This is a genomic window from Pseudomonas sp. MWU12-2319 (assembly GCF_023242525.1).
Classification (GTDB): domain Bacteria; phylum Pseudomonadota; class Gammaproteobacteria; order Pseudomonadales; family Pseudomonadaceae; genus Aquipseudomonas; species Aquipseudomonas gingeri_D.
Genome location: NZ_JALJES010000001.1, coordinates 461374 through 518482 on the forward strand (window position 1 = coordinate 461374; position 57109 = coordinate 518482).

Sequence of the window (57109 nt, forward strand, 5' to 3'; positions counted from 1 at the left end):
CACGAAGCGGTAGGTGTCCGGAAAGAAACGCCCCTCGGCGAACACATCCTTGTGCCCCAGCCTGGTCATGACTTCGCTGTCACTGAGACCGCTCAGGGTCTGCTGGAGCTTTTCGTTCTTGGCCAGAGCCGCACGCACCTGGCGGAAATTCCAGCCTTCGACCAGAGTCAGGCTGTACTGCACCACTTCGCCGCGCTGCCACAGGGACAACAGCGCACGCACGTCCATGCCCGGCGTGATCCGGTACTCGCCACTGTGCAACGGCACCCCGGCCAGATTGAAACGCCAGTAGAGGCGCAGCCAGAACGCGTCCTTGAGCAAGCCTTCGGATTCGAGTCGATTGAAAGTGCCCGTCGGTGTCGCACCGGCCGGGACATCCAGCAGCTGTTCCTGCGTCAGGTTGAGGGGCTGCTCCAATGCCGAATGCAGCTTCCAGGCGGAACCGCCCAGCAGCAAACCGGCCAGCACCAGAACGGCTTGCAGCAGCACCAAGAATTTACGTCTCAATTCAAACTTCCAATAGCACGCGGGCAATGCCTTGCAGTTTACGGGTGAGCGGGCCAACCGACCAGCTCAGGTCGGCAAAAGCCCGAACGGGCCAGACACCGTAGACACTGTTACAGAGAAAGACTTCATCAGCTTGCCGGAATTGCTCCAGGCTGATATCGGAAATATCAACAGGGATTGCCAGTGCCTGCGCCTCTTCCAGCAACTGCGCGCGCATCACCCCCGCCACGCCGCAACGACTGAGGTCGGCGGTGCGAAGCACACCCGCCCGCACCAGGAACAGATTACTGAACACGCCTTCGATCACCCGACCGGAGGTGTCGAGCATCAAGCCTTCGGCCTGTTCGCCCCCCTGCCATTCGGCACGGGCCAGGACCTGTTCCAGGCGATTGAGATGCTTGAGCCCGGCCAGCAGGGGCTGCTCGGACAAACGTGTCGTACAGGGGAAAAGGCCAATACCGTGCTGCTGGTAGGCCTCTGGATAAGTCGGCGGCGGGCTGCCTTGCAGGATCCGTCGCGGTTGCGCATCCGCCGACGCCGCATAGCCGCGCTGGCTGTCACCCCGGGTGAGAATCAGCTTGAGCACGCCCTCCCCCAGTGCCGCACCGTAGGCGAGCAACTCGCGGCGAACCAACCCGTGATCCGCCGCGATACCCAGGCGTCGACAACCTTCGGCCAGGCGTTGCAGGTGCCGCTCGAGCAGCAGCGGCTTGCCGGCTTTCACGGCGATGGTCTCGAACAGACCATCGCCGTAAGCCAGGCCGCGGTCCTTGAGGGACAACGCGTCGCCCGGCCGGCCGTCGACCCAGCTGTCCATCACTCGGCGAACCGGCGGAACACCAGGGAGCCGTTGGTACCGCCAAAGCCGAAGGAGTTGGACAGCACCACATCGATGGGCATGCGCCGGGCTTCGTGGGGCACGAAATCCAGGTCGCAGCCTTCATCAGGCTCATCGAGGTTGATGGTCGGCGGTGCGACCTGGTCGGCGATGGCCAGCACGCTGAAAATCGCCTCGATGGCACCGGCGGCGCCCAACAGGTGGCCGGTCATCGACTTGGTCGAACTGATCGCCAGCTTGTAGGCCTGCTCACCGAACACCCGCTTGATCGCCTCGGCTTCGGCCAGGTCGCCGGCCGGGGTCGAAGTACCATGGGCGTTGATGTACTGCACCTGATCCAGGTTCAGCTTGGCATCGCGCATGGCATTGGCGATGCAGCGGGCCGCACCGGCACCGTCGTCGGGTGGCGAGGTCATGTGGTAGGCGTCGCCGCTCATGCCGAAGCCGATCAGCTCGGCATAGATGGTGGCGCCACGGGCCTTGGCGTGCTCCAGTTCTTCGAGCACCAGGGCGCCGGCACCGTCGGACAGCACGAAGCCGTCACGCCCCTTGTCCCACGGACGGCTGGCACGGGCCGGCTCGTCATTGCGCGTGGACAGCGCCCGGGAAGCACCGAAACCGCCCATGCCGAGGCCGCAAGCCGCCATTTCGGCGCCACCGGCAATCATCACATCGGCTTCATCGTAGGCAATATTGCGCGCCGCCATGCCGATGCAGTGGGTGCCGGTGGTGCACGCCGTCGCGATGGCATAGTTCGGCCCCTGGGCGCCCAGGTGGATGGACAGGAAACCGGAAATCATATTGATGATCGACCCGGGCACGAAGAACGGCGAAATACGCCGTGGCCCCTGGTCGTGCAACGTGCGGCAGGTCTGCTCGATATTGGTCAGACCACCAATACCCGAACCCATGGCCACGCCGATGCGCTCACGATTGGCATCGGTCACTTCAAGGCCGGCGTTACGCACTGCCTGGAAACCGGCTGCCAGGCCGTATTGAATGAACAGGTCGAGTTTGCGGGCTTCTTTGGCCGACAAGTACTCTTCGACATTGAAACCTTTTACCGAGCCGCCAAAACGGGTGGTATAGGCAGAAAGGTCTGTGTGTTCGATCAGACCAATGCCACTACGGCCAGCCAGAATGCCTTGCCAGGTACTCGGAACATCCGTACCCAATGGCGACAACATCCCCATGCCGGTGACTACGACGCGTCTACGCGACACAGCACTCTCCTTTATCCTGTTGACGACACTTTGCCTCACACCTAAAGAAAAAACCGCACGCCGTGATGGCAGTGCGGTTTTTCCATGACAGCGGGCAACGACTACAAACTATTACGCCTGATGGGCAGTAACGTAATCGATAGCTGCTTGAACGGTAGTGATTTTTTCAGCTTCTTCGTCAGGGATTTCGGTCTCGAATTCCTCTTCCAGAGCCATCACAAGCTCAACGGTGTCAAGGGAGTCGGCACCCAGGTCTTCAACGAAGGAAGCAGCCAAGGTGACTTCTTCTTCTTTGACGCCCAGTTGCTCGGCAACGATTTTCTTGACGCGTTCTTCGATGGTGCTCATACCTTGTTTTCACTCCTAATGGAAAAATTCAGGCAGCTGGCCGGTGGGTAAGTGTATAGAAAGGCTTTTCAGCTTTTCAACCGAAAGCTTCAGCCTTTGTCCCCCTTTGCCCTCTGCCCCTCAATAAGTTGCAGCTTTATAACGGATTTTAGACAGCTGGTATGACATTTTTTTGAAGCAATCCGTCACATTTGAATTACATGTACATCCCGCCGTTCACCGGGATTGTAGCCCCAGTCACGTATGCCGCACCGTCCGAAGCCAGAAAAGCGACCACTTGCGCGATCTCTTGAGCCTGGCCCAGGCGGCCCAGCGGAATCTGCGTCAGCAAGGCTTCACGCTGCGCTTCAGGCAATTCACGGGTCATATCGGTGTCGATGAACCCTGGAGCCACCGAGTTTACCGTAATCGAGCGCGAACCGACTTCACGCGCCAATGCACGGCTGAAACCTTCGAGGCCGGCCTTGGCTGCCGCGTAGTTTACTTGGCCTGCGTTGCCCATGGCACCCACAACCGAACCAATATTGATGATTCGGCCCCAACGGGCCTTGGTCATGCCGCGCAGAACGCCCTTGGACAGGCGGAACAGGCTGTTGAGATTGGTATCGACCACGTCGTACCACTCGTCATCTTTCATCCGCATCATCAGGTTATCGCGGGTGATACCGGCATTATTGACCAGGATCGCCGGCGCACCGAACTGCTCGCCGATGCTCGCCAGAACGGTGGCAACCGACTCATCGCTGGTTACATTAAGTTCCAGACCCGTGCCTTGAATGCCATGCTCCTTGAGGGTCGCGGCAATTCGCTCGGCACCGGAGGCCGAGGTCGCGGTGCCGATGACCACGGCGCCAAGACGCCCCAGCTCGAGGGCGATGGCTTGGCCGATGCCACGGCTGGCGCCGGTGACCAGTGCAACTTTACCTTGCAGACTCATGCAGGCTTCTCCTGATTCAGGCCCGCGCCGCGCGCGTGGCGGCGAAGGCATCCGGGGTATTGAGGTTGGACGTGTTGACGCCATCGGCGCAACGTTTGTTCAGGCCGGCCAGCACCTTGCCAGGGCCGCATTCGACCAGTTCGGTGGCGCCGTTGGCCGCCAGGCACTGGACCGACTCGACCCAACGCACTGGCTTGTAGAGCTGTTCCAGCAGGTCGCGCTTGAGGGTTGCGAGGTCCGTGGCCACCTGGGCACTGACGTTCTGCACCAGCGGGATCTGCGGTGCCTGCCAGTCGATGGCGGCAACGGATTCGGCAAAACGCTCGGCGGCCGGACGCATCAGTTCGCAATGCGACGGTACGCTGACCGGCAGCGGCAGGGCGCGCTTGGCACCCTTGGCCTTGCAGGCTTCCATGGCGCGCTCGACGGCGGCCTTGGCCCCGGCGATCACCACCTGGCCCGGCGAGTTGAAGTTCACCGCGCTGACCACTTCACCTTGTGCTGCGTCGGCGCAGGCCGCAATCACATCGGCATCGTCCAGCCCGAGGATCGCCGCCATGGCCCCCTGCCCGGCCGGAACCGCTTCCTGCATCAGTTGGCCACGGCGCTCCACCAATTTCACCGCATCACCCAGGCTCAGGCTGCCGGCGGCGACCAGCGCGCTGTATTCGCCCAGGCTGTGACCGGCGACATAGGCCGGACGCGCCCCACCTTCAGCCAGCCACAGGCGCCACAAGGCGACGGAGGCGGTGAGGATCGCGGGCTGGGTCTTGTCGGTCTGGTTCAGTTGCTCTTCCGGCCCCTGCTGGGTCAGTGCCCAGAGGTCATAGCCCAGGGCATCGGAGGCTTCTTTGAAGGTCTCCAGGATCAGCGGGTATTGCGCGCCCAGCTCGGCAAGCATGCCGAGGGACTGCGAACCCTGTCCTGGAAAGACGAATGCGAGGGATGTGGACATGTAACAAGCCCCTAATGATCTTGTCGTCGAAGAATTGACGTCCCGCCTTGGCGGACGCAAGAAACTGTCAGTTTGGATGGCTGATTGAACTGAGCGGTCACATTTAAGCATTCCCGCGGGAAAACGCCTAAAGCAATAGCTCCTCCAGGCGACCATGCAGGCGCTCGGGGAGGTTTTCCTGGATCTCGATCAGGGCTCGGGCAATCGCGCTCTGGAAACCCTCGACACCGGCGGAGCCGTGACTCTTGATGACAATGCCCTGCAAGCCGAGAAAACTCGCGCCATTGTGCCGCGCCGGGGCGAGATCGGCCTGCAGGCGCTTGAGCAGCGGCAAGGCCAGGGCACCCACCAGGCGCGAGGCCAGGTTCTGCCTGAACAGCGCCTCGATCCGCGCGGCGATCATGGTCGCCAGGCCTTCGCTGGACTTGAGCAGGATATTGCCGACAAAACCGTCGCAGACCACCACATCGGCCTCGCCGCGATACAGCCCGTCGCCTTCGACGAAGCCGATGTAGTTCAGCCCCCGTGCCTGCTGCAACAGCGTCGCCGCCAGCTTGACCTGCTGGTTGCCCTTGATGTCCTCGGTGCCGACATTGAGCAGCGCAACACGCGGCCGCAGCACGCCAAGGGCCTCGGCGGCCACCGCGCCCATCACGGCGAACTGGAACAGGTGCTCGGCACTGCAATCGACGTTCGCCCCCAGGTCCAGCAACTGGCAATAGCCGCGCTGGGTCGGGATGGCCGCGACCATGGCCGGACGATCAATCCCCGGCAAGGTCTTCAGCACATGCCGCGACAAGGCCATCAAGGCCCCGGTATTGCCGGCACTGACACAGGCCTGGACCTTGTCATCGCGCAGCAACTGCAAGGCCACGCGCATCGACGAATCCGGCTTGCCACGCAGGGCCTGGGACGGACGCTCATCCATGGTGATGATTTCGCTGGCAGGCGTAATGGTCAGGCGCGCGCGATCCACAGTCGGATAACTGGCGATCAGGGGTTCAAGCTGGGAAGGTTGACCGACGAGGGTCAGGTGCAGCGAGGGTGTAGCAGACAGACAGGCAATACTGGCCTGGACAATGCTGCGGGGACCGAAGTCCCCGCCCATTGCGTCGATCGCGATGATCTGAGCGGACAAGATTTACTCGTCAGCGCCCTTGTCGATCACTTTGCGGCCACGGTATACGCCTTCTGGCGATACGTGGTGACGCAGGTGAACTTCACCGGTGGTCTTTTCCACGGACAGGGTGCTTGCCTCGAGGGCGTCGTGCGAACGACGCATGTCACGGGCGGAGCGGGATTTTTTGTTCTGCTGAACAGCCATAATTGATTAACTCCTAAACGTTTGGGTCACGCTTTAACTGCGCCAATACACTGAACGGGTTGGACCGCGTTACCTCGTCCTCGCTCGGTTCGGGCTCATCGAGCCCCGCCGGCTGCTGGCATTCTTCCGGATGATGAGCAGGCACAATGGGCAAGGCGAGCAGAAGCTCTTCCTCGATCAATGCCTGCAGATCCAAAGGATCTTCGCCCAGTTCCAGCACGTCATAACCTTTCGGCAACGACTGGGTATTCGCACCCTCCTTCACCACAGCATAACTGCATTCGCTGTGGATCGGCAGGGTGACCAGCTCAAGACAACGCTGGCAAACCATTTTGACCTCGGTGTCGATAAAGCTGTGAATCATCACGGCCTTACGTTCATCTCGTTCAAAAACGAATTTAGCCTGCACCGTACCGACAGTGTCGGAAAGCGAGTCGCAGAGTCTCTCCAAATCGGCCAGCAGCAGTTCACCTTGAAGGGTGGTGCCACGATCAGCCAATTTGCGCGGGTCAACGTGAGGTGGAATCGGGTCATTCAACATAGGCGCAGCATTCTAGGGATGCACCCTGCCACTGTCAAAGGAAATTAGGCCCTGTCCGTCAGCCGGCCGGCCGACTAGAATCGGCGACCTGCCTCAGGAGAACCGCATGCTGCCCTTGTTACTTGCCTCAAGCTCGGCCTATCGCCGGGAATTGCTGACCCGCCTGCGCCTGCCTTTCACTTGCGCCTCGCCGGATATCGACGAAAGCCAGCGTCCCGGCGAAGCCGCCATCGAGCTGGTCAAACGCCTGGCCAAGGAAAAGGCCCGGGCCCTGGCCGCCCATCATCCGGCGCACCTGATCATCGGTTCGGACCAGGTCGCGGTACTCGACGGACAGATACTCGGCAAGCCCCACGGCTTCGAGAAAGCCCGCGAACAGCTGCTGGCCGCCAGCGGCACTCGCGTGAGCTTTCTCACCGGACTGGCGCTGCTCAACAGCCAGACCGGGGCATGCCAGGTGGACTGCGTCCCCTTCAGCGTGCAGATGCGCAGCTTGACGGTCGAACGCATTGAACGCTACCTGCACGCCGAACAACCCTATGACTGTGCCGGCAGCTTCAAGGCCGAGGGACTGGGCGTAAGCCTGTTCCAGAGCACGGAAGGACCGGATTCCACCAGCCTGATCGGACTGCCACTGATTCGTCTTGTGGACATGTTGCTGGTCGAAGGCGTACAGATTCCGTAATGCGCGCCATCGGCACGCCCTCAGCCTGCCGGCTGATCGCGAGCAAGCTTGCTCCTACATACCGGAACCCTGCATTCCACCCATAAAAAAACCGGTCATTCACGACCGGTTTTTTTATTGCTGCATGAATATCAGCGCAAGGTCGGACCCTGGAAGCCCATCCACATCGCCAACTGCTCGGCGACACTGGCACCCAGCTTTTTCGAGAATCGATCGAAAGGCGATTCCTGGACGGTAAAGTCCACCAGCTCCTTCTCGCCGATCACATCCCGCGCCACGGAACTGGCACTGCCCAGGCCGTCGATCAAGCCCAATGGCAACGCCTGCTCGCCGGACCAGATCAGCCCGGAGAACAGCTCGGGATGATCCTTGTCTTTCAGGCGATCACCACGCCCCTTCTTCACGCTGGCGATGAACTGGTTGTGGGTGGTGTCCAGGACACTCTGCCAGAACCTGGTCTCATCAGCCTTCTGTGGCTGGAACGGATCGAGAAACGCCTTGTGCTCACCCGAAGAGTACGGGCGACGCTCCACACCCAGCTTCTCCATGGTGCCGACAAAACCGTAGCCGGCCGCCGTCACCCCAATGGAACCGACCAGGCTGGACTTGTCGGCATAGATCTCGTCCGCCGCGCTGGCGATGTAGTAGGCGCCGGAAGCCCCGATATCGGAAATTACCGCGTACACCTTGGTATCCGGGTGCAGGCCACGCAGGCGACGAATCTCGTCAAACACATAACCCGACTGCACAGGACTGCCGCCCGGGCTGTTGATACGCATGATGATCGCCTTGACCTTCGGATCCTCGAAGGCCGTACGCAGGCTGCCGACAATATTGTCGGCACTGGCCGACTCCTTGTCCGCAATCACCCCGCGCACCTCGATCAGGGCGGTGTAGTGAGCCCCACGACCGGCGCTCTTCTCCATATTGATCAGCGGCGAGAACATCACCAGCGCGCCGAACAGATACACAAAGGTCAGCAGCTTGAAGAAAATCCCCCAGCGCCGCGAGCGACGTTGCTCCTGCACACCGGCCAGCAAGGTCTTTTCCAGCAGCTTCCAGCTCCTGTCATCACCCGAACCCGATTCGGCATTCGCCTTTGGCGGCGCGCCCCATTCATCAGACATGCGTACTCACCCCAACGAATTCAATTGACCCGGCCATCGAGCCAGGCATGCAACTGTGGAAAACTGTCAATCTCCAGGCGCGGCTCGAACACCCGCAACTCATCCATCGACAAGGCACCATAACCTACAGCCACTGAATCCATGCCAGCATTGCGAGCCATTTGCAAATCGAACACCGAGTCCCCGACCATCAGGGCCTGGGAAGCCGGGACACGACAATGGGCAAGAATCTGCTCGAGCATCAGCGGATGCGGCTTGCTGGCGGTTTCATCGGCGGCGCGGGTGATATCGAAATAATCCGACCAGCCATGGGCCTTCAATACCCGATCCAGGCCGCGACGGTTCTTGCCGGTCGCGACCGCCAACTGGTAGCCGCCGGCGCGAAACGCCTCCATGGACTCCAGGACGCCTGGAAACAGCGGCGAAGGAACCGTTTCAAGGGCAATATAGCTGTCGGCATAGTGCTGGCGAAAAACCACCAGCTCTTCATCGCTGATCGCCGGGTACAGGGTGCAGATCGCTTCCGGCAAGCCGAGACCGATAATGCCCTTGACCGCCGTCTCATCGCGCGGGACAAAACCCGAACGCGCGGCCGCCACCCCCATCGCCTCGACAATCCGACCAATGGAATCGGCCAAGGTGCCGTCCCAATCGAAAATCAGCAGCTTGTATTCAGACCGCACTCAGTCGCTCCACCGTCTTGGCCCACATTTCATCCACCGGTGCCTGCAACTTCAATTCGCCGCCATCGGGCAGCGGCACGGTCAGCATATAGGCGTGAAGGAACAGGCGCTTGCCGCCCAGATCGCGGATTTCCTTGGTGAAACCATCGTCACCGTACTTGCTGTCGCCGGCAATACAGTGCCCGGCGTGCAAGGTGTGCACACGAATCTGGTGGGTCCGACCGGTCACCGGCTTGGCCTCGACCATGGTGGCGAAATCACCGAAACGGCGCAGTACCTTGAACACCGTGAGCGCCTCTTTGCCCTCCTCGTTGACCTCGACCATGCGCTCGCCGGAGCGCAGGTTGCTCTTGAGCAAGGGCGCGCGCACCTGCTTGATCGAAGCCGCCCAGTTACCACGCACCAGGGCCATATAACGTTTATCGATGCCGTCGCCGCGCAGCGCTTCGTGCAGATGGCGCAACATGCTGCGCTTCTTGGCGATCATCAGCAGTCCGGAGGTGTCGCGGTCCAGGCGATGGACCAGTTCCAGCTCCTTGGCATCCGGGCGCAACTGACGGAAGGCTTCGATCACGCCATAGTTCAGGCCGCTGCCGCCGTGCACGGCAATACCGGCCGGCTTGTTGATCACGATCAGGGCCTTGTCTTCAAACACGATCGAAGCCTCCAGGCGCTGCAACAGCCCCTGGGCCAAAGGCACCGGTTCGTCGCGCTCGGGGACGCGCACGGGCGGAACCCGCACGATATCGCCGGCCTGGAGTTTGTACTCGGGCTTGATGCGACCCTTGTTCACTCGCACTTCGCCTTTGCGCAAAATGCGGTAAATCAAGGTCTTGGGCACACCCTTGAGCCGAGCGAGAAGGAAATTGTCAATGCGCTGGCCGGCATATTCCGGCGAGACCTCAAGCAGTTGTACGCCTGGAGTCGGGGGGGTAGTCGTCGTCATGCCGGCGATGATAACAATTTTTTATGGAATTGAAGCACTTAATCATTGCTGCTATAGTCGCGAACGCCGCCAAAAGCGGCTGGACAGAGGACCAACGGCCAACAGCCGGCCCTGCCCAACGCAATTCATCAGGATGCGAGGCCGTCCTACGGGGCTTTCGCCGTTCGAGGAAAGGTTCGCGATCGTAACGAGCGCAGGTGACATGAGGCCTGAAGCGCGCCGGAAAACTGAGTCAACACTCGTTTCCCGAGCCGGTATTAACGGCCAGTTCACAAAGTGCAGTCGGTCACGAGTCACACCTGGGCGAAGGCATCGGAAACAACGCCTAATTAGCCATGAGCGTGCTTTCCCCTTTCGGAGAACACGGTAAATGCCAACCCGCTGCGGATTCTGCGCGCGGCCGCACCCGAATTATCAGGGATACGTGTAGGGTGGAGATGCACAACCGTCGGACTGTGTAGCATTAGGCTTTATCAAGACGCTTCATATCGTCCACACCCGCGGTTGATTCCTCCTCCTGACAGAGCTTTTGCTTGTGAGGTGCCTTTTGTCACCCCAAGAAGCAGGACGCGTGAGTCGCGACTTCGTCCCCTCTGGACGAACCTCGCCAGACACAGGAATGGCCAACCACTCCTGACGCACCTGACACCGACCGTGAGAAGTCGTGTGTGCCGAACGCCGTTTCCGGCAGCCCGGAAACCGACGGTACTACATGAAAAGAATGCTGATTAACGCAACTCAACCCGAAGAGTTGCGTGTTGCCCTGGTAGACGGCCAGCGCCTCTACGACCTGGACATCGAGTCCGGTGCACGCGAGCAGAAGAAGGCCAATATCTATAAAGGCCGGATTACTCGCATCGAGCCAAGCCTTGAGGCTGCCTTTGTCGATTTCGGCTCTGAGCGCCACGGCTTCCTGCCGCTGAAAGAAATCTCCCGCGAATACTTCAAGAAAGCCCCCGAAGGCCGCGTCAATATCAAGGACGTCCTGAGCGAAGGCCAGGAAGTCATCGTCCAGGTCGAGAAAGAAGAACGTGGCAACAAGGGCGCCGCCCTGACCACCTTCATCAGCCTGGCCGGTCGTTACCTGGTACTGATGCCGAACAACCCACGTGCCGGCGGTATCTCCCGTCGCATCGAAGGCGAAGAGCGCAATGAACTGCGTGAAGCGCTGAACGGCCTGGTTGCCCCGGCCGACATGGGCCTGATCGTGCGCACTGCCGGCCTTGGCCGCAGCAGCGAAGAAATGCAGTGGGACCTCGACTACCTGCTGCAACTCTGGACCGCCATCAAAGAAGCCTCGCTGGATCGCTCCGCGCCTTTCCTGATCTACCAGGAAAGCAACGTGATCATCCGCGCCATCCGCGATTACCTGCGCCAGGACATCGGCGAAGTGCTGATCGACAGCGTTGAAGCCCAGGACGAAGCCCTGACCTTCATCCGCCAGGTGATGCCGCAGTACGCCAGCAAGATCAAGCTGTATGAAGACAGCGTGCCACTGTTCAACCGTTTCCAGATCGAAAGCCAGATCGAGACCGCCTTCCAGCGCGTCGTCGAACTGCCTTCCGGCGGCTCCATCGTCATCGATCCGACCGAAGCCCTGGTGTCCATCGACATCAACTCGGCGCGCGCCACCAAAGGCAGCGACATCGAAGAAACCGCGCTGCAGACCAACCTGGAAGCCGCTGAAGAAATCGCCCGTCAGTTGCGCCTGCGCGACATCGGCGGCCTGATCGTCATCGACTTCATCGACATGACCCCGGCCAAGAACCAGCGCGCCGTGGAAGAAAAAGTCCGCGAGTGCCTGGAAGCCGACCGTGCCCGCGTACAAGTCGGCCGTATCTCGCGCTTCGGCCTGCTGGAAATGTCCCGTCAGCGCCTGCGTCCGTCCCTGGGCGAAAGCAGCGGCATCGTCTGCCCGCGTTGCAACGGCACCGGCATCATCCGTGACGTCGAATCGCTGTCCCTGGCGATCCTGCGCCTGATCGAAGAAGAAGCCCTGAAGGACCGCACCGCCGAAGTCCGCGCCCAGGTGCCGATCCCGGTTGCAGCCTTCCTGCTCAACGAAAAACGCAACTCGATCACCAAGATCGAACTGCGTACCCGTGCACGCATCGTGATCCTGCCGAACGATCACCTCGAGACGCCGCACTTCGAAGTGCAACGTCTGCGTGATGACAGCCCGGAAGCCCACACCAACCAGTCCAGCTACGAAATCGCCGCTGCCGCTGCCGAAGTGGAAGAAGTCCAGCCGGCCGCGGCCACCCGTACCTTGGTTCGCCAGGAAGCGGCGGTCAAGACCGCTCCGGTCCGCGCCAACGCTCCGGTTCCGGCCGAAGAAGTCGCCGCTCCGGTTGCCGCACCCACACCGGTTATCGCCGAGCCAAGCCTGTTCAAGGGCCTGGTGAAGTCGCTGGTCAGCCTGTTCGCCAGCAAGGAAGAGCCTGTTGCACCGGCCGTGGTTGAAAAACCGGCAGCCGAGCGTCCGGCCCGTAACGAAGAGCGTCGCAACGGTCGCCAGCAGAGCCGCAACCGTAACGGTCGCCGCGATGAAGAGCGCAAGCCGCGCGAAGAACGTGCGCCACGTGAAGAACGTGCACCGCGCGAGCCGCGTGAAGAACGCGCCCCACGGGAAGAACGTGCGCCGCGTGAAGAGCGTGCGCCACGTGAAGTCCGCGAAGTGCGTGACGAAGCCCCGGCCGTAGCCCGCGAGGAACGTGCTCCACGTGCTCCGCGTGAAGAACGTGCACCACGCGCCCCGCGTGAAGATCGCAAGCCACGTGGCGAGCGTGAAGAACGCGTGCGTGAACTGCGCGAGCCACTGGATGCCGCACCGGCCGTCGCCGCTGCTGCAACGGCTGCTGTAGTCGCTGAAGAGCGTCCAGCCCGTGCGCCACGTGAAGAACGTCAGCCGCGTGCACCGCGTGAAGAACGCCAACCGCGTGCCGAGCAACCTGCTGTTGCCGGTGAAGAAGAAGTGTTGCAGGGCGAAGAGCATCTGCAGGACGACGGCCAGGACAACGCCGAGGGTGGCGATCGTCCACGTCGCCGCTCCCGTGGTCAGCGTCGCCGCAGCAACCGTCGTGAGCGTCAACGTGATGCCAACGGCAACGTGATCGAAGGTTCGGAAGAAGGCAGCGAAGAGCACCATGAGCACGCTACCGGTGCCGAACTGGCTGCCGGCCTGGCCGTGACCGCCGCTGTCGCCAGCAGCGTGATCAGTGCTCCAGCCGAAGCCGAGGCGCATCAGCAGGCCGAACTGGCCACTGCCGCGATCCAGGAAACCCCGGAGGTTGAAGCTCCGGTCGTTGAAGCCACCACCCCGGTGGAAGCGCCAGCGGTACCGGAAGTGGAAGTCGCCCCGGTTCGTGAAGCCGAGCCCGTGGTTGAAGCCGCCGTCGAGCCAGCGGTTGCCGCTGAACTGCCGGTATTCGTGGCGCCTGAACCGGCCATCGAAACCCCGGTTGTCGAAGCACCGGTTGTTGCGGCGCCAGTCGTTGAAGAACCTGTCGCTCCGGCCCCTGTCGTCGAAGCTCCGGTTGCGGAGCCCGCGCCAGAGCCGGCTCAGGAAGTCCAGGCCACGTTCCAATGGTCCGAGCCAGCCGTCGAAGCACCTCAGGCACCCGTGACCGAAACTGTGGTGGCTGAAGAGCCAGCCGTGGTTGCACAGCCAGAGCCTGCTCCGGTGGTTGCTCCAGTCGTGGCTGAAGTCGCTGCACCGGTTGCCGAGGCGGCTCCGGCCAGCGCCCTGACCAGCAACGGTCGCGCGCCGAACGATCCGCGTGAAGTGCGTCGTCGCAAGCGTGAAGAAGAGCGCCTGGCTCAGGAAGCTGCCGAACGTGCCGCTGCTGCCCCCGCAGTAGAAGCCGTGGTCGCAGCCGAACCGACGCCTGCGCCTGAAGCGGCTCCAGCGGAGTTCGTGCCGGCTGAAAGCGGAGCGGCTGCACCGAGCGTCGACGAAAACCTGCAGTCCGTCGAAGAAGTGGTTGAACATAACCACAAAGCCCAGGAAGAAGCCCACGAGCCTAAACCCCTCGCCTGACTCTGACGGCTGTTGAAAAGCCCCGCCTGCAGCGATGCAGGCGGGGCTTTTTTTGTCCGCCATTCATCGCCCACCTCCTTTCCTGCCTGAAGATCCAGCCGCCATGCAGCAAGGAAAAGCCCTACATCACAAACTGAAGCCCACTGACTGACTCCCGCTTTTCGTCGGCGCACAGTCAGCCTCTCAGGGACGGGTGAGAGGGCAATGTTCATGAAGAACGCAAACAAGAGGCTGGCCTGGTGCTTTCCTTTCAAGGTCGCAGGTGCTCGCAGCCGGGAAGTCGCTGACCCGCAAACCTGCTACGACGCCCTGGCCAAAGCCACGGGCGGCACCTACCCGCTGGGGCAAGGCGGCCTCTGGCATGGCGGGGTGCATTTCGACAAGAACACGGCGGCGCTCCTCGACCAGGAGGCCGTACGTTGCATTGCCGATGGCGAAGTCATTGCCTACCGCATCGATCAGGCCTACCCCACCTCCCCCAAGGCCAACGGCGAGCCGGCGGCCTATTCAACGGGGTTCGTGCTGATCAAGCATTGCCTGAGCCTTCCCGGCCAGCCGTACAGCGCAATCTCCCCGCTGCCGCCACAGTCGCTGACGTTCTACAGCCTCTATATGCATTTACTCAGTTGGGAGCACTACCAGCGCGACCCCGGCAGAGCCAGGCCGGCTTTCTGGATGGAAGAACCTCAAGCCAAGGCCCGGGTCATCTCTCTCGATACTCCGTTCGCCATCAAGGCCGGAGCACTGATCGGTCATCCCGGCATCTTCAGTACACCCAGTCATGGGGATGGCGAAGGCCTGCTGCATCTGGAAGTCTTCAGTTGCGACGATGTGCCGGCCTTTATCGAAAAGAGTCGCGCCTATGCCGCCAGCCTCCCCGAGAGTGAAAGAAGCCTGGCCCGCATCAGTAGAATCGCCAGTGCTCTGGTGCCACACACTCCTGATATCAACGCCAGTCACCCGCCGAAGATGGCAAAACGCAGCCTGCGGACGCTCCCGGGCCTGATCCTGCCACGGGTGGTCCTCGATAACCTGCCGTCCGATCACCGGATCCGCGACACCTTTGCCCTGCCCGGCCTGAAGCCCTACACCCAGCACTGGTGGCACCTCAAGAACCGCATGGCCGATGCCAGTGGCCAGCGTGTCAGCGGCTGGCTGGGCGAGAGTGCGCTGTTCTTCGACGACTACAGTCCGTGGGATTGGGCCGGCTTTGATTGCCTGCGCGAAACGACCTGCCATAGCGAACAGTTGGCCTGTCACTTCCAGGCCATGGAGTTGTTCAGCAAGGCACAACAGGCCGACTACGACTTGCAGGTGCACAAGGCGAACAACGGCCCGATCAAGACCCGACTGCGTCAGATTATCCAGGGCAACGCTGATTCCATCGCGGTCAGCCCGCTGCTGACACCAAAGCGAATTCGCGCCGCGCTGGACAATCCCCATCACGCCCAAGCCATTTCGCAGTTGATTGTTCATTATGAAAGCGAGTGGTTCTGGAACCCCGCCAAATGGAATGAACTGGATCACCTGCTACGACACAGTGACAGCGAACCCAATAAACGCTGGGAGCAGGAGAAAAAGCGGATTCAGAAACTGTCCTGGTGGGCCGAGTTGGCGGGAAAGCATGGGATCAATCCGGACGGGAAAGCCTGGTACTTTCATCCCATCGGGTTATTGGCAAACTTTGTGGTCATCGAAGATGAAAACGACCTCAAGTGGCTCACGGTGGAGCGAGGACAACTGACGTTTGATGTGGAAGGTAATGATATTGATGATCCAACCCATCCGCTGCATATCTACTTCAGTCGCAAGGTGCACTGGCCGGGTGGGGCATCGGGAATAACCATTGGTCGCGGGTATGATCTGGGACAGAACAGAAATGCCGAAGCCGATCTGGCGGCGGCCAATATTCCTGAGCCGTTGTATAGCTGGTTGATTGGCGCCAAAGGGCTTCATGGTCAGGCGGCAAGAAACTATCTCAAGGCTGCCAGCTCGGAGATCAAAAGATTTTCCATCTCTAGAAAGCAACAGCATGAACTCTTCCAACCCGTCTACGATTTTATGGAAAGCGAGGTCCTTCGAGTCTCAGAAAAAACCGACATCACAGACAAGTATGGGAAATTGAACTGGCATTCAACCCACAGAGCGATCAAGGACCTAATAGTCGACTTAAGATACCGTGGGGATTACGACGCCCGATCCAGGGCACTGCTGCAACGACACCTCATAAACAATGACCTCGACAAACTGTACTCAGTCATCAGCGCCCCATCAAACTGGCCAAACGTACCCAGCGACCGCTTCAACAGGCGCATAAGCTACCTAGATAAATCCAGGTAACCACATGAAGAGCACAATCATTCTACTACTCGTTTCCGCCCTCACCGACGTCAACGCAGCCAGTGATAAAGCAAACTACAACACCATATACGAAGCTCACTCAAGAAGAATCGGCGAAGTCGTAGCCCGCTACATTAAAACCCACGACGACCCCTGCCTGACCATAGAAGTGCTGGATCCGGACAAAAAATGGATCATTCTATCCAGAAAGAAAATATGTTCCATAAACGGAAAATCTTTTATAGATCAAGTTACTTATTCAAATTTTGAAAAAATAACCTTCTCGGACAAAGGGATAACTAGCAGTCTACTTGTTTTCCCTCTATTGCCCGCTGCACGAGAGAGATACGACTGTCTGATCCCAATCAAAGGTCCCACAATAGGAGCGCTCGCCTGCTCGAAACCGACATACGAGTACGATTAAACCCGAGCCAATACCAACGAACAGCCAAATTGCGTTGATATCGGAAGTATCGTCTCGCTAAAGACTCGCTACAAAAACATCAAATGCTCAGGCCTATCAACATCCCAAAGCACACCAGGATCTTCGACAGAAACCTCTCGCACTTTGCCTTCCGCAAACAGCGGCTTGGCCCCGCGATCTCCCGACAACCCCATCAGGGCCGGTCCAAACGAACGCCCGAATCCCACCGGATGCCCATACTCACCTCGAAAAACCGGCACGAAAACTCCGTCGCCCTCAATCCCTGCCATCACCTGTGCAATCGTCCCCGGCAGGATAAACGGCATATCCCCCAGCACCACCAGCCAGCCCGCCGATTCGGCCGTCGCCGTCACTGCAGCGGCGAGACTGTCGCCCATGCCCGTCGACTCGATCAGCAGCACCCGGCAGCCATACACCTGCGCCAGACGAATGACCTCCAAGCGATCCGCCGTCGTCGCCAATAACCGGGATCCAAGCCCCTGCGGCAAACTCAGCAGCACATGCTCCAACACAGCCCGCTCGACACCATCACGCCCAACACAGCGCGCCAGCAACTTGTCCTGATCGGCCCCCGCCGACTGTCGAAAACGACTGCCCTGCCCCGCCGCCAGGACAATAGCCGCGATCTCCTCACTCACTGGCCGCCAGCTCCGGCTTTTTCTGCCGTAACTCGACGCCGTTCTTGATCGCGACGATTTCCGCCATCAAGGACAAGGCAATCTCCGCGGGTGTATGGCTGCCGATATGCAGGCCAATCGGACCATGCAGGCGAGCAATGGCCTCCGCACTCAAGCCCAACGCCGCCAGATTATCTCGGCGCTTCTGGCTATTGACCCGCGAGCCCAGCGCACCGATATAAAACGCCCGGGAATTCAGCGCCGTCAGCAGCGCCATATCGTCAAGCCGGGGGTCATGGGTCAGGGCGACGATCGCCGTGCGTTCGTCGGTCTGGATATTCAGCACCGCCTCATCGGGCATGCCCGGTACAAAACGCCCGTGCTGTTCTTCCCAGCCATAGACGAACTCCTTGCGTGGATCGCAGATCAAGACTTCGAAATCCAGCAACCGGGCCATTTCCGCCACGTAGCGCGACAACTGTCCGGCACCGATCAGCAGCAAGCGCCAGCGCGGACCGTAGATCGCCCGCAAGCGCTCACCGTCAAAACTCAGGGTGTCGCTCTTGCCCGCGTTGCTCAAGGTCACTTCGCCGGTGGCCAGGTTCAGCTCCCGAGCGACAATCTCATGGGCCTCGCAGCGCGCCAGCAACTGCGCCACCCAACCCGGATCGCCTACCCGCTCCTCGGTCAAGCGCAAAGTCCCACCACAGGGCAGGCCAAAACGCGCCGCCTCGTCACGGCTCACGCCATAGGTCACCAGTTGCACCGGCGGCCCGTCTTCCGACAGGCGCCCATCCTGCAAACGCTGGATCAGGTCATCCTCGATGCAACCTCCGGACACCGAGCCGATCACCACGCCGTCCTCGCGCAAGGCCAGCATCGCCCCCGGCGGCCGTGGCGCACTGCCCCAGGTCTGGACCACGCTGTAGAGCACCACCCGCTGCCCCGCGCGACGCCATTGCAGGACACTGCGCAGGACATTCAGATCGACACTGTCCATCAGGCTTTCACCTGGTTCCAGCCTTGCAGCTGGTAACGCACCGGCAGGTTGCGAATACGCTTGCCGGTGGCGGCAAAGATCGCGTTGCACAGCGCCGGCGCAATCGGTGGCACGCCCGGCTCACCGACACCACCCAACGGCACCTCGCCCGGTGGCGTGACCAGATGCACCGCCACCTCCTTCGGCGCCAGGGACATGCGCGCCACTTCGTACATATGGAAATTGTCCTGCTGGACCTTGCCCTCCTTGAAGCTGATCTCGCCCAGCACGGCGTTGCCCAGGCCCATGACACAGGCCCCTTCGAACTGCGAACGGATCCGCTCCGGGTTGATCTGCGGGCCGCAGTCCACGGCGATATCGGCCTTGTGCACGATCAAGCTGCCGTCATCCTTGACCTCCACCTCGATCACCGCGGCCACGTAGGTGACAAAGCTGTAATGCACCGCCAGCCCCAGGCCACGCCCCGGCGGCAACTTGCGCCCCCAGCCGGCGGCCTTGGTCGCGGTTTCCAGGACTGCGCGCATACGCCCGGTATCGATGGGATAACGCTCGGGGGACTCACCGTAGTTCCATTGATCGCTCAGGGTACGCGGGTCGATCTGGCGATCCGGCGCCAGCAACTTGAGCTGATAGGCCAGTGGATCCTGGCCGGCTTTATGGGCCAGTTCGTCGACAAAACTCTGGATGGCGAAACCATGGGGGATATTCGATACCGAACGGTACCAGCCCACCCGCGTATGCACCTTGGCCTCCGGGTTTTCCAGGCGCACGTTGGGAATGTTGTAGGCCATGTTGGTAAAGCCCATGCCCAGTTCAAAGGCGCCCTCGTTGTTCATATTGGGCGCGAACAGTGCCGTGATACTCGGTGCCACGGTGCGGTGCAGCCAACCGGACGGCGTGCCATCCTTGTTCAGGCTGGCCCGCAGGTATTCCGCCGACACGGTGTGGAAATACGAATAGTGGATATCGTCCTCGCGGGTCCACTGCACGCGCACGGCCTGGCCCGGCATTGCCTTGGCAAGAATGGCCGCCTCGATGATGTAGTCAGGCTTGGACTTGCGCCCGAAACCGCCGCCGAGCAGGGTCACGTTGACCGTCACCTGGTCGAAGCCGATCCCCAGGCGCTCGGCGATCCGCTCGCGGGTCACCTGGGGTGCCTGGGTCGGCGCCCAGGCTTCGCAGTGGCCGTCGTTGAAACGGGCGATGGCAACCATCGGTTCCATCGGCGACTGGGCCAGGTGCGGCAGGTAATAACCGGCTTCGAACTGGCTGTCGGCGCGTTTCAGGGCCTCCTCGACATTGCCGGTATCGCGCACCACCTTGCCCGGCTGGCGTGCCGAGGCTTCCAGTTCCTGGCGGTAGGCAATCGAGTCATAACCGGCATTGACGCCGTCATCCCAGACGATCGTCAGCGCATCGCGGCCCTTGATCGCCGCCCAGGTATTGCTGGCAATCACCGCCACACCACCCAGCGTCTGGAACTCGGAAGGCAACGGACGACTTTCGATTTCCACGACCTTGAGCACGCCCGGGACCTTCAGCGCGGCGCTGGCATCAAAGGATTTGACCTTGCCGCCGTACACTCGAGGACGAGCTACAGTGGCGTAGACGGTGCCTTCAAAATGCACATCGGCACCGTACAACGCTCGGCCATTGACGATATCCGCGCCGTCGATGGCCCGGAACGCTTCCTTGCCGATATAGCGGAATTCCGACGCTTGCTTGAGCTTCAGGCTGTCGCGGGCAGGAACGGCCAGTGCGGCGGCCGCGGCCGCCAGGGCACCGTAACCGAGCTCGCGCCCGCTCGGGCTGTGGATAACCTTGTGCAGCTGCGCCCGGCATTCCGCCACCGGGACTTTCCACTGCGCGGCCGCCGCCTGTTCGAGCATGGTCCGGGCCGCCGCGCCGCAACGCCGCATCGGTTCGTACCAGTGGCGCATGCTGCGGGAACCGTCGGTGTCCTGGTTGCCGAAACGCACCTCGTCGCCCGGCGCCTGCTTGACCTTGACCCTTGCCCAGTCGGCCTCAAGCTCGTCCGCCACCACCATGCTCAGGCTGGTGCGCACGCCCTGGCCCATCTCGGCGCGGTTGCAGATCACCGTCACACTGCCATCGGCCTCGATACTCACATAGACCTTGGGATCATCGACCCAGCCATTGGGCATATGGTCGGCCCCATATTTCTGCTCGCCTTCGGCAAAGGCCTCGGGCAGGCCCCAGCTTGCCGCCAGGACCAGTGCACCGGTGGCGCCGACACCCTTGAGAAAGCCACGCCGGCTGAGATTGCTCAGGACGAAATCGTTCAGGGACGGGTTCATGCCTTGGTCTCCCGCAGATGGGCCGCGGCCTGGTGAATGGCCGTCTTGATGCGGTTATAGGTCCCGCAACGGCAGATATTCCCGACCATGGCCTCTTCGATCTGGGCATCGCTGGGCTTGGGGTTGACCTTGAGCAAGGCCGTGGCCGACATGATCTGCCCGCCCTGGCAGAAGCCGCACTGGGCAACGCCGCCGTCCAGCCACGCCTGCTGCACAGCCTGGCCGACCGGATCGCTGTGCAGGTTGTCGATGGTGCTGATGCTCTGCCCCGCCACGGAGCCGACCGGGGTGATGCAGGAACGTGCCGGCAGCCCGTCGATGTGCACGGTGCAGGCACCGCACAGTCCCATGCCGCAGCCGAATTTGGTCCCGGTATAACCTGCCACATCACGGATCGCCCAGAGCAGCGGCATGTCCTCGGTGACGTCCAGTGGATGGTCTTGACCGTTGAGTTTCAGGGTAATCATGGGCACGCCCGCATAGTTCAAGGTTATGGGGTCGAGCCATCCGCCGTTGAGTGCCACGGTTCGACACGGGGCGGATCGACTCAGGCTAACAGGCTCTCTCATGAAGCAAACGCTTCATCGGGCCTTTCATGGGATCTGTTTTTACGCCGTTGGCCGGCGAAGGGAAAGCCGTATTCGGAAAAAAGCCTTGCGTACGCTGGATCGCTCTGAATCGGGCTTGCCGGTGATAACGCTGCGACAGATGCCAGCGCTATCACCGAAAAAGCATAGCCTCAGTAGAGATTCGGCTCCATTTCCAGCTCAACGGTAAATCGTTGCAAAATGTCAGCCTGGATCCGCCGGGCCAGGGCCAGCAATTGCAGGCCGCTCGCCGTGCCATAGTTGACCAGCACCAAGGACTGCAAAAGGTGTACACCTGCATCTTCTTCGCGAAAACCTTTCCAGCCCGCCGCCTCGATCAACCAGCCCGCCGCCAGTTTCACCTGGCCGTCAGGCTGTGGATAACTCACCAGCCCGGGATGCGCCAACTTCAATTCGGCAGCCTGGGCAGCCGACACCAGGGGGTTCTTGAAGAAACTCCCGGCATTGCCCAGCACAGCGGGATCGGGCAGCTTTTCGCTGCGGATACTGCAGATGGCCCGACTGACATCGCTGGCGGTCGGCTGGCTCACACCCTGCTCGGCCAGGCGCTGGGCCACCGGGCCGTAGCCCAGGTGCAGATGCTCGGCACGGCTCAAGGCAAAGCGTACACGCAGGATCAACCAACGCCCGGCGGCGTGTTTGAACAGACTGTCGCGATAACCGAACTGACATTCCTGCAGGGAAAACTCGCGCAACTCACCCGTCTCGCGATCCAGCGCGGTCAGGCCGGCAAACACATCCTTGATCTCGACCCCGTAGGCGCCGATGTTCTGCATCGGGGCTGCACCAACGGTGCCGGGAATCAGGCTGAGGTTTTCCAGACCGTTCCAGCCCTGGGCCAGGGTCGACAGCACAAAGGGATGCCAGGGCTCGCCGGCCTCGGCTTCGATCACGACATTGATGCCATCATCGCGCAGCAGGCGAATCCCCCGGGTGCCCATGCGCAACACCAGCGCCTGGATATCCGCGGTCAGCAACAGGTTGCTGCCGCCACCGATCACCAGCAACGGCAACTGATGCTGCGCCGCATAGGCCAGGGCCTCGCGGACATCGGCATCGCTGTGGGCCTCGGCGAACCACTGCGCACGAACATCGACACCAAAGCTGTTATAGGGTTTGAGGGAGACCCCGGCTTGCACTTGCAGGGTCATAGACGCCCCTTGAGTTCGATCACCAGCCGATCGCTGGCCTGTTCGATCAGGTCCAGGACCTGCTCGAAACCCTGTTCTTCGTCGTAGTACGGGTCCGGCACTTCCTCCACCGCCCCGTCATAACGTCGCAGGAACAGGTCCAGTTCGGCCTTGCCCTGGGCCGGCTGGAGCAACTTGAGGTTGCGCAGGTTGCTCTGGTCCATGGCCAGGATCAGATCGTAGCGGTTGAAATCCGCCGCCGCGACCTGTCGGGCACGCTGGGCCGACAAGTCATAGCCGCGCATCCGCGCCGCCCGCTGGCTGCGGCTGTCCGGCGACTTGCCGACATGCCAGGCACCAGTGCCGGCGGAGGCCACTTCGATCTGTTCGGCCAGGCCAGCCTCACGCAATTTGTGCCGCAACACTCCTTCGGCCGTGGGCGAACGACAGATATTGCCCAGGCAGACAAACAGAACCCGCATCAGGCCTCCAGCAACCGACGAACACGATCAAGGTCTTGTGCCGTATCGACGCCGGTCGGTGGCGCCTCCAGGGCATCGGCGACATGAATCCGCACGCCGTGCCACAGCGCCCGTAGCTGCTCCAGGCGCTCGGTGGTTTCCAGCCAGCACGGGCCCCAGCTGACAAAGTCATGCAGGAAACCGGCACGGTAGGCGTAGATGCCGATATGCCGGCGGAACGGTATGCCTGACGGCAGTTGCTCGCGGCTGATGGCGAAGTCATCCCGCGCCCAGGGCAGGGTCGCGCGGCTGAACGTCAGCGCCAGGCCGTTGATGTCGCTGACCACCTTGACCACATTCGGGTTGAACAGGGTTTCCACGTCGTGGATCGGCTCGGCCAGGGTGGCCATGCGCGCTTCGCTGTGGGCCGCGAGGTTGGCCGCGACCTGATCGATCACCACAGGGGGAATCAGCGGCTCGTCGCCCTGGACGTTGACGACGATGTCATCCGCCGCCAGGCCCAGCAAAGTGGCGACCTCGGCCAGGCGATCGGTGCCGGACTCGTGATCTTCGCGGGTCAGCAGCACTTCGGCACCAAAGGCCCGGCAGGCCTCGACGATACGTGCATCATCAGTGGCCACCACCACCCGCTGGGCGCTGCTTTTGCACGCCTGCTCCCAGGTGTGCTGGATCATCGGCTTGCCGGCGATCAGTTGCAGCGGCTTGGCCGGCAGGCGGGTGGAGGAAAAGCGCGCCGGAATCACGACGACGAACGGGGTGCTCATTTGTCCAGGCGCTCGTCGGTGCTCAGGGTCCGGGCTTCGCTTTCCAGCATGACCGGAATGCCGTCGCGGATCGGATAGGCCAGGCCCGCGCCCTTGCTGATCAGTTCGGTCTTGTCGGCGCTGAGCTTGAGGGGACCTTTGCAGATCGGGCAGGCGAGGATGTCGAGCAGTTTGGTGTCCATGAGGATTCCCTGGATAAAAACGGGTTTAGGGCAAGAGACGGTCGGGCAACAGGCGCAGCAGCTGGGTGTCGAACCAGGCCTTGAAGGCCTCGGACGGTAAAGCATCCACCGCCAGGTACCACCAGTCGGGTGCCGCGAAGGCCCGGCATTTCACCGCATCCTTTTCGGTCATCACCAGTGGCAGCGTCGGTTCGAAGCTCAAGGCCGCGGCGCTGTACTCGGCATGATCGGCAAAGGCGTGGGGCACAGGCTGCCAGTGTAGCGTTTCAAGGGTGTTGAAGAAACGTTGCGGGTTGCCGATACCGGCGACCGCGTGCACGGCCTGTCCGGGTGGAAAATGATCGACGGGCTTGCGCTCGCCGGTCAGCAGGTTGACCAGCGCCGTCGGCTGTAGGTGGAAGGCGAAGCCGTTGTCACGGTCCTCGCTGGCGCCGTTGTAGAGCACGCCATCGACACTTTGCAGGCGCTCAATCGGTTCGCGCAGCGGGCCGGCGGGCAGGCAACGGCCGTTGCCCAGGCCCCGGACGGCATCGATCAGTACCAGTTCCAGGTCGCGGGCCAGACGGTAATGCTGCAGGCCATCGTCGGAAAGGATCAGGTCGATTTTTTCCGTCGCCAGCAAGGCCCGGACCGCTCGACTGCGGTCCGGGTCGATCATCAACGGCACGCCGTTGCGCTGGACGATCAGCAGCGGTTCGTCACCGGCCAGTGCTGCCGCCTGATCGGCTTGCACACGCCAGGGCAACTGCGGCGGCTTGGCACCGTAGCCGCGACTGACCACACCGACCCGCAGGCCGCGCTGCCGACAATGCTCGATCAACCAGAGAATCATCGGGGTCTTGCCGGTACCGCCGACAGTGATATTGCCCACCACGATCAACGGCACCGGCGGCTGGTAGATCACGCCCTCGCCCGCGACAAAACGCGCACGTTTACCGTCGACCACCCGCCGATACAACCACTCCAGCGGGCGCAGCAGGGTCAATGCCGGATGACCATCGTACCAGGCGGCGAGCAGGCGCTCGGAGAAGCTCATCAGGGGGCCGGCGCCGCTTCGACAGTGGTCATGCGCAGATGGCTGAAACCCAGCTTGCCGGCCGCATCCATTGCGGTGATCACGGCCTGATGCTGGGTCTTGCCATCGGCGCTGATCGACAGTGGCAGGCTGGTATCGCCGCCGGACTCTTTCTGCACCGCGTCCATCAGGCTGGCCAGGTCATTGCTCGGCAGGCGCTGGTTGTTCACCGTGTAGACACCCTCGGCACTGATGGCGATATCCAGCTGCTTGGGAATATGGTCCTCGGCCGGCGAGCCGCTGACCGCCTGCGGCAAGTCGACCCGCAACTCGGTCTGGCGGGTAAAGGTAGTGGTGGTGACAAAAAACAGCAGCAGGACGAACACCACGTCGATCAACGACGTCACGTTGATATCCACCGGTTCCAGGGGCTTGCGGCGGAATTTCACGCTTTGCCCTCTGGCATGTCGACGTCGCGGTCGCCTTGCACCACCTCGACCAGCTTGATCGCTTCCTGCTCCATGCCCACCACCAGCTCATCGACCCTGCGCAACAGGAAACGATGGAAGAACACCGCCGGAATCCCGACCATCAAGCCCGAAGCCGTGGTGACCAGCGCCTTGGAAATCCCCCCGGCGAGCACGGCGGCATTGGTGGTCATGCCCGTACTCATGAACGAGCTGAAGATATCGATCATGCCCAGCACCGTACCCAGCAGCCCGAGCAAGGGCGCCATGGCGGCGATGGTGCCGAGGGCGCTGAGGTAGCGCTCCAGTTCGTGGATGACCCGGGCAGCGGCTTCCTGGATGCACTCTTTCATGATCTCGCGACCATGCTTGGAGTTGGCCAGGCCCGCGGCAAGGATCTCGCCCAGGGGGGAATCGGCGCGCAGTTGCTTGAGTTTTTCCTTGTCCAGCTGCTTGTCCTTGATCCAGCGCCAGACCTGCCCGAGCAGATGCTCCGGGGTCACGCGGCTGGCCCGCAGCGTCCATAGGCGCTCGGCGACGATGCCCGTTGCAGCGATGGAGCTCAAAATGATCGGCAGCATCATCCAGCCGCCGGACTTGACCAATTCCCACACAGTGACAGTCCCCTCGAAAAAGTGCGCCACTCTAACATAGGGGTTGCGCGGGCCGAAGATCGTGATGACGCATGCCGGGGGACTTTAATAACCCAGGGTTATTGAAAGGCAGCGGACTATTGCCGCCAGAAGCGTCGTGCGGCTTGCAAGGACCGCGGCTCGTCGAAACGCCCCAGCACCAGGCGCAGTGCGCCCTGCTCCGCGCTGTCGAAGATAGCCATGTCCAAAGCTTTGTAACGCGCGATGACCTGTGGGTGGGGATGACCGAAGGCATTGCCGCGCCCACGGGAAATCAGCACGCCGCGCGGGGCCAGACGTTGCAGGAATACCATTGATGAGGAACTGCGGCTGCCGTGATGGGGCGACTGCAACCAATCGCTGGCAACGGCCAACGGACTCCCGAGAAAGGCCCGTTCGGCCTCGATATCGATATCGCCGGTCAGCAGTAGACGCTCACCATTGGCTTCGATCTGCAAGACGCAGGAAGATTGATTGCTGTCGCGGGCCAGAGGCCAGCGCCACAGGGAAAAGCGTACGCCATCCCACTGCCAGTGCCGGCCACTGACACACGGCTGGGCCTGCAACGCCGCTGGCAAACCCTCGACGTCGCCGCCGAGCACCTCGCTCACCGGCAAACCGCGTTGCACGGCCAGGGCCCCACCGGCGTGATCGGCATCGGCATGGCTGAGCAACAGCATGTCGAGCCGGCGTACCCCCAGCTTGCGCAAGGACGGCAGCACCACCCGTTCGCCCTGGTCGAACTCGCCGAAGCGCGGTCCGGCGTCGTACAGCAGGCTGTGCTCACGGGTTCGGACAAGGATCGCCAGGCCCTGGCCGACATCCAGTTGCCAGACCTCGGCCTCGCCCTGGGCCACTGGCGTTGAAGGCGCGAATACCGCCAACGCCGCCAATGGCCACCCCAAGGGACGCAGAGGCATACCGGCCGGCAGCAACAGCAGCAGGATACCCAGGCCACTCAGCGCCCAGGCCCACAACGGAACCGCCGCCGGTATCCAGGCCGGCACTTGCGCGGCCAACCATTCGAGCCCTTGAAACAACCCAGCGAGCAAACCGCCGGCCAGCCACAGCAGCCCCTCGCCCAACCAGGGCAGCGGCAACAGCAGCGTGCCGAGCAGGGCCAAAGGCAATACCAACAGACCGATCAAGGGCACGGCGACCCAGTTGGCCAACGGCGCACTGAGACTGACCGGCAGGCCCAGCAACAGCAACGCCGGAAGCAGGCCGAGGGCAATCACCCATTGCCCACGGCTCCAGCTCTGCCAGAAGCTCCAGGCACCCAGTCGCCCACTGAAGGTGAAGATCAGCACCGCCACGGCGGCAAAGGACAGCCAGAATCCCACCTGCAGACTCACCAGCGGGTCGAACAACAACACCAGGTTCAAGGCCGCCAGCAACGGCACCAGCGCCCCCAGATGGCGATAACGCAAACGCCACAACAGCACCATCGCAAGCATCACGCAGGCCCGGCGCACCGGCACGCCGAAACCCGCCAGCAGCGCATAACCCAGCGCCGCCGCAAACGCCAGGCCACAGGCCCACGGCAACCAGGGCCAGCGGCCCGGCCACAGGCCATAACGCGCCAACCCGGCGATCAGCGCGTAGACCAATCCCGCGAGCAAGCCGATATGCTGGCCGGAAATCACCAGCAGATGCAGGGTGCCGGTGTCCTGCAGCACGCGCCAGGTCTGCGTTGACAGTCCCGAACCGTCACCAAGCACCAGCGCCACCAAGGTGGCCGATTGCCCTTGGGCATCGACTTCCAGCAAACGCCGCCTGATCGTATCGCGCCAGGCACTACTGGCGGGCCCCAGCAATTGCCCATCCTTGATCGTGCCGGTCGCGCCGATACGCCGGGCGAGCAGCCAGGCCTCATAGTCGAACCCGGCGGGATTGAGCAAGCCGTGTCCACGCTTGAGCTGCACCGCCAGGCGCCAGCGCTCGCCGCTGCGCAGATCCGGGCCGCCGAACCAGGACAACCGCAAACGCGCCGGCAGCCGGGCCCGACGGGAAATCGCGCCGTCCAGTTCGAAGCGCACCACCTGTTCTCCCCGCTGCGGCAGACCGACCACCCGCCCTTCCACCCACAGGGTCTGGCCCTCCAACGCCGGCACCAGTCGATCGTCCAGCGCCCGTTGCGCCTGGAAACAGGCCCAACTGAAGCCGAACAGGAATAACGCCAGCGGATAAGCGCGAAACGGCAACAACATCAAGCCGAGCACCGGCAGCACCAGCAACAGCCATCCAGGCGGCAGTTGCGGCAGGAATCGCAAGAGCACAAACCCCGCCGCCAGCGCCAACATCCCTGTTCGCATAAAGCACTCCTTGAACCCGTTCAGCTCTCGGAATAGCCGGGTTATGCGGACGGTGCTTTATTTACTGTCACAAAGTCTGAATCGGCCGCCCGTAAAATCCGGGCATACTGCCCGCCTGAACTGCCCGAGAAGCCTTATGCCGCGTCGCTTATTCAAACGCTACATGCCGGACCCGACCCGCATCAGGGAACACAAACACTTACGCTTTTTTGGTCCCCTGCTCCACGACCCGAACCTCTGGCACCTCAATCGGCACTCGGTGGCACGGGCCATGGCGGTGGGCTTGTTCGCGGCCTTGATGCCGATGCCCTTGCAGATGCTGCTGGCGGCATTTCTGGCGATTCTCGTGCGCGGCAATATGCCGATTGCCGTCAGCCTCGTGTGGCTGACCAATCCACTGACGATCCCGCCGATTTTCTATTGCGCCTACCAGCTCGGTGCCTGGTTGCTGCACGTACCGCCCCGCGGCCTGCCGGATGAATTGACCTGGGCCTGGATCAGCGGGCAGCTGTCGACGCTCTGGCAACCGCTGTTGCTGGGTTCGCTGGTATTGGGAGTGGCGCTGGGCGCCCTGGGTTATTACCTGACCATGAGCTACTGGCGCTGGTGGGTGGCCAGGCAATGGAAGCGGCGCCTGGAACGACGCCGTCATCCATGAAACCCGTTACTGGCGCATACCGCGGCCGCTGACCAGCAGCCGCGCACAACCGATGTAGAGGGCCAGGGTCGCCACGACCATAAAGGTGATGGCTACGCTGATGCGGATGTCCGACACACCGAGAATGCCGTAGCGGAAGGCGTTGACCATATGCAGCACCGGGTTGGCCAGCGACACGGTCTGCCAGAACGGCGGCAGCAGAGTAATCGAGTAGAACACACCGCCGAGGTAGGTCAGCGGCGTCAGCACGAAGGTCGGGATAATCGAGATATCGTCGAAGTTACGTGCAAAGACTGCGTTGATAAACCCCAGCAGCGAGAAGATCGTCGCCGTCAGTACCACCACCAGCAAGGTCACGCCCAGGTGATGGACCTGCAAATCGGTGAAGAACAGCGACAGCAAGGTCACGATAATCCCCACCATCAGCCCGCGCAGCACACCGCCCAGGGTGTAGCCGATCAGGATGGTATGGGGCGAGACCGGCGAAACCATCAATTCCTCGATGGAACGCTGGAACTTGCTGCCGAAGAAACTCGAGACCACGTTGCCGTAGGAGTTGGTGATCACCGACATCATGATCAGGCCCGGCACGATGTACTCCATATAGGTGAAACCACCCATGCCGCCGATCTGCCTGCCGATCAGGTTACCGAAGATCACGAAGTACAGGACCATGGTGATGGCCGGCGGCAGCAGGGTCTGCGGCCAGATCCGGGTAAAACGCCGGACTTCGCGGTAAACGATGGTGTTGAGGGCGACCAGGTTGGGTTGCAGTTCCGAACTCATACCGCCACCTTCGACAGGTTTTTTTCCACCAGGGACACGAACAGCTCCTCGAGGCGATTGGTTTTGTTACGCAGGCTCAGCACTTCGACCTGCTGCGTGGCCAGTTGCCCGAACAGCGCGGTGATGCCCACCGCCTTGTCGACCTGGACTTCCAGGGTGCGACTGTCGAGCAGCTTGCTCGGATAGCCGATCAGCTGGGGCGGCTGCTGCAGATCACTCTTCAGGTCGAGCAGGAAGGTCTCCACATGCAGCTGGCTGAGCAACTGGCGCATGCTGGTGTTTTCGACAATGGTGCCGTGATCGATGATGCCGATATTGCGGCACAACTGTTCAGCCTCCTCCAGGTAATGAGTGGTGAGGATGATGGTAATGCCTTTCTGGTTCAGCTCGGTGAGAAAGGTCCACATCGAACGACGCAGTTCGATGTCGACCCCGGCGGTCGGTTCGTCGAGGATCAGCAGGCGCGGTTCATGCACCAGTGCCCGGGCGATCATCAGCCGGCGCTTCATGCCGCCGGACAACGACCGCGACGGCACGTCGCGCTTGTCCCACAGGCCCAGTTGGGTCAGGTACTGCTCGGCGCGTTCCTTGGCGATTTTCGCCGGAATGCCGTAGTACCCGGCCTGGGTCACGACGATATCGAAGGTCTTCTCGAACTGGTTGAAATTGAACTCCTGCGGCACCACGCCAATGCAGCGCTTGAGTGCGGCGGGTTCGCGATCCAGGTCGTGACCGAACACCTTCACCGTACCGCCGGTCTTGTTCACCAGGGTCGAGAGGATGCCGATGGTCGTGGATTTGCCAGCACCGTTAGGGCCGAGCAAGGCGAAGAAATCACCTTCGGCGACATCCAGATCGATACCACTCAGGGCCTGGAAACCGTTGCCGTAGGTTTTGGTTAGCTGCCGGATGGACAGAGCGGAACTCATATCGGATTCATGCACCAAGAAGGGAGGAAAGAACTAAATAAGGGCACACCGTTTTGAATGCAACGGCGGCGAACCAGGCTCATGGTGCTTGGCCTCGCCGCACAAGTACAGCAACCGGCGTTAATAGTGGCTATTAAGTCAACGCGGTCATGACCGCCCGCTGATAGGCCGGACGCTGTTTCAGGCGCTCGTACCAGGCACTCAAATGAGGCATCGGCGGGCGTTCGATAGGCATTTCGAACCAGGCATAGATAAAACTGCCCAGGGGAATATCGCCCATGCCGATCTCGTCACCCGACAGGTAGGGTTGCTCGGCCAGCGCCGCATCGACCCGCTGCAACAGGTCGGCGCAGATCTTCAGCGAAGCGTTGATCGCGGCCCAATCCTGTTGCTCGGCGGGGGTCCGCAATACACCCCAGAACACCCCGCGAAACGGGGTGGCAAAGGATGAGGTGGTCCAGTCCATCCACTTGTCCGCCTGGGCCCGTGCCTGCAGATCATTGGAGAACCAGTGGGAGCCGGCGGCATGCTTGGCGGTCAGGTAGCGCACGATGGTGTTCGATTCCCAGAGGACAAAATCACCGTCCTCGATCATCGGCACCAGCTTGTTCGGGTTCTTCGCACGATATTCGGGTGTATCGACGACACCGAACGCTCCGCCGGCATCCAGAGACTCGTAAGGCAGGCCAAGTTCCTCGGCACACCACAAGGCTTTTCTGACGTTCGACGAATTTTTCCTACCCCAGATTTTCAGCATGACCGCCTCTCGATGGATAAATGCCGACGCAGTCTACGCCCGAACAGCGCAGGCTCAAATCCTTGCGCACGAGGAAAGCAGCAGAGCGGATAACACGCGTCGTGATGCAGAGCGTGACGAAATCGACGAACTCCACCGACACGGGACGGTCACTATCGGTAGCCTGCTCACTTTTAGACCAGGCCGCCCGGGCCGTAACACTTGTAAACATGTGCCTACAGATTTGAACACACATCCCCAAGCCCTGTTTACCGGATGCCGACTAAGCTCAATCGGTGCTTTGGCGCTGTCTTTATGGAGGATTGAATATGCTGCTGTTGTGGATACTGGTACTGGTGATCGGCGTCGCCTGGCTGGCGCATCGCCGAATCGCTCCGCTTCCCGTACTCGGCATAGTCGCCGTCTACCTGATCGCGATGGGCCGGTTCGGCCATGGGCCGGGCGCTCTGATGCTGGTGCTGTGGGTGTTGCTGGCGGTGGTCGCGGCCGCGCTGTTGCTGCCCGACCTGCGCCGCAGGCTGTTCACTGCCCCACTGTTCGCCTGGTTCCGCAAGGTCCTGCCGCCCATGTCCGAGACCGAGCGCGATGCCATCGACGCCGGAACCGTCTGGTGGGATGGCGAACTGTTCAGCGGGCGCCCGGACTGGAACAAGCTGCTGGCCTATCCGAAGGTCCGGTTGAGCGAGGAAGAACAGGCGTTTATCGACGGGCCGACCGAAGAACTCTGCGCCATGGTCAGCGACTGGCAGATCGGCCAGGCCATGGACCTGCCGCCCAAAGCCTGGGCGCATATCAAGGAGCACGGCTTCTTTGCCCTGATCATCCCCAAGGAGTTCGGCGGCAAGGGCTTTTCAGCCTATGCCCACTCCCAGGTGGCGATGAAACTGGCGACCCGCAGCGGCGACCTCGCCTCCACCGTGATGGTACCCAATTCCCTGGGCCCGGCCGAACTGCTGCTGCATTACGGTACCGATGAACAACGCAATCACTACCTGCCACGCCTGGCCCGCGGCGACGATATCCCGTGCTTTGCCCTGACCGGGCCGCTGGCCGGCTCCGATGCTGGCTCCATGCCGGACACCGGGGTGATCTGCAAGGGCCAATGGCAAGGCGAGGAAGTCCTCGGCCTGCGCCTGAACTGGGAAAAGCGCTACATCACCCTCGGCCCGGTGGCGACCTTGCTCGGGCTGGCCTTCAAGGCCCATGACCCGGAGCATCTGCTGGGCGAAGAGGAAGACCTGGGCATCAGCCTCGCGCTGATCCCCACCGACACCCCGGGGGTCGAGATCGGCCGGCGCCACCTGCCCCTCGGCGCGGCCTTCATGAACGGCCCGAACTCGGGCAAGGACGTGTTCATCCCGTTGTCGTTCCTGATCGGCGGCCAGGACATGCTCGGCAAGGGCTGGATGATGCTGATGAACTGCCTGTCGGTGGGTCGCTCGATCTCCCTGCCGGCGGTGGGTACCGGCGCGGCCAAGTTCACCAGCCTGGTGACCGGCCAGTACAGCCAGGTCCGCGAACAGTTCAACGTACCGCTGGCCGCCTTCGAGGGCATCCAGGAAGCCCTGGCCCGCATCGGTGGCAACGCCTGGCTGATGGACAGTGCGCGGATGCTCACGGCCAATGCCGTCGACCTCGGTGAGAAACCCTCGGTGCTCTCGGCGATTCTCAAGTATCACCTGACCGAACGCGGTCGCGAGTGCATCGGCCATGCCATGGATGTGCACGGCGGCAAAGGCATCATCATGGGTCCGAACAACTACCTGGGCCGCAGTTGGCAGGGCGCGCCGATCTTCATCACGGTGGAAGGGGCGAACATCCTGTCGCGCAACCTGATGATCTTCGGCCAGGGCGCGATTCGCTGCCATCCCTTCGTCCTCAAGGAAATGGCCCTGGCCGCCCGCGAGGATCACGACCAGGCGCTGGTGGAATTCGACAAGTTGCTGCTCGATCATATCGGCTTTGCCGTCAGCAATGCCGCCAGCACCCTGGTCCTGAATCTCGGGCTCGGGCACTTCGAAGCGGCGCCGGGCAATCGCCTGAGCCAGGGTTATTTCCGCGCGTTGAATCGCCAGGCGGCGGCGTTCGCCCTGCTGGCGGACCTGTGCATGATGCTGCTGGGCGGCGAATTGAAGCGTCGCGAACGGCTGTCGGCACGCCTGGGGGATGTACTCAGCCATTTGTACCTGGCGTCGGCGGCGCTCAAGCGTTATCACGACCTGGACTCCCCGGACTATCTGCAACCGCTGTTCACCTGGGCCATGGAAGAGAGCCTCGGACACTCCGAACGGGCCCTCGACGAGTTGCTGAAAAACTTCCCGAACCGCGTGCTCGGCTGCCTGCTGCGAGTGGTGGTATTCCCCTTCGGTCGTCGACACACCGGCCCTTGCGACGAGTTGGATGCCGAAGTCGCTGCGGTGCTCGGTCGGGCCAAGGGCGATCCGGCACTGGAAGCCGTGCTTGAAGGCTGCTACCGCCCGCAATCGGCGAGCGATCCGGCTGGAGCCCTGCAACACGCCTACGATTTGCTGGGCGCCAGTCATGAGCTGCGGAAAAAACTGCACAGCGCGCTCAAGAGCGGCCAGGTCAAGCCACGTGCCGAAGAGTCGGCCATCGATGCCGCCCTGGAGGCCGGCGTATTGCAACCGGCCGAAGCCGAAAGCCTGCGCCAGGCAGAAGCTGCCCGGCGCAAGGTGATCGACGTGGATGATTTCAGCAAGGAAGAACTGCGCCCTGGCAAAGGCAAGGTCCGCTAGGTGCGCGGGTCAGGTGCCTGCTACGGAGCCTGACACGACAACGGGCGCCGAGAGCCTTATACTCTCGCGCCCGTTTTACCCTTGAGGACCCCTGTCATGTCCAACCTCGTTGCCGATCACCTGGTCCTGCTCGACCACCTGCGCAGCATTCTGGTCGCCGTCGGCGAAGCCGAGCAGGTCCCCGAAGAAAGTCACGCGCTGTTCCTCGAACGTTTCGATGAGTTGCGCGCGCAACTGCCGGTCGAACCGGTGGAAAGCCAGTACCTGGGCCAGGACCTGCTGTGCCAGGTGATCCTGCGTTATCCGCAAATTGCCCATCTGGTACCCCGCGACCTGCTATGGTTCTTTGGCGGCGACTGCCTGCATTACATGCCGGATGACGAACTGGAGCTGTACCAGGCGCTGGAAGAGCGCCGCTATGAAGCCGAGCAGAACGACGAACCGTTCGACTGGAACCAGGAAAAGCAGCTGCTGGCGCTCTCGACCCAGGACAGCAAGCACTGATAAAAGCCGCTCCATCAGGCTGGGAGCCTACAGCGCCTTGCGCAATGTCGGCTCCCGGGCCAGACGCTCCACCAGGTAGTCGATAAACACCCGCAACTTCGGCGACAGGTAGGGCGTCGGCGTATACAGCAGCCAAAGGCCGCCATGATAGGAGGCCAGAAACGTCCAGGCCGGCAACACCTGAACGATCAAGCCCTGCTCCAGGGCATGCCGCGCCGTGAAATACGGCAGGCTGCCAATGCCGATATGCTGCAACACCGCATCCAGCCGCACCCCCGTGTGATTGGCCGCATAACGCCCGCGGACCCCGACGGTCACCGACTTGCTGCCCTGCCTGAACTTCCAGCGCGCGTCATTGGGCGTGTCCCCCAGATAGATGCAACTGTGCTCCAGCAGGTCATGGGGGTGCTGCGGCGTGCCGTGTTCAGCCAGGTACTGCGGCGTCGCGCAGAGTAGATGCTCGATGGGCATCAACTGGCGCCCTACCAGGCCGACCGGCGGATGATCGGTAATACGCAGGATCAGGTCGACATTGTCCTCGATCAGGTCCACCGGTCGATCTTCGAGAATCATCTGCACATCCACCTGTGGATAACGCCGCAGAAACTCCGGCATATGCGGATGCACGACAAAACGCCCCACCGCCTTCGGCACGCTGACCCGAACCAGCCCCTGGGCCTCGTGGGTGTACTGACCACTGATCTCCATCACCGATCGCGCCGCACTGACCATTTCCCGGCAGCGCTTGAAGGTCTCCTCGCCGCTGTCGCTCAGGCGCAATTTGCGCGTGGTGCGCTGCAGCAGGCGGGTCGCCAGGGCCTTTTCCAGACGGGAAATCGAGCGACTCACCGCCGAGGGCGATGAACCGAGCTGGCGCGCGGCCTCCGAGAAACTGCCGGTCTCGACCACCTTGACGAAAATCGCCATTTCACTCAGCAACGCCAGCGGCAGATTGATGCTCATGACGCACAGGTCCATTGATATTTGATCGGATTATCACAGGCTAACAGCCTTTTTATACTGGCGACACCCAACCGACCTGACGACCATTCATCCCGGAATCACCATGAATCCCCACTACCTGAACGAATTCCTCGCCCTGGCGGCCATTCACTTTCTCGCCGTGGTCGCCCCTGGCCCCGATTTCGCCGTAACCATCCGTCAGAGCGTGCGCTTTGGCCGGCTGATCGGCGTGATCACCGCCCTCGGCATCGGTGCCGGGATCTCGGTGCATGTGCTCTATACCCTGCTCGGCGTCGGTGCGCTGATGCACAGCGCCCCCTGGCTGCTGAACGTCGCCAAGGTGATCGGCGGCGGCTACATCCTCTACCTGGGCATCAACCTGCTGCGCAGCAAAGCCCGGGCGGCGCGCGCGGATTTCGGCCAGACCGCCGATGAACTTCCGCGACAGAGCCCGGCCAAGGCCTTTATGGTCGGCTTCCTGACCAATGCCACCAACCCCAAGGCCACCCTATTCTTCCTGGCGATCTTCACCACGGTGGTCAGCGCCTCGACCCCGCTGGAAATCCAGGCGCTCTATGGCCTGTGGATGTGCAGCGTCAATGCACTGTGGTTCATCCTGGTCAGCCTGCTGTTTTCCAGCGAGCGGGTCCGCCAGGCCTTCCTGAAAATGGGTCACTGGTTCGAACGCACCATGGGCGTGGTGCTGATTCTGTTTGCCGGGCGCCTGATGCTGTCTTTATAAGCAGCCCACTGACGAGGCCTTTGAGCGGGAAAAAATCCAGCGCGGCTTGCATTTCCTTAAGAAAAATCCCACGCCAAGGGCTCCCGTACAGCGGCCCTATGGTGTTAGTTTGGAAAAATATCTGTCCTATCGATCAGATATCTCTCACAAACTGCTTGCAAAGGAATGCTTCCCGCAATGAATTTCCCACTCAAACACCTGGCCACCACCACCCTGATGCTGACCAGCCTTTCGTTGTTCACCACGCCCGCACAAGCCAACATCGCCCCCCAACAGAACGCGGCCATCCTCAGCACCCTGAATGACGCATCGGTCACGGATTTCAGGCAGTTCCTCGCACGTCTGGGCAAGAGCGAGCTGGCCAAGACCGACGACCTCGGTCCGGCCATCAGCGCCTTCCTCGACAACAAGACCCTTTCCCCCGAACAGCAAAATGAGATCCATCGCCTGCTGGGCCTTTATGCGCGGGTGAAATACGGCAATGCGGCCACCGAGACCTTGCGCGAGCTGGTAGCCATCCCGACCTTCCGCGTGGACGGCGTGGCCCAGCACGAGAATCCCGAATTCATCAGGATCGGCGAAAAAATCAAGGATCTGGCCCAGGCCTTCAACCTGAACTTTCGCAACATCGACAACCGCGTCTATGAAATTTCCCTGGATGGCAGCGGCGATGAAGTCGTGGGCATTCACGCCCATGCCGACGTGGTGCCGGTGACGCCGGAAAACTGGGTACTGAAAGACGGCACCCGCCTCGACCCGTTCAAGGTCACCCTGATCGGCGACCGCATGTATGGCCGGGGCACCGAGGATGACAAGAACGGCATCGTGGTGGCGCTCTACGCCATGAAAATCATCAAGGAAGAAAAGCTGCCACTGGCGAGAAACTTCAAACTGCTGGTGGACACCACCGAAGAGACCAGCGGCGACGCCATCCCCTATTACTTCGAACACAATCCGGTCCCCAGCTACAATCTGGCGCTGGACGGCGGCTACCCGGTGGTGATTGCCGAGAAAGGCTACGGCACGGTCATGGCCAACTTTGCCCGACGCCAGGCCGAGGGCAAGGGTGCGGAGATCCTCTCGCTGACCGGGGGCATGGCCACCAACCAGATACCGTCGACGTCGGTCGCCACCCTGGCGAGTGACAAGCCCGCCGAACTGGCCGCCAGCCTGCAGCAGGCCGGTACTGACTATGCCAAGCGCAATGGCGGCAACTTCGAGATCAGCGCCAAAGTCGTCGGCAAGGAGATCAAGCTCACGGTCACCGGCGTTTCCGCCCACTCCTCCGAGCCCGAGTCAGGGGTCAACCCGGTGGCGAGAATGCTGGACTTTATCAACAGCCTGGACGGCCAGATCGCGCTCAAGCACAACCACATCACCGACGCTGCCCGCTACGCCGCCGACAACTGGGGCCTGGACTACCTGGGTGGCAAATTGGGCGTGGGCTTTTCCGATGCCTTCATGGGACCGCTGACGGCGTCCCTGACCTATGTCGGGATGGATGAAAAGACCTTCAAGCTCGCAGTCAACCTGCGGGTACCGAAGGGCAAATCTCCGGAAACGCTCAAAGGCGAAATCGCCGGCAAGCTGAGCACTTGGAGCCAAAAGACCCACATTGCACCCGCCTTCAGCTATTCGATCGCCGAACCGATGTACCGCAACCCCGAGGGGGAATGGGTCAAGGCATTGCTGGCCGTGGCCAGCGAGAACCTGGGCATGGAACACAAGTTCGGCACCTCGGCCGGCGCGACCTCGGTCCATGAATTGCCCAATGGCGTGCAGTTCGGCCTGGCCAGGCCCGAGGTCAAGTACACCGGCCACACCGACAACGAGTTCAAGAGCGTCGAGCAATTCCTCATGGACCTGCAGATCGTGACCGAGATGATGGGGCGCATAGGGCAGATGCCCAAGCTCTGATCCCTCTCAGGACCCGCCATGGGGCGGGTCCACTGCCTTAATAGATAAATCACGCACAAACAAAAACGCCGCTCATCACTGAGCGGCGTTTTTGTTGAATATGGAGCGGGAAACGAGACTCGAACTCGCGACCCCGACCTTGGCAAGGTCGTGCTCTACCAACTGAGCTATTCCCGCAAATGGCGTCCCCTAGGGGACTCGAACCCCTGTTACCGCCGTGAAAGGGCGGTGTCCTAGGCCACTAGACGAAGGGGACACGCTAACTGAAACACATGGTGTGTATTTCAGTGCCCAAATCCGACTCCGAAGAGATCGGTTCTGGTTTCACTCAGCCCCGCCCGAAAGCAGTGCTGTTTAAAAATGGAGCGGGAAACGAGACTCGAACTCGCGACCCCGACCTTGGCAAGGTCGTGCTCTACCAACTGAGCTATTCCCGCATTGGCGTCCCCTAGGGGACTCGAACCCCTGTTACCGCCGTGAAAGGGCGGTGTCCTAGGCCACTAGACGAAGGGGACACACTACAACATTCACTCCCTGCCGCGCTTCGCTGTGTGCTTTACGCTGCAAGTGGCGCGCATTCTATGGATGGATCGAAGGGTCGTCAACCCCCAAGGATAAATTTATTTAAATCAATGACTTCGCCACCCTTTACAGGCCTTTCCCGGCGCCCCTCGCGTCTGCCCCTTGGCGCCTATATTCTGGCGCCCGACAAGACGCTATAGTGATCGAGGGAAATAGTGGCGATGTGCTCTATCCCAGGCGCCATGCAGCGCGTCGATCAATGCTATCGGCGAAAACGCCAAGCCACTACACTCGTTCGCATTACACCTTGAAGAGGTCTTAACGGTGACACCACTCATGATCACCCTGCTGGTCGCAGCCGGGATCTTTCTCCTGATCGCCATCGGCTTCCTCAATCATATGGCTGAAAGCCGCAAACTCGAGAAGGCCCGAGTCAAGGTCGAACTCAACGACCGCCTGCGTCGTTGCGGCGAAATCACCGAGACCTTTCCCGGCCAATTGATGAGCCCGGCCCTCAAGCTGCTGCTGACACGCCTGGAACTCAACGTGAACCAGCGCCTGTTGAATATGGACAAGACCAACAGCAAGTTCAGGGCTCGGGTGACCGAACTCACGGCGCTGGTCAGCCAGGGTGAGTCGATTCCGATCAACAACCCGCCCGGCCCGATCCAGACCGAAGCCAAGGCCAAGGATGTACGTTTCCTCCTTGAAGCCCTGCACGGCCAGATCACCCGTGCCGCCCAGGACGGTTTCCTCCCCGCCACCGAAGCCAAGCACTGGATCCGTGAAGTGCGGCATATCCTGGTCTTGCTGCATATAGAGTTCTTCAACAACCTCGGCCAGCATGCCCTGCAACAGGAACAACCGGGGCAGGCGCGCCTGGCCTTCGAGCGTGGCGTGCAATACCTGCGCAAGCAGCCTGAACCGGCTGTCTATAACGAACAGCTGATCTTCATGGAGAAGCTGCTGGCCCGGGCCAACTCCATGGTGCTCACCAACATCAAGCCCACCGAAGAAGACGTCAACGAACTGACCCAGGGCCTGAAGGACGTCGAGGCCGACGCCGACTGGAAGAAGAAAGCCATCTACGATTGATCAAATCACAGGCATAAAAAAACGGACAAGCCAGGCTTGTCCGTTTTTTTATGTACTGACCGGGAAATCAGGCGACCGGATTGATCGGCTTGTCCGGGTACCAGACGTCCATCAACGGGCTGACTTCAACGGAGGTCAGTTCGCTGCGGGTCTTGAGCCAGGCTTCAACGTTAGCGCGTTGTTCAACGCTGACCGAGCCACGCTTCTGCAGGCAAACCAGACCGTAGTCATCGCCGCCGACATAGCCCAGACCGTTGGCTTCCATCGCTTCTTTCAGGAATGCGTCGAGGAAAACGTCGATAGCCTCTTCACTCAGGTCTTCTTTGAAATCCAGGTTCAGCTCAAAACCCAACTCCTGAAATTCATCGACGCACAGCTTTTTGCGCAGACGCTGGGAACGGTTAGTCGCCATGAAACAATCCTCAAAAGTAATAACGGGCGGCACTTTATCAGTTTAAGGCTGCAATTGCCCGGATCTGTGGCGACAGCTGGTCGATCCGTGGAAAAAAATCAGCCATGCGCGCCTGGCCCAAGGCCCAAGCTTGATTGCCTTCGGGCATAATGCCGTCACTTTCACGACCATTGAGGGATTTTTGTCCACATGCCCTCGTATTTTCCCCTCGACGGTAGGGCTCTACTTCATATGATCAAATCTTTACGTCCGCTGCTGCTCGCCGGCCTTCTCCTTCCCCTGGCCTTCCCCACTTACGCAGCGCCCGTCAACACCACCCTATCTCCCAAAGTCCAGCAGGCGCTCAGAGCCAGCAAGCTGCAAAACGACGCCCTGTCCCTGATGCTGGTGCCACTCGACGGCCCAGGCGTGCCCACCGCGGTCAATGCCGACGTGTCGGTGAACCCGGCCTCGACCATGAAGCTGATCACCACCTACGCCGCCCTGGAAATGCTCGGCCCCAACCATCAGTGGAAAACCGAGTTCTACACCGATGGCCCCCTGAGCAACGGCGTCCTGCAAGGCAATCTGTACCTCAAGGGCGGCGGCGATCCGAAGCTGAACATGGAAAAGCTCTGGCTGCTGATGCGCGACCTGCGCGCCAACGGTGTGAACCAGGTGACCGGCGATCTGGTCCTCGACCGCAGTTTCTTCATCCAGCCGCAGTTGCCGGAGTTCAATGACGACGGCAACGACGAGAACAAGCCGTTCCTGGTCAAGCCCGATGCGCTGATGGTCAACCTCAAGGCCCTGCGCTTCGTCGCACGCAACGACTCGGGCAAGGTACTGGTCTCGGTGGAACCACCGATTGCCAGTATCCGCATCGACAACCAGGTCAAGGCGGTCAATGCCAAACAGTGCTCCGGCGACGTGCGCTACAACCCGGTGGCCCAGGATGACGGCAGCACCCTGGTCACCGTCAGCGGCCAACTGGCCGAAGGCTGCAGCTCGCAGACCTACCTGTCACTGCTTGACCATCCGGCCTACGCCGCCGGTGCCGTACGCGCCATCTGGCAGGAACTGGGTGGCAGCATCCATGGCAAGGACCGTTCCGACGTGGTGCCCAAGAGCGCACGCCTGCTGGCCCGGGCCTATTCGCCGGACCTGACGGAAATCATCCGCGACATCAATAAATACAGTAACAACACCATGGCCCAGCAACTGTTCCTGAGCCTGGGGGCGGAGTATCGCAACGATGCCGACGGCGATGACGCCAAGGCGGCGCAGCGGGTGGTGCGTCAGTGGCTGGCGAAGAAAGGCATTATCGCGCCGCACCTGGTGATGGAGAACGGTTCCGGGCTGTCCCGTGCCGAACGGGTCAGTGCGCGGGAAATGGCGAGCATGCTGCAGTCGGCCTGGAAGAGCCCCTATGCGGCGGAGTTCATCAGTTCGCTGCCGATCGTCGGTACCGACGGCACCATGCGCAAGCGCCTGAAGCAGACAGCCATGCGGGGCGAGGCGCATATCAAGACCGGGACCCTGAACACCGTGCGTGCCATCGCCGGCTTCAGCCGCGACGATAACGGCACCACCTGGGCGGTGGTGGCGATTCTCAACGACCCGAAACCCTGGGGAGCCTCGTCGGTGCTAGACCAGGTGTTGCTGGACCTGTACCGCCAGCCCAACGTGGCCGGCTCGGACGAATAACCCGGGACCTGGACATCAGGGCCCGGGATCCGTGGTGATCAGCGGGCGCTGATTTTCCAGGCGCGGTGGATCTTGCTGTTGCGGGCGAAATCCGGGTCCAGGGTCTGGGCACTGATTTCCTCGACGGCATAACGTGTCGCCAGGTGCTCGTCCAACTGGAACTTGCGGAAGTTGTTCGAGAAATACAGCACGCCGCCCGGTGCCAGGCGCGCCACGGCCAGGTCGAGCAACTGCACGTGGTCACGCTGGACGTCGAACACGCCTTCCATGCGCTTGGAGTTGGAGAAGGTCGGCGGGTCGATGAAGATCAGGTCGAACTCATCGCGACTGGCCTCGAGCCAGGCCATCACATCCCCCTGCTCCAGGCGGTTCTTGTCGGAGAAACCATTGAGCGACAGGTTGCGCCGCGCCCAGTCCAGGTAGGTTTTCGACAGGTCGACGCTGGTGGTGGTGCGCGCACCGCCCTTGGCCGCGTGCACACTGGCGGTCGCGGTGTAGCAGAACAGGTTGAGGAAGCGTTTGCCGGCCGCCTCTTTCTGGATCCGCAGGCGCATCGGCCGGTGGTCGAGAAACAGACCGGTGTCGAGGTAATCGGTCAGGTTGACCAACAACTTGACGCCACCTTCGTTGACCTCGGTGAACTTGCCCTGGGCGCTCTGGCGCTCGTATTGCTTGGTGCCGCTCTGGCGCTCGCGGCGCTTGATGATCACGCGGCTCTTGTCGACATTCAGCGCCTGGGGAATCGCCGCCAGGGCATCGAACAGGCGGGCCTGGGCCTTTTCCGGGTCGATGGACTTGGGCGCGGCGTATTCCTGGACGTGCACCCAGTCGTGGTACAGGTCGATGGCCAGCGAGTATTCCGGCATATCGGCGTCGTACACCCGATAGCAGTCGACGCCTTCACGCCGGGCCCACTTGCCCAACTGCTTGAGGTTCTTCTGCAGACGGTTGGCGAACATCTGCCCGCCTTCGCTCAGGCGCGCCTGCTCGACCACTGGCGCGGGAACCGGCGCGGGCTTGATCGGATTGCCGTTCTTGTTGAATTTCGGTGCTTCAGCCACTTCCTGCGCCAGGACTTCAGCCTGCTCGCGCTCGATCTGGCGCTGTTCCGGTGTGCGACGCTCGCCAGTGACGAACTGATCCGGCAGGACCTTGATCAACAACAGCTTGCATGGCAAGGCGCCGTTCCAGAACGAGTACTGCTTGTGGCTGCGAATGCCCATGCGCTTGCCCAGGTCCGGGGCACCGGTGAACACTGCCGCCTCCCAGTTCAGGCAGGACTGGCGCAGGCGCTCGCCAAGGTTCTGGTAAAGATAGAGCAGGCTGGCTTCGTCGCCCAGGCGTTCGCCATAGGGCGGGTTGCAGATCACCAGGCCTGTCTGGTTCTGGTCCGGGCGCGGCTCGAAGGTTGCCACCTCACCCTGGTAGACCTTGATCCATTCGCTCAGGCCGGCACGCTCGATGTTGTTGCGCGCAGGCTGGATCAGTCGCGGATCGGCTTCATAACCACGAATCCACAGCGGCGGCTTGGCCAGGCCGGCTTCGGCACGCACGGTGGCTTCCTCGTGAAGCTTTTTCCACAGCGCCGGTACATGCCCGAGCCAGGCGTCGAAGCCCCAGTGAATGCGGTTGAGGTTGGGCGCCATATCGGCGGCGATCATCCCGGCTTCCACCAGGAAGGTCCCGACACCACACATCGGGTCGGCCAGGGCCCCACCTTCGGCGGCAATCCGCGGCCAGCCGGAGCGGATCAGGATCGCCGCCGCGAGGTTTTCCTTCAGCGGCGCGGCGCCCTGCTGCAGACGATAGCCACGCTGGTGCAGGCTGTGGCCGGACAGGTCGAGGGAGAGGATCGCTTCGCCACGGTCCAGGCGCAGGTGAATGCGCAGGTCCGGGCTGATCTTGTCGATGGACGGACGCTCGCCGGTCGGGGTGCGCAGCTTGTCGACAATCGCATCCTTGACCTTCAAGGCACCGAAATGGGTGTTGTCGATACCCGAACCATGGCCGCTGAACTCAACGGCCAGGGTCCCGTCGGAGACCATATGGTCCTGCCAGTCGACGTCGAGCACGCCGTGGTAAAGGTCCTCGGCGTCCTTCATCGGGAAGCGCTTGAGCACCAGCAGCACACGGTTGGCCAGTCGCGACCAGAGACACAGGCGATAGGCGGTCTCCATATCGGCCGTACCACGAATGGCCGAGGTGTGCTCGCGCGCCTCCTCAAGGCCAAGCCCGACGGCTTCCTCAAAAAGCAGGCCTTCAAGGCCTTTAGGGCAAGTGAGGAAGAGTTCGTAACGATCCGACATGGGAATTCCAGGGCTTATAGCCTTCAAGGAACGGGCAAACGCATCGCCCGCTCGGTTTCGATCAAGCGCTTTTCTCGAAGAGCGCTCGTGTGGCGCACCATTGCGCCTGTCCACCCAGGCAGATCCTTCAACCCTTGGATTGAAAGAACCTTGATGCCTGGACAGCTCAACTCTCGTAATAAAAACTCTTTTTAACAAAAACTCTCGTAACAAAAAGTCACATCGTGACCCTTCGTCGAATAATACCTGACGACAACGGGTCGGTATTCGCAGTAGAGAATGAAACTCATCATTCATCTAAGGGCTGATCGTAGCTGGGTTTTCTCCAGCGATACGAGCAAACGGCCATCACATCTTATGGCCTTAACACCATTATCGTTACGTCCTTATGACAAAACGGTCATTCACACGCCCCTGCGCATTGGTTAGAACTCACAACAGGTTGACGTCGCAATGGCGTCAACACCCCGCCCTACCGCGAAATCGCCCAAGCGCTTTTGCGTACCAGGGCGGAGCTCGCCACGCCGGCAGCGAGCACCAACGGCAGATGCATTCTGCCCGACTTCGCCAAGAGGTCGACGGGACATATAACAGTCAACCAGTGAGGGCAACACCCTATGAGAAGACTTAAGCGTGATCCGTTGGAAAGAGCATTTTTACGCGGATATCAATACGGCGTTCATGGCAAATCCCGCGAGCTTTGCCCCTTTACTCTACCGTCGGTGCGCCAAGCCTGGATCAATGGCTGGCGAGAAGGACGCGGCGACAACTGGGACGGTATGACCGGCACTGCGGGAATCCACAGACTCAACGAACTTCACGCTGTCGGCTGATCAGGGCACATTCCGACATGACAATTTGAGCAACAACCGACTTACCATGCACGCCCCATCCGGGCGGCGGGCTTCGGCCCAGGGGCTCCTACGGAGCCCTTTTTAATGCCGCAGGCTTAACGCCGCAACGCCGCGATGGCATCCACCGACTGGCGAATCAACGCCGGCCCCTTGTAGATGAACCCCGAATACACCTGCACCAGGCTGGCCCCGGCGGCGATCTTCTCAGCCGCGTGCTCCCCCTCGGTGATACCGCCCGCCGCGATGATCGGCAAACGCCCGGCCAGTTCAGCAGCCAGCACCTTGACGGTATGGGTGCTCTTCTCGCGCACCGGCGCGCCGGACAGGCCACCGGCCTCGTCGCCATGGGCCAGGCCTTCGACACCGATACGGCTCAGGGTGGTGTTGGTGGCGATCACCGCGTCCATGCCCGACTCCAGCAACGCCTGGGCTACCAGCACGGTCTCTTCGTCGGTCATGTCCGGAGCGATCTTGATCGCCAGCGGGACGTATTTGCCATGCTGCTGGGCCAACTGTGCCTGGCGCACGCGCAGGGCCTCGAGCAGTTGCTTGAGCGAATCGCCGAATTGCAGGCTGCGCAGGCCCGGGGTGTTCGGCGAACTGACGTTGACCGTCACGTAGCTGGCATGGGCATAGACCTTGTCCAGGCAGATCAGGTAGTCATCGACGGCACGTTCCACCGGCGTGTCGAAGTTCTTGCCGATATTGATGCCGAGGATCCCCCTGTAGCGTGCGGCTCGGACCCGCGACACCAGGTTGTCCACACCCAGGTTGTTGAAGCCCATGCGATTGATGATTGCCTCGGCCTGGGGCAGGCGGAAGATCCGTGGTTTCGGATTGCCCGGCTGCGGCCGTGGCGTCACCGTGCCGATTTCAACGAAACCGAAGCCCAGTTGGGCAAAACCGTCGATGGCCGCACCGTTCTTGTCCAGGCCCGCGGCCAGGCCCACCGGGTTGGGAAAGTCCAGGCCCATGACCGTCACCGGGTTCGACGCCGGAGCCTTGCACAACAGGCTGTTAAGCCCCAGCCGCCCACCCGCGCCGATCAGGTCCAGGGACAAATCGTGGGAGACTTCCGGAGAAAACTTGAACAACAACTGGCGGGCCAGGTTATACATGGGCGGGCTTGACTCGGATGGCGGCGATAGTGGCCGGCGATTATAGCCGGGCCCCGGCAAAAACCATAGGCGCACCACGAGCCCGACTTATCCGCAAGGCGGCAATGCGGTTGCCTCGGCGCAACCTTGCAGGCTGGTGACCAGGGCCAGGCGGGCCAGCGCCTGGTGATTGCCGGCTTCCAGCTCCAGGACCCGGGCGACCGCCGCCCGGGCCTGCTCGACCCCCGCGCCGCGATCACACAGCCCCAGCATCGACAGGGCCAGCCAGGTATCGGCCAGTTGCAGCGCACTCCAGGGCTCGCAACAAGTGGCCACCCGCTCGGTCGGCAAGACGCTCAGAGGGTCCCCCAACACCGGCAGCAACGGCACCACCGGACCGGTAAAGCGATAGCCCTTGCCGTAGACGGTGGCGATATAGCCCTTGCTCTCCTCGAGCAACTTGCGCAGCACATAGATACAGCGCGTCAGCGACTCCTCGGCCGCGTCCATGCCCGGCCAGACGCTGTCGAGCAAGCGGTCCTTGGTCACCAGTCGTCCAGCCGAACCCAGCAACAGGCGCAGCACCTGCAACTCCTTGGGCGGCAGATGAATTCCCCGGCCGCACCTCACCAGGTTTCCATCGCTTTGCAATATCCATTGGCCAAAGACGAAGGTTTGTCGCGGAGTCTTTCCAGTGGCGCTGTCCATAACCTCGACGCAATCCTCTATAGAGATGTACGACCATTCAAAAATAAACCCGGGAAAAGGGTCTATTCACGAGGAACGTCACGACTATAGGAATTCACATCGAGCCATGTCGGTAGGACATTTCCCGCATAGAAAAGGAATATTCAACAAGATGACAGCACCGACAAAACCTACAGGCTCAAGGCTGATTCCTTCATACAAACTGCGCCCTAATGCAGGAACTCTGGTAGCTCCCCGCCTCTCCCCGGGCATTTCCTACAAGGCGACACAGATCAGCCACAGTCCGCCAGCGCCCGACCTCGTCGATTGACAGCCTGATACGGAACGCCGCATTGAGCCGCTCAACCAGCTCGGCAAAGTCGACGTCGCCACTGCCCAGGTCTTCGAGCAGTCTCGACTCGAAACGGATCTTTCTGCGTGGCAGTGAAAAATGCTCGGCCAGCAACACCATCACCTGTTGCTCGATAAAGTAGTCACACTCTCCCGGAACCAGGTAACTCATAGACTCGCTTTCCCGCAAACCGCGCCGGAACATGACGGCATGGAGTCCGCCTGCAAATCCTCGAGATAGGCCCGCGAGCGCCGTGGCAGCTCGCCATCAACCGCCTGCCTGAGCACATAGTCGAAACAATCCCGAGCCTTGGCCTGCGCGCCAAGCGCCAGTTGACACTCGCCGGTATAGAACATCGGCCGGTAGTCGCCACGGTCCTGGGCAAACGCCACCGCATACAGCTCGATGGCCTTGCGGTAGTGCCCGGAGACCTGATAGACCGCCGCCAGCCCCATCCAGTAATGGCTGTTGTAAAAATCGTAGATACACAGGAAACGGAAGAGTTTTTCCGCTTCCTCCAGGCGTCCTTGCTCCTGGAACTGGCAGGCATGGGCATAAAGGCCCTGCACCTGTTCATTACCGGTTTCGCTCATCTCCTTGAGCGCCTCTTTCGGGCTACACATCGCCACACCCCCGAGGAACACGCCAGTTGCTGACGTCTTGACTGTCACGAGATCATCAAACCCATGGACGCCTGGATATCGCAGAGGCGGCTGGGCGCCACGCCGAGCAGTTCACGGACCTCCTTGGAAAAGTGCGACGAAGAGGCATAACCGAACTCCAGCGCCACATCGGTCAACGAACACTCGCCGCCGATCATGCTCAGCAGGGCCTTGGCCGTGCGCCAGTCACGCAACTCGGGCTTGGCCGCACAGCCCAGCGCCTGATGGCACAACCTTCGAAAATGCGAGACCGACACGCCATAACGCTTGGCCAGGCCAATCAGTTTTTCATTGGCCGTGCCCTGCTCCAGGAGAAAACGCACCAGCCAGTAGTTCGGGCTTTGCCGCAGGACTTCGGCAAAGCCTTGATGGGCGGGATCGGCGCGCAAGGCGCAGTCGATATACCAGGATTCCAACAAGGTCCTGCTGGCCGATACCCCGGCTGACAAGGGCAAGGCCGCCCAGGGCGTCGCGGCCGATCGCGCCCGTTCGAAACCCATGCCCTGGTCGATAAACACCTGCAGCTTGACCAGGCTCGCCTCCACGGGGCGCTCGCTGAGCAGGTCACCGCCGATGACCCGCAACATGCCCCGCGCCACCAGCAAGCCCTGCCAGCCCGGCGGCAGGCACCAGGACACGCTCGCCTCGTCATGGGCCAGGCACACGCCGGCCTCCCCCGCCTGTACCTGTACGACCTGTTCACCATATAAAAAGCCCGGACACCTGGTCGCGGATAGTTGATCACTCTGCACACTGCGCCCCGTCTCGTTCTTATTGAGCGGTGCGATGATGGCCGGGTGGCGCCCGCCAATCATGATGAAAATCTGATGAAGCGTTGTCCGAAAGCACACGAGCACAGGTCGGTGCCCGTGCCGGGCTCAAATTGCAGGCGAAAAAAAGCCCGGCCTAAGCCGGGCTTTTTCTTACCGCAAAGTCATTACTGACCTTGTTGGGCTTCTACTTCAGCTTCTACGCGACGGTTGATCGCGCGACCGGCTTCAGTGGCGTTGTCAGCCACTGGGCGGGTTTTACCGTAGCCTACCGACTGGATGCGGTTAGGAGCTACGCCGTCCTGGACCAGGACCTGTTTCACAGCATCAGCACGACGCTGGGACAGCTTCTGGTTGTAAGCGTCAGGACCGACGTTGTCAGTGTGACCAGCAACAGTAGTAGTAGTACGTGGGTACTGCTTCATGAAGTCAGCCAGGTTCTTCACGTCGCCCTTGCTGTTAGGCTTGACAATGGCCTTGTTGAAGTCGAACTTGACGTCCAGCTGAACCTTGACAACTTCTGGAGCTGGAGCGGATTCAGCTACTGGAGCTGGAGCCGCTTCTACTGGAGCTGGAGCAGGAGCCGGAGCTACTTTGCCGCCGCTGCCGCCGAAGTTCACGCCCAGGCCGATCAGAGCCTGGTAGTCCCAACGACCGTTGTCCAGCTTGTAGTCAGCTTCACCGCCAACACGAGCGTACAGGTTGTCAGTGATGTAGGCCTTCACACCGGCACCGGTGGTCAGGTAGGTCGAACCGTCACGGCTGGTGTGGCCGTCAGCGGCTACGTTGGTCATGCTACCGTGGGACACGCCGCCTTCAACATAAGGACGGAACATGTCGCCGACTTGACCGAAGTGGTACTGGGACTTCAGACCGAAGTGATCGCCATTGATCTCTTGGTTGCCAGTGGCGCCGCTCGAACGGGTGTAGTCGTCCTTACGGTAGGTCAGGTTCACGGAAACGTCGTCGGTCAGGAAGTAGCCGATCGAGACGCCAGGAGTGCGACCATTCTGGTAATCGTCGACGCTGTGGTTCCAGGTCTTGCCCCAGAACGCTTCACCTTCGACCGCGCCTTGGCCTTGTGCCAGTGCGCCGAACGAAGTAGCGGCAATGAGAGAGCCAATGGCCAAGCCCAAGGTGTTTTTCAGTTTCATCCGTTAAATCCCCATCTGGTGATTGTATAGCAGTCCCACAAACCGGGGGACAACTCGGCGGCAAGTGTAGCAGAACTTGCCTACACGTAAGAGACATTTGCGCTGAACTAAGTTTCAGCGATACCCGCAAATTTCTCACGCAATTTGTCGAGGGCCCGTTTATAGCGCATTTTCGTGGCGCTCAAGCCCATGTGCATGATGTCTGCAATCTCCTGAAACTCCAGCTCTGCGACAAATCGTAGCACCAGAATTTCCCGGTCAATCGGGTTCACATGCACTAACCATCGATCCAGTCCGCCCTTTTCCTCAGGTTTCGGCGTCTTCTCTTCAGACGCTTCCTCGAGGGGGTCAAGACTCAACGCATCCATCAAGCGCCGCTTTCGGCGCTCTTTGCGATACTGCGTAATACATTCGTTGTACGTGATGCTATATAGCCATGTCTTGAACTTGGATTTACCCTCAAAGTTCTTAAGGCCATACAACACCTTCAACATCACTTCCTGACAGACATCGTCCGCATCGCGTTCGTTCCCTAAATATCTTGAACAAACGCTGAACAAGGTACGTTGATAGCGCCGCATCAACTCTTCATAGGCGCGGGTCACATGAAACAGCTCCGAATGCGCACGCGCCACCAACTCCTCATCGGTGAGTTCGCGGGGGTCGTAGCGCATGGAGAGCGATTGAGCTTTATTCAAAACGAGTCGGGCCGACAGTCAGGTCAATGTCCGCCGCAGCCATGGCTGCGGGCATTTTTGCGGCGGCATAGAGTAGCAGGGTTTGCCGGGTTAGCGGCTGCTCACATGCTGCTCCAGCAAGATCCGATTGGAGAGAGAGACTAGCTCACCCTCATCGGTCAGCAATGTGGTCTTGACCGTGCCAATCTCTTCAATCTGTCCTTCGACCTCACCCACTCGCACTTGTTGCCCAACCTGATACAACTCACGCACATAAATTCCCGCCAGGATCTGCCCGGCGATCTCCCGACTACCCAAGCCCATGGCCAGCGCAACGGCCAGGCCAACGGTAATGAGCACGATCACGATCACATGGTTCAGCAGGTCGGTCTTGACCTCCAACTGACTGATCGCCACCGAAATACTGATGATAATCACCAGGCCCTGGGCAACCCGCCCCAGGCCCGACGCGTAATCCAGGCCAACCCCTTCGGCCGCGCCACGCACCAGCCCGCTGACCAGCTGTGCCAGCAAAACCCCCACCAGCAGCACCAGGGCCGCGCCGAATACCTTCGGCAAATACAGGGCCAGCATGTCGAGCGTAGCTGAAACTCGTTCAAGTCCAAGGGATTCGGCCGCCGAGACCAGGAAAATCAGCAAAATGAACCAATAAACGATCTTGCCGATCAGTGTCGAGATCGGCACCTGGAGGCCGGCACGCCCCAGCAGCTTGGTCAATCCGGTGCCGCCCATCAGGCGATCCAGGCCCAATTTGGCCAACAGCTTGGACAGCAGGGTGTCGAGCAGCTTGGCCACGACAAAGCCCAGCAACACCACCACCAGCGCCCCGAACAGGTTGGGGATGAAATTCGCGACTTTGGTCCACAAGGCAGTCATTGCCGTGACGAGGCTCTGGGTCCAGAGATCAAGTTCCATATTCAGTCAGCCTTATCCGTGGAGCGAGCAATAGGGGTACGACGAGAGACCGGCAAAACATGGGCCGATCCGTTGTTCAGGGCAATCATCAGCGCCTGCAGCCAACGGCCCATCAGACTGAAGAGATCACCGGCGCCGACCTGCCGGTTGGCGGTTTTCAGGACACGCCCCAGGCAAGCGTCGTCGTCACGGGTGGACGGCGAGGCCTTGAGCATGTCACGCAGAGATTGTTCGAACGGATCGTGCATACGCACCTCTCGGTATATCTGTGAAAGACGCGATCACTTTTTTGCAGGTCACATGAAACATGTTTCAAACCCAGCGCAAACGTCGGAAAAGCCACCATTGTCCGACGGCAACGGCGACGATCAGCAGACATGCGATGACAAAACCATAGGGGTCTCCGGACCACGGAATACCGCCGACATTGATTCCCAACAGACCGGTCAGGAAGCTCATCGGCAGGAAGATCCCGGTGATGATCCCGAAACGGTACATGGTCTTGTTCATGCGCACGTTCAGGCGTCGGTCCTCGGCCTCAAGTACAAGCCCCACGCGCTCGCGGGTCAATTCGAGCTCTTCCAGGTAACGGGTCAGGCTGTTGTTCAATTCGTTCCAGTAACCGGCTTCTTCGTCGGCGAACCAGGGCAGCTTGATCCGGCTCAACTGGCCGAAAATATCCCGCTGCGGCGCGAGGAAACGTTTCAGCCCGGCCGCTCGACGACGTATCTGCACGATGGCGCCATGTTCAGGGCTATACCGTTCGTCGGCATCTATCTTTTCTTCTTCGTCATCGACCACTTCCGAGAGATCGCTGACCAGATCCTGCACCTTCAGGGTGAGGTATTGCGCGATGTAAAGGATCAGTTCGGCGGCGTTTTTCGGCCCCTTGCCCTGCTCCAGTTGCACCAGCAACTCATCGGTGGCGCGCAACGGCCGCAAACGCAGGGAAATCACCCGCTGATGGGCGGCAAAGACCCGCACCGAGACCATGTCTTCAGGCTCGGCACCGGGATTGAGGTTGACCCCGCGCAAAAACAGCAGCAACTCGCTATCGGGCAATGGCAACAGGCGTGGCCGGGTATTCTCTTCCAGCAGCAGGTCGCAGTTGAACTCGCTCAGGCCGCTGGAGGTGCGCAACCAGGTGTGGGTCTGCGGATGGCTGCGATCCCAGTGCAGCCAGAGGCTTTCCTCCGGCTGCAACTGCAAGCCATCGAGCTCTGTCCGAGCAATCGAGCGCGCACCGCCCTTACCATCCAGAACCAGGGCATGAACCAGCCCCCACTGCGCGTTTTCTTCCTCGAACATCCTTACCCCATTTTGTTGCAAAAAATTTACTCAGGCATCTTCAGCGGGCTCGGCGCGATGATCACACCGTTATTGTCCGCGTAGATGTACTCGCCCGGGCGAAAGGTCACGCCGGCAAAAGTGACCGGGACATTGAGGTCGCCGATGCCACGCTTGTCGGTTTTCATCGGATGGCTGGCCAGGGCCTGCACCCCCAGGTCGGTCTGGGCGATCACGTCGACGTCACGGATGCAGCCGTAGATCACCAGCCCTTCCCAGCCGTTCTTCGCCGCCTTCTCGGCCAGCATGTCGCCGAGCAGGGCACGGCGCAGGGAACCGCCGCCATCGACCACCAGCACCTTGCCCCGACCATCGAGCTCGACCTGGTCCTTGACCAGGGAGTTATCCTCGAAGCACTTGATGGTGACGATCTCACCACCGAAGGAATCGCGGCCACCGAAGTTGCTGAACATCGGCTCAAGCACCTGTACCAACTCCGGATAGGCGTCGCACAGATCGGGGGTGACGTAATGGTCCATGGGTAAACTCCTGTAGGTGGAATCGAGAATGCCAGACTACGCAGGTCGCGCTACAAGATGAAACGCTTGCCCCGGTCGAATGTTTAGACAATGACCCAAACCGCTCAATGCGTCATATCTTAGCCTTTACCATCCGTGAGCGAAATGCCCTTGTCAGGGCGTTTCCTGAACAACGGCTGACTCAGCCTGTAGGAAAACCTGCTGGTCGCGCAACCAATCGGCCACCCTTGGCCAGACTTCAGCCTGTGCCGGCTTGCTCACCAGCATCTCGACATGACCGAAATCCGAGCTGAAACCCTGCTCGCGGCCCAGGCAGAGAAAGTGCTTGTGCGCCGATCCGATCTGCTCGAACAGCTTGCGGCAGGCCCAGGCCGGATCCTGGTGATCGCCCACCGCGGTGACGGCCAGCACCGGCACGTCCACTTCGGCCAGGCCACCCCACCAATCCCGCTCGGCGTCCCGGAAGCGCCCGAACAAGCCGTACCAGCGCAGGCTTTCGAGGGCCAGGCCGATGGGCTCGTCCTCAGGGCCGCGCTTGAGGCGCGAACCGGACAAGTGGGCGAAGCGCCGCAGCAGCAGGCGACCGCCCCACTCCACTGGCGGAATCTTCAACGGCCAGTAGGTGCGACTGACCTGGCAGCCGAACAATGCCGCTGAAGCGACGGCAGGGGCGCCCAGGTATTGACCGCCCAAGGCAGCCGCCAGGGTGATGCCGCCCAGGGAATGGCCGATCCAGTGGGGAATCTGCCCGCTTTGTTCACGGACGAACGCGGCAATGGCCGGCAGGTCATAACGGGCGTAATCGGCCACGCGATTGCGTCGATAACTGTGGTTGCGCGCCGATAGTCCGTGACCGCGCATTTCCGGGATCCATACGTCGAACCCTGCACGCGCCAGGTAGGCGCCCAGGCCGATGCCCTTGGCGGAATACCAGAAGCGCCGATTGGAAAAGCTGCCATGCAGCAGGATGACCGGCACGCCACGGGCCTCGGGCTCGTCGGCGAGGCCCAGGCGGGTGACCGCCAGTTCGACGGTGGCGTCGGGGCTGTTGGCCGGTTTCAAACGATAGACGTCTTCACAGAGATCGCCACGACGCTCGGCGCTGATCAAAGCGACCGGAAAAAGATTGCTGCTGCTTTGCATAAGGCTCTTGCACAAAAAAGGGCGGCCCAAGTGGACTCGCCCTGAAAATAAGATTTTACAACATCGAAGACCGGTTCTACTTACGACATAAGTCTGTAGGAACATGGCTTGCCAGCGAAGCTTTCAGCGTTCTCAAGGACGCCTTCGCGGGCAAGCCCTGCTCCTACAGGACAGCGTCGTACGCAGATTTTGCGCATAACACAAAACCTGTAGGAGCCTGGCTTGCCAGCGAAGCTTTTGGCGCCCTCAAGGACGCATCGCCGGCAAGCCAGCTCCCACAGGGGTCAGGCCTGGGCTTGCCCTTCAGCCAGGAAGAACCAGGTCTCCAGCACGGAGTCCGGGTTCAACGACACGCTTTCAATGCCCTGCTCCATCAACCAGAGCGCCAGGTCCGGGTGATCGGAAGGCCCCTGGCCGCAGATGCCGATGTACTTGCCGGCCTTGTTGCAAGCCTGGATGGCGTTGGACAACAGCTTCTTCACCGCCGGGTTACGCTCGTCGAACAGGTGCGCGATGATCCCTGAATCACGATCCAGGCCCAGGGTCAGCTGGGTCAGGTCGTTGGAACCGATGGAGAAACCATCGAAGTACTCAAGGAATTCATCAGCGAGAATGGCGTTGGACGGCAACTCGCACATCATGATCACCCGCAGGCCGTTCTCGCCACGGGCCAAGCCGTTGGCGGCGAGCAGGTCGACCACCTGGCTGGCTTCGCCGAGGGTACGGACGAACGGCACCATGATTTCGACGTTGGTCAGGCCCATCTCGTTGCGCACGCGCTTGAGGGCGCGGCATTCGAGCTCGAAGCAGTCACGGAACGACTCGCTGATATAACGCGAGGCCCCACGGAAGCCCAGCATCGGGTTTTCTTCTTCCGGCTCGTAGAGCTTGCCGCCGATCAGGTTGGCGTATTCGTTGGACTTGAAGTCCGACAGGCGCACGATGACCTTCTTCGGCCAGAACGCCGCCGCCAGGGTGCTGATACCTTCCACCAGCTTCTCGACATAGAAGCCGACCGGATCGTCGTAACCGGCGATGCGTTTATCGACACTGTCCTTGATTTCCGGTGGCAGCCCGGCGTAGTTCAGCAGCGCCTTGGGGTGCACGCCGATCATGCGGTTGATGATGAATTCCAGGCGGGCCAGGCCCACGCCGGCGTTCGGCAACTGCGCGAAGTCGAAGGCGCGGTCCGGGTTGCCGACGTTCATCATGATCTTGAACGGCAGTTCCGGCATGGCATCGACGGAGTTTTTCTTGATATCGAAGCCCAGTTCGCCTTCGAAGATATAACCGGTGTCGCCTTCGGCACAGGAAACGGTCACGCCCTGACCGTCTTTCAGCAGTTGGGTGGCGTTACCGCAACCGACCACTGCCGGAATCCCCAGCTCACGGGCGATGATCGCCGCGTGACAGGTTCGCCCGCCACGGTTGGTGACAATGGCGCTGGCGCGCTTCATCACCGGCTCCCAGTCCGGGTCGGTCATGTCGGAAACCAGCACGTCGCCTGGCTGGACCTTGTCCATCTCGGACACGTCCTTGATGATCCGCACCTTGCCGGCGCCGATGCGCTGGCCGATGGCACGGCCTTCCACCAGCACGGTGCCGGTTTCCTTGAGCAGGTAGCGCTCCATGACGTTGGCCTGGGTGCGGCTCTTCACGGTTTCCGGACGCGCCTGGACGATGTACAGCTTGCCGTCGTCACCGTCCTTGGCCCATTCGATGTCCATCGGACACTTGTAGTGCTTCTCGATGATCATCGCCTGCTTGGCCAACTCGCTGACTTCGGCGTCGCTGAGGCAGAAACGCGCGCGCTCGGCCTTGTCGACATCGACGGTCTTGACCGAACGACCGGCCTTGGCTTCGTCGCCGTAGATCATCTTGATCGCCTTGCTGCCCAGGTTGCGGCGCAGGATGGCGGGACGACCGGCTTCGAGGGTGCCCTTGTGCACGTAGAACTCATCCGGGTTGACCGCGCCTTGTACGACGGTTTCACCCAGGCCGTAGGCGCCGGTGATGAACACCACGTCACGGAAGCCCGACTCGGTGTCGAGGGTGAACATCACCCCGGCGGTGCCGGTTTCCGAACGCACCATGCGCTGCACGCCGGCGGACAGGGCCACCAGCTTGTGGTCGAAGCCCTGGTGCACGCGGTAGGAAATGGCGCGGTCGTTGAACAGCGAGGCAAAGACTTCCTTGGCCGCGCGGATGACGTTTTCCACGCCGCGGATATTCAGGAAGGTTTCCTGCTGGCCGGCGAAGGAGGCGTCCGGCAGGTCTTCGGCGGTGGCCGAGGAACGCACGGCCACGGCCATGTCCGGGTTGCCCGCCGACAGGGTGGCGAAGGCGGTGCGGATCTCGGCGTTGAGCTTCTCGGGGAACTCGGCTTCCATGATCCACTGGCGGATCTGTGCACCGGTGCGGGCCAGGGCGTTGACGTCATCGACGTCCAG

General features: G+C 61.2%; 55 protein-coding genes and 4 tRNA genes (2 of these 59 running past the window's edge). 12 read left to right on the top strand and 47 right to left on the bottom strand.

The genetic code is table 11. The features are described 5' to 3' along the window. The 9 genes from mltG to M5C01_RS01920 all read right to left on the bottom strand — a co-directional run. Positions 1-507, bottom strand: partial view of an endolytic transglycosylase MltG gene (mltG, locus tag M5C01_RS01880; RefSeq protein WP_152737122.1) — the 5' portion only. Its footprint begins 729 nt before the window's first position; only the first 507 of its 1236 coding nucleotides appear in the window; it begins with the start codon at positions 505-507; its stop codon lies beyond the left edge, outside the window. Position 508: 1 nt separating this feature from the next. Further along, on the bottom strand, positions 509-1324 hold the full coding sequence (gene pabC, locus M5C01_RS01885; protein ID WP_152737123.1) for an aminodeoxychorismate lyase: 816 nt from the start codon (positions 1322-1324) through the stop codon (positions 509-511). Beyond that, complete coding sequence (gene fabF, locus M5C01_RS01890; protein ID WP_177100297.1) at positions 1324-2568, bottom strand: beta-ketoacyl-ACP synthase II; 1245 nt, start codon at positions 2566-2568, stop codon at positions 1324-1326. Before fabF ends, pabC begins: the two co-directional genes overlap by 1 nt. A 111-nt stretch (positions 2569-2679) precedes the next feature. Further along, positions 2680-2916: an acyl carrier protein gene (acpP, locus tag M5C01_RS01895; RefSeq protein WP_152737125.1), complete on the bottom strand. Its 237-nt coding sequence runs from the start codon at positions 2914-2916 to the stop codon at positions 2680-2682. 196 nt (positions 2917-3112) lie between these two features. Beyond that, a complete protein-coding gene (fabG, locus tag M5C01_RS01900; RefSeq protein WP_103496774.1) occupies positions 3113-3853 on the bottom strand; it encodes a 3-oxoacyl-ACP reductase FabG in 741 nt (246 codons plus the stop codon). Between the two features lie 16 nt (positions 3854-3869). Then, positions 3870-4808, bottom strand: a complete 939-nt coding sequence (gene fabD, locus M5C01_RS01905) for an ACP S-malonyltransferase (RefSeq protein WP_152737126.1) — start codon at positions 4806-4808, stop codon at positions 3870-3872. A gap of 127 nt (positions 4809-4935) precedes the next feature. Further along, positions 4936-5946 (bottom strand): phosphate acyltransferase PlsX, encoded by a 1011-nt coding sequence (plsX, locus tag M5C01_RS01910; protein ID WP_103496772.1) that lies wholly within the window; start codon positions 5944-5946, stop codon positions 4936-4938. A 3-nt stretch (positions 5947-5949) separates the two neighbouring features. Further along, a complete protein-coding gene (gene rpmF, locus M5C01_RS01915) occupies positions 5950-6132 on the bottom strand; it encodes a 50S ribosomal protein L32 (protein WP_003179396.1) in 183 nt (60 codons plus the stop codon). Between the two features lie 13 nt (positions 6133-6145). Then, complete coding sequence (locus M5C01_RS01920) at positions 6146-6673, bottom strand: YceD family protein (protein WP_100940760.1); 528 nt, start codon at positions 6671-6673, stop codon at positions 6146-6148. Between the two features lie 106 nt (positions 6674-6779). Here M5C01_RS01920 and M5C01_RS01925 point away from each other — a divergent pair, with 106 nt between their 5' ends. After that, positions 6780-7358 (top strand): nucleoside triphosphate pyrophosphatase, encoded by a 579-nt coding sequence (locus M5C01_RS01925; protein ID WP_152737127.1) that lies wholly within the window; start codon positions 6780-6782, stop codon positions 7356-7358. Positions 7359-7489: 131 nt separating this feature from the next. Here the strand turns inward: M5C01_RS01925 and M5C01_RS01930 are convergent, their stop codons facing one another. The 3 genes from M5C01_RS01930 to rluC are packed head-to-tail and all read right to left on the bottom strand — an operon-like array spanning position 7490 to position 10114. After that, the gene (locus tag M5C01_RS01930; protein ID WP_152737128.1) at positions 7490-8485 is read right to left on the bottom strand and encodes a S49 family peptidase; all 996 of its coding nucleotides are present in this window, start codon (positions 8483-8485) and stop codon (positions 7490-7492) included. 20 nt (positions 8486-8505) lie between these two features. Further along, the gene (locus tag M5C01_RS01935; RefSeq protein WP_177100299.1) at positions 8506-9168 is read right to left on the bottom strand and encodes an HAD-IA family hydrolase; all 663 of its coding nucleotides are present in this window, start codon (positions 9166-9168) and stop codon (positions 8506-8508) included. Further along, positions 9158-10114 (bottom strand): 23S rRNA pseudouridine(955/2504/2580) synthase RluC, encoded by a 957-nt coding sequence (rluC, locus tag M5C01_RS01940; RefSeq protein WP_103496768.1) that lies wholly within the window; start codon positions 10112-10114, stop codon positions 9158-9160. The genes M5C01_RS01935 and rluC overlap by 11 nt, the downstream gene beginning before the upstream one ends. Positions 10115-10826: 712 nt before the next feature. Here rluC and rne point away from each other — a divergent pair. The 3 genes from rne to M5C01_RS01955 all read left to right on the top strand — a co-directional run bounded on the left by rne (position 10827) and on the right by M5C01_RS01955 (position 16917). Then, positions 10827-14153 carry a ribonuclease E gene (rne, locus tag M5C01_RS01945; protein WP_152737129.1) on the top strand — a complete coding sequence of 1109 codons (3327 nt, stop codon included), beginning with the start codon at positions 10827-10829 and terminating at the stop codon, positions 14151-14153. Positions 14154-14357: 204 nt separating this feature from the next. Continuing rightward, complete coding sequence (locus tag M5C01_RS01950; RefSeq protein ID WP_152737130.1) at positions 14358-16493, top strand: hypothetical protein; 2136 nt, start codon at positions 14358-14360, stop codon at positions 16491-16493. Positions 16494-16497: 4 nt separating this feature from the next. Beyond that, positions 16498-16917, top strand: a complete 420-nt coding sequence (locus tag M5C01_RS01955; protein WP_152737131.1) for a hypothetical protein — start codon at positions 16498-16500, stop codon at positions 16915-16917. A gap of 68 nt (positions 16918-16985) precedes the next feature. On the opposite strand, the gene M5C01_RS01960 is transcribed toward M5C01_RS01955, so the two are convergent. The 12 genes from M5C01_RS01960 to M5C01_RS02015 form a co-directional block, all read right to left on the bottom strand. Further along, positions 16986-17576 carry a nucleotidyltransferase family protein gene (locus M5C01_RS01960; RefSeq protein ID WP_178129736.1) on the bottom strand — a complete coding sequence of 197 codons (591 nt, stop codon included), beginning with the start codon at positions 17574-17576 and terminating at the stop codon, positions 16986-16988. Next, complete coding sequence (locus M5C01_RS01965; RefSeq protein ID WP_152737132.1) at positions 17569-18555, bottom strand: XdhC family protein; 987 nt, start codon at positions 18553-18555, stop codon at positions 17569-17571. Before M5C01_RS01965 ends, M5C01_RS01960 begins: the two co-directional genes overlap by 8 nt. Next, positions 18555-20873 carry a xanthine dehydrogenase family protein molybdopterin-binding subunit gene (locus tag M5C01_RS01970; RefSeq protein WP_152737133.1) on the bottom strand — a complete coding sequence of 773 codons (2319 nt, stop codon included), beginning with the start codon at positions 20871-20873 and terminating at the stop codon, positions 18555-18557. The genes M5C01_RS01965 and M5C01_RS01970 overlap by 1 nt, the downstream gene beginning before the upstream one ends. Next, positions 20870-21340 carry a (2Fe-2S)-binding protein gene (locus tag M5C01_RS01975; protein ID WP_103496762.1) on the bottom strand — a complete coding sequence of 157 codons (471 nt, stop codon included), beginning with the start codon at positions 21338-21340 and terminating at the stop codon, positions 20870-20872. Before M5C01_RS01975 ends, M5C01_RS01970 begins: the two co-directional genes overlap by 4 nt. Before the next feature lie 272 nt (positions 21341-21612). After that, positions 21613-22632 carry a UDP-N-acetylmuramate dehydrogenase gene (murB, locus tag M5C01_RS01980; RefSeq protein ID WP_152737134.1) on the bottom strand — a complete coding sequence of 340 codons (1020 nt, stop codon included), beginning with the start codon at positions 22630-22632 and terminating at the stop codon, positions 21613-21615. Then, positions 22629-23093, bottom strand: coding sequence for a low molecular weight protein-tyrosine-phosphatase (locus M5C01_RS01985; RefSeq protein WP_152737135.1), 465 nt, complete (start codon positions 23091-23093; stop codon positions 22629-22631). The genes murB and M5C01_RS01985 overlap by 4 nt, the downstream gene beginning before the upstream one ends. Then, entirely contained in the window at positions 23093-23857 is a 765-nt protein-coding gene (kdsB, locus tag M5C01_RS01990) for a 3-deoxy-manno-octulosonate cytidylyltransferase (RefSeq protein WP_152737136.1), read from the bottom strand. Before kdsB ends, M5C01_RS01985 begins: the two co-directional genes overlap by 1 nt. Continuing rightward, positions 23854-24039, bottom strand: coding sequence for a Trm112 family protein (locus M5C01_RS01995; protein WP_007931663.1), 186 nt, complete (start codon positions 24037-24039; stop codon positions 23854-23856). The genes kdsB and M5C01_RS01995 overlap by 4 nt, the downstream gene beginning before the upstream one ends. Before the next feature lie 25 nt (positions 24040-24064). Beyond that, positions 24065-25075, bottom strand: coding sequence for a tetraacyldisaccharide 4'-kinase (gene lpxK, locus M5C01_RS02000; RefSeq protein WP_103496758.1), 1011 nt, complete (start codon positions 25073-25075; stop codon positions 24065-24067). Continuing rightward, complete coding sequence (locus M5C01_RS02005) at positions 25075-25503, bottom strand: biopolymer transporter ExbD (RefSeq protein ID WP_103496757.1); 429 nt, start codon at positions 25501-25503, stop codon at positions 25075-25077. The genes lpxK and M5C01_RS02005 overlap by 1 nt, the downstream gene beginning before the upstream one ends. Continuing rightward, a complete protein-coding gene (locus M5C01_RS02010) occupies positions 25500-26135 on the bottom strand; it encodes a MotA/TolQ/ExbB proton channel family protein (protein WP_177100317.1) in 636 nt (211 codons plus the stop codon). The genes M5C01_RS02005 and M5C01_RS02010 overlap by 4 nt, the downstream gene beginning before the upstream one ends. Before the next feature lie 116 nt (positions 26136-26251). Next, positions 26252-28468, bottom strand: coding sequence for a DNA internalization-related competence protein ComEC/Rec2 (locus tag M5C01_RS02015; protein WP_152737137.1), 2217 nt, complete (start codon positions 28466-28468; stop codon positions 26252-26254). 136 nt (positions 28469-28604) lie between these two features. Here M5C01_RS02015 and M5C01_RS02020 point away from each other — a divergent pair, with 136 nt between their 5' ends. After that, positions 28605-29126, top strand: coding sequence for a DUF2062 domain-containing protein (locus M5C01_RS02020; RefSeq protein WP_152737138.1), 522 nt, complete (start codon positions 28605-28607; stop codon positions 29124-29126). Between the two features lie 6 nt (positions 29127-29132). Here the strand turns inward: M5C01_RS02020 and M5C01_RS02025 are convergent, their stop codons facing one another. The 3 genes from M5C01_RS02025 to M5C01_RS02035 all read right to left on the bottom strand — a co-directional run bounded on the left by M5C01_RS02025 (position 29133) and on the right by M5C01_RS02035 (position 31598). Further along, on the bottom strand, positions 29133-29912 hold the full coding sequence (locus tag M5C01_RS02025) for an ABC transporter permease (RefSeq protein ID WP_152737139.1): 780 nt from the start codon (positions 29910-29912) through the stop codon (positions 29133-29135). Continuing rightward, positions 29909-30841: an ABC transporter ATP-binding protein gene (locus M5C01_RS02030; protein WP_152737140.1), complete on the bottom strand. Its 933-nt coding sequence runs from the start codon at positions 30839-30841 to the stop codon at positions 29909-29911. The genes M5C01_RS02025 and M5C01_RS02030 overlap by 4 nt, the downstream gene beginning before the upstream one ends. A gap of 133 nt (positions 30842-30974) precedes the next feature. After that, on the bottom strand, positions 30975-31598 hold the full coding sequence (locus M5C01_RS02035) for a glutathione S-transferase (protein WP_152737141.1): 624 nt from the start codon (positions 31596-31598) through the stop codon (positions 30975-30977). Positions 31599-31906: 308 nt separating this feature from the next. Here M5C01_RS02035 and M5C01_RS02040 point away from each other — a divergent pair, with 308 nt between their 5' ends. Both M5C01_RS02040 and M5C01_RS02045 read left to right on the top strand, forming a co-directional pair. Continuing rightward, positions 31907-34354, top strand: a complete 2448-nt coding sequence (locus tag M5C01_RS02040; RefSeq protein ID WP_152737142.1) for an acyl-CoA dehydrogenase — start codon at positions 31907-31909, stop codon at positions 34352-34354. A gap of 96 nt (positions 34355-34450) precedes the next feature. Further along, entirely contained in the window at positions 34451-34858 is a 408-nt protein-coding gene (locus M5C01_RS02045) for a PA2817 family protein (protein WP_100940784.1), read from the top strand. A 27-nt stretch (positions 34859-34885) separates the two neighbouring features. Here M5C01_RS02045 and M5C01_RS02050 read toward each other — a convergent pair whose 3' ends face one another. Then, positions 34886-35821, bottom strand: coding sequence for a LysR family transcriptional regulator (locus M5C01_RS02050; RefSeq protein WP_100940785.1), 936 nt, complete (start codon positions 35819-35821; stop codon positions 34886-34888). Positions 35822-35924: 103 nt separating this feature from the next. On the opposite strand from M5C01_RS02050, the gene M5C01_RS02055 reads away from it, so the two are divergent. After that, on the top strand, positions 35925-36563 hold the full coding sequence (locus M5C01_RS02055; RefSeq protein ID WP_103496748.1) for a LysE family transporter: 639 nt from the start codon (positions 35925-35927) through the stop codon (positions 36561-36563). Between the two features lie 177 nt (positions 36564-36740). Continuing rightward, positions 36741-38480: a dipeptidase gene (locus M5C01_RS02060; protein ID WP_152737143.1), complete on the top strand. Its 1740-nt coding sequence runs from the start codon at positions 36741-36743 to the stop codon at positions 38478-38480. 101 nt (positions 38481-38581) lie between these two features. Here the strand turns inward: M5C01_RS02060 and M5C01_RS02065 are convergent. The 4 genes from M5C01_RS02065 to M5C01_RS02080 form a co-directional block, all read right to left on the bottom strand. After that, a tRNA-Gly gene (locus M5C01_RS02065) sits at positions 38582-38657 on the bottom strand. A gap of 3 nt (positions 38658-38660) precedes the next feature. Continuing rightward, positions 38661-38736 (bottom strand) — tRNA-Glu (locus tag M5C01_RS02070). 105 nt (positions 38737-38841) lie between these two features. Next, positions 38842-38917 (bottom strand) — tRNA-Gly (locus tag M5C01_RS02075). Positions 38918-38919: 2 nt separating this feature from the next. Beyond that, a tRNA-Glu gene (locus tag M5C01_RS02080) sits at positions 38920-38995 on the bottom strand. Between the two features lie 331 nt (positions 38996-39326). Here M5C01_RS02080 and M5C01_RS02085 point away from each other — a divergent pair. After that, positions 39327-40097, top strand: a complete 771-nt coding sequence (locus M5C01_RS02085; protein WP_177100331.1) for a hypothetical protein — start codon at positions 39327-39329, stop codon at positions 40095-40097. Between the two features lie 67 nt (positions 40098-40164). Here M5C01_RS02085 and M5C01_RS02090 read toward each other — a convergent pair whose 3' ends face one another. Further along, entirely contained in the window at positions 40165-40509 is a 345-nt protein-coding gene (locus tag M5C01_RS02090) for a YggL family protein (RefSeq protein ID WP_152737145.1), read from the bottom strand. A gap of 231 nt (positions 40510-40740) precedes the next feature. Here M5C01_RS02090 and dacB point away from each other — a divergent pair, with 231 nt between their 5' ends. Beyond that, positions 40741-42195: a D-alanyl-D-alanine carboxypeptidase/D-alanyl-D-alanine-endopeptidase gene (gene dacB, locus M5C01_RS02095; protein WP_152737146.1), complete on the top strand. Its 1455-nt coding sequence runs from the start codon at positions 40741-40743 to the stop codon at positions 42193-42195. Positions 42196-42233: 38 nt separating this feature from the next. Here dacB and rlmKL read toward each other — a convergent pair whose 3' ends face one another. Beyond that, a complete protein-coding gene (rlmKL, locus tag M5C01_RS02100; protein WP_152737147.1) occupies positions 42234-44501 on the bottom strand; it encodes a bifunctional 23S rRNA (guanine(2069)-N(7))-methyltransferase RlmK/23S rRNA (guanine(2445)-N(2))-methyltransferase RlmL in 2268 nt (755 codons plus the stop codon). A gap of 617 nt (positions 44502-45118) precedes the next feature. On the opposite strand from rlmKL, the gene M5C01_RS02105 reads away from it, so the two are divergent. Then, positions 45119-45334, top strand: a complete 216-nt coding sequence (locus M5C01_RS02105) for a ribosome modulation factor (protein ID WP_002553055.1) — start codon at positions 45119-45121, stop codon at positions 45332-45334. A gap of 116 nt (positions 45335-45450) precedes the next feature. On the opposite strand, the gene M5C01_RS02110 is transcribed toward M5C01_RS02105, so the two are convergent. The 13 genes from M5C01_RS02110 to ppsA form a co-directional block, all read right to left on the bottom strand. After that, a complete protein-coding gene (locus M5C01_RS02110) occupies positions 45451-46473 on the bottom strand; it encodes a quinone-dependent dihydroorotate dehydrogenase (protein WP_152737148.1) in 1023 nt (340 codons plus the stop codon). 87 nt (positions 46474-46560) lie between these two features. Further along, positions 46561-47160 (bottom strand): winged helix-turn-helix domain-containing protein, encoded by a 600-nt coding sequence (locus tag M5C01_RS02115; protein WP_103499197.1) that lies wholly within the window; start codon positions 47158-47160, stop codon positions 46561-46563. A gap of 193 nt (positions 47161-47353) precedes the next feature. After that, entirely contained in the window at positions 47354-47662 is a 309-nt protein-coding gene (locus M5C01_RS02120; protein WP_152737149.1) for an acyl carrier protein, read from the bottom strand. Further along, a complete protein-coding gene (locus M5C01_RS02125) occupies positions 47659-48114 on the bottom strand; it encodes a SycD/LcrH family type III secretion system chaperone (RefSeq protein ID WP_152737150.1) in 456 nt (151 codons plus the stop codon). Before M5C01_RS02125 ends, M5C01_RS02120 begins: the two co-directional genes overlap by 4 nt. A 44-nt stretch (positions 48115-48158) precedes the next feature. Beyond that, on the bottom strand, positions 48159-48968 hold the full coding sequence (locus tag M5C01_RS02130; RefSeq protein ID WP_152737151.1) for a helix-turn-helix domain-containing protein: 810 nt from the start codon (positions 48966-48968) through the stop codon (positions 48159-48161). Positions 48969-49090: 122 nt separating this feature from the next. Continuing rightward, entirely contained in the window at positions 49091-50077 is a 987-nt protein-coding gene (locus tag M5C01_RS02135) for an OmpA family protein (protein ID WP_152737152.1), read from the bottom strand. A gap of 107 nt (positions 50078-50184) precedes the next feature. Continuing rightward, positions 50185-50775, bottom strand: a complete 591-nt coding sequence (gene sigX, locus M5C01_RS02140; protein WP_100940799.1) for an RNA polymerase sigma factor SigX — start codon at positions 50773-50775, stop codon at positions 50185-50187. Positions 50776-50865: 90 nt separating this feature from the next. Further along, on the bottom strand, positions 50866-51690 hold the full coding sequence (locus M5C01_RS02145; protein WP_100940800.1) for a mechanosensitive ion channel domain-containing protein: 825 nt from the start codon (positions 51688-51690) through the stop codon (positions 50866-50868). Positions 51691-51692: 2 nt separating this feature from the next. Further along, positions 51693-51938: a CrfX protein gene (locus tag M5C01_RS02150; RefSeq protein ID WP_103499192.1), complete on the bottom strand. Its 246-nt coding sequence runs from the start codon at positions 51936-51938 to the stop codon at positions 51693-51695. A 64-nt stretch (positions 51939-52002) separates the two neighbouring features. After that, positions 52003-52998: a zinc transporter ZntB gene (locus M5C01_RS02155; RefSeq protein WP_152737153.1), complete on the bottom strand. Its 996-nt coding sequence runs from the start codon at positions 52996-52998 to the stop codon at positions 52003-52005. Positions 52999-53024: 26 nt separating this feature from the next. After that, positions 53025-53516 (bottom strand): ribonuclease E activity regulator RraA, encoded by a 492-nt coding sequence (gene rraA, locus M5C01_RS02160; RefSeq protein ID WP_103499191.1) that lies wholly within the window; start codon positions 53514-53516, stop codon positions 53025-53027. 153 nt (positions 53517-53669) lie between these two features. After that, entirely contained in the window at positions 53670-54659 is a 990-nt protein-coding gene (locus M5C01_RS02165; RefSeq protein ID WP_152737154.1) for an alpha/beta fold hydrolase, read from the bottom strand. A 284-nt stretch (positions 54660-54943) separates the two neighbouring features. Continuing rightward, on the bottom strand, positions 54944-57109 hold the 3' portion of the coding sequence (gene ppsA, locus M5C01_RS02170) for a phosphoenolpyruvate synthase (RefSeq protein ID WP_103499189.1). It continues 210 nt past the right edge of the window; 2166 of the gene's 2376 nt are visible here — the last part of the coding sequence; its start codon lies off the right edge, out of view; the stop codon is at positions 54944-54946.

Coding starts and splice junctions, on each gene's coding strand:
- pabC (WP_152737123.1), bottom strand. CDS start 1,324: ATGGACAGCTGGGTCGACGGCCGGCCGGGCGACGCGTTGTCCCTCAAG.
- acpP (WP_152737125.1), bottom strand. CDS start 2,916: ATGAGCACCATCGAAGAACGCGTCAAGAAAATCGTTGCCGAGCAACTG.
- fabG (WP_103496774.1), bottom strand. CDS start 3,853: ATGAGTCTGCAAGGTAAAGTTGCACTGGTCACCGGCGCCAGCCGTGGC.
- fabD (WP_152737126.1), bottom strand. CDS start 4,808: ATGTCCACATCCCTCGCATTCGTCTTTCCAGGACAGGGTTCGCAGTCC.
- rpmF (WP_003179396.1), bottom strand. CDS start 6,132: ATGGCTGTTCAGCAGAACAAAAAATCCCGCTCCGCCCGTGACATGCGT.
- M5C01_RS01920 (WP_100940760.1), bottom strand. CDS start 6,673: ATGTTGAATGACCCGATTCCACCTCACGTTGACCCGCGCAAATTGGCT.
- M5C01_RS01925 (WP_152737127.1), top strand. CDS start 6,780: ATGCTGCCCTTGTTACTTGCCTCAAGCTCGGCCTATCGCCGGGAATTG.
- M5C01_RS01930 (WP_152737128.1), bottom strand. CDS start 8,485: ATGTCTGATGAATGGGGCGCGCCGCCAAAGGCGAATGCCGAATCGGGT.
- rluC (WP_103496768.1), bottom strand. CDS start 10,114: ATGACGACGACTACCCCCCCGACTCCAGGCGTACAACTGCTTGAGGTC.
- rne (WP_152737129.1), top strand. CDS start 10,827: ATGAAAAGAATGCTGATTAACGCAACTCAACCCGAAGAGTTGCGTGTT.
- M5C01_RS01950 (WP_152737130.1), top strand. CDS start 14,358: ATGTTCATGAAGAACGCAAACAAGAGGCTGGCCTGGTGCTTTCCTTTC.
- M5C01_RS01955 (WP_152737131.1), top strand. CDS start 16,498: ATGAAGAGCACAATCATTCTACTACTCGTTTCCGCCCTCACCGACGTC.
- M5C01_RS01965 (WP_152737132.1), bottom strand. CDS start 18,555: ATGGACAGTGTCGATCTGAATGTCCTGCGCAGTGTCCTGCAATGGCGT.
- M5C01_RS01970 (WP_152737133.1), bottom strand. CDS start 20,873: ATGAACCCGTCCCTGAACGATTTCGTCCTGAGCAATCTCAGCCGGCGT.
- M5C01_RS01975 (WP_103496762.1), bottom strand. CDS start 21,340: ATGATTACCCTGAAACTCAACGGTCAAGACCATCCACTGGACGTCACC.
- murB (WP_152737134.1), bottom strand. CDS start 22,632: ATGACCCTGCAAGTGCAAGCCGGGGTCTCCCTCAAACCCTATAACAGC.
- M5C01_RS01985 (WP_152737135.1), bottom strand. CDS start 23,093: ATGCGGGTTCTGTTTGTCTGCCTGGGCAATATCTGTCGTTCGCCCACG.
- kdsB (WP_152737136.1), bottom strand. CDS start 23,857: ATGAGCACCCCGTTCGTCGTCGTGATTCCGGCGCGCTTTTCCTCCACC.
- M5C01_RS01995 (WP_007931663.1), bottom strand. CDS start 24,039: ATGGACACCAAACTGCTCGACATCCTCGCCTGCCCGATCTGCAAAGGT.
- lpxK (WP_103496758.1), bottom strand. CDS start 25,075: ATGAGCTTCTCCGAGCGCCTGCTCGCCGCCTGGTACGATGGTCATCCG.
- M5C01_RS02015 (WP_152737137.1), bottom strand. CDS start 28,468: ATGCGAACAGGGATGTTGGCGCTGGCGGCGGGGTTTGTGCTCTTGCGA.
- M5C01_RS02020 (WP_152737138.1), top strand. CDS start 28,605: ATGCCGCGTCGCTTATTCAAACGCTACATGCCGGACCCGACCCGCATC.
- M5C01_RS02025 (WP_152737139.1), bottom strand. CDS start 29,912: ATGAGTTCGGAACTGCAACCCAACCTGGTCGCCCTCAACACCATCGTT.
- M5C01_RS02030 (WP_152737140.1), bottom strand. CDS start 30,841: ATGAGTTCCGCTCTGTCCATCCGGCAGCTAACCAAAACCTACGGCAAC.
- M5C01_RS02035 (WP_152737141.1), bottom strand. CDS start 31,598: ATGCTGAAAATCTGGGGTAGGAAAAATTCGTCGAACGTCAGAAAAGCC.
- M5C01_RS02040 (WP_152737142.1), top strand. CDS start 31,907: ATGCTGCTGTTGTGGATACTGGTACTGGTGATCGGCGTCGCCTGGCTG.
- M5C01_RS02045 (WP_100940784.1), top strand. CDS start 34,451: ATGTCCAACCTCGTTGCCGATCACCTGGTCCTGCTCGACCACCTGCGC.
- M5C01_RS02050 (WP_100940785.1), bottom strand. CDS start 35,821: ATGAGCATCAATCTGCCGCTGGCGTTGCTGAGTGAAATGGCGATTTTC.
- M5C01_RS02055 (WP_103496748.1), top strand. CDS start 35,925: ATGAATCCCCACTACCTGAACGAATTCCTCGCCCTGGCGGCCATTCAC.
- M5C01_RS02060 (WP_152737143.1), top strand. CDS start 36,741: ATGAATTTCCCACTCAAACACCTGGCCACCACCACCCTGATGCTGACC.
- M5C01_RS02090 (WP_152737145.1), bottom strand. CDS start 40,509: ATGGCGACTAACCGTTCCCAGCGTCTGCGCAAAAAGCTGTGCGTCGAT.
- dacB (WP_152737146.1), top strand. CDS start 40,741: ATGATCAAATCTTTACGTCCGCTGCTGCTCGCCGGCCTTCTCCTTCCC.
- rlmKL (WP_152737147.1), bottom strand. CDS start 44,501: ATGTCGGATCGTTACGAACTCTTCCTCACTTGCCCTAAAGGCCTTGAA.
- M5C01_RS02105 (WP_002553055.1), top strand. CDS start 45,119: ATGAGAAGACTTAAGCGTGATCCGTTGGAAAGAGCATTTTTACGCGGA.
- M5C01_RS02110 (WP_152737148.1), bottom strand. CDS start 46,473: ATGTATAACCTGGCCCGCCAGTTGTTGTTCAAGTTTTCTCCGGAAGTC.
- M5C01_RS02115 (WP_103499197.1), bottom strand. CDS start 47,160: ATGGACAGCGCCACTGGAAAGACTCCGCGACAAACCTTCGTCTTTGGC.
- M5C01_RS02120 (WP_152737149.1), bottom strand. CDS start 47,662: ATGAGTTACCTGGTTCCGGGAGAGTGTGACTACTTTATCGAGCAACAG.
- M5C01_RS02125 (WP_152737150.1), bottom strand. CDS start 48,114: ATGTGTAGCCCGAAAGAGGCGCTCAAGGAGATGAGCGAAACCGGTAAT.
- M5C01_RS02130 (WP_152737151.1), bottom strand. CDS start 48,968: ATGATTGGCGGGCGCCACCCGGCCATCATCGCACCGCTCAATAAGAAC.
- M5C01_RS02135 (WP_152737152.1), bottom strand. CDS start 50,077: ATGAAACTGAAAAACACCTTGGGCTTGGCCATTGGCTCTCTCATTGCC.
- M5C01_RS02145 (WP_100940800.1), bottom strand. CDS start 51,690: ATGGAACTTGATCTCTGGACCCAGAGCCTCGTCACGGCAATGACTGCC.
- M5C01_RS02150 (WP_103499192.1), bottom strand. CDS start 51,938: ATGCACGATCCGTTCGAACAATCTCTGCGTGACATGCTCAAGGCCTCG.
- M5C01_RS02155 (WP_152737153.1), bottom strand. CDS start 52,998: ATGTTCGAGGAAGAAAACGCGCAGTGGGGGCTGGTTCATGCCCTGGTT.
- rraA (WP_103499191.1), bottom strand. CDS start 53,516: ATGGACCATTACGTCACCCCCGATCTGTGCGACGCCTATCCGGAGTTG.
- M5C01_RS02165 (WP_152737154.1), bottom strand. CDS start 54,659: ATGCAAAGCAGCAGCAATCTTTTTCCGGTCGCTTTGATCAGCGCCGAG.